The 56,689-nt window shown below is 70.4% G+C and carries 52 protein-coding genes and 6 pseudogenes (2 of these 58 running past the window's edge); 29 read left to right on the top strand and 29 right to left on the bottom strand.

Annotation, left to right across the window (positions count from 1 at the left end):
• Together HUT06_RS25550 and HUT06_RS25545 are read left to right on the top strand one after the other, a co-directional pair.
• Positions 1-142 carry the 3' portion of an RNA polymerase sigma factor gene (locus tag HUT06_RS25550; protein WP_254715377.1) on the top strand. 356 nt of this gene lie to the left of the window's left edge, so the window shows 142 of its 498 coding nt (coding positions 357-498); its start codon lies off the left edge, out of view; the stop codon is at positions 140-142.
• A 23-nt stretch (positions 143-165) separates the two neighbouring features.
• Positions 166-762: pseudogene (locus HUT06_RS25545) on the top strand (DUF523 domain-containing protein); the annotation flags it as partial.
• Between the two features lie 700 nt (positions 763-1,462).
• On the opposite strand, the gene HUT06_RS25540 reads toward HUT06_RS25545, so the two are convergent.
• Positions 1,463-1,906, bottom strand: a complete 444-nt coding sequence (locus HUT06_RS25540; protein ID WP_217711451.1) for a hypothetical protein — start codon at positions 1,904-1,906, stop codon at positions 1,463-1,465.
• Positions 1,903-3,177, bottom strand: coding sequence for an IS256 family transposase (locus HUT06_RS25535; RefSeq protein WP_176201613.1), 1,275 nt, complete (start codon positions 3,175-3,177; stop codon positions 1,903-1,905). Before HUT06_RS25535 ends, HUT06_RS25540 begins: the two co-directional genes overlap by 4 nt.
• A gap of 113 nt (positions 3,178-3,290) precedes the next feature.
• On the opposite strand from HUT06_RS25535, the pseudogene HUT06_RS25530 reads away from it, so the two are divergent.
• Positions 3,291-3,620 (top strand): annotated as a pseudogene (locus HUT06_RS25530) (transposase); the annotation flags it as partial.
• Positions 3,621-3,926: 306 nt separating this feature from the next.
• On the opposite strand, the gene HUT06_RS25525 reads toward HUT06_RS25530, so the two are convergent.
• Positions 3,927-4,730, bottom strand: a complete 804-nt coding sequence (locus HUT06_RS25525) for an FkbM family methyltransferase (RefSeq protein ID WP_176198040.1) — start codon at positions 4,728-4,730, stop codon at positions 3,927-3,929.
• Complete coding sequence (locus tag HUT06_RS25520; RefSeq protein WP_176198039.1) at positions 4,727-5,230, bottom strand: hypothetical protein; 504 nt, start codon at positions 5,228-5,230, stop codon at positions 4,727-4,729. Before HUT06_RS25520 ends, HUT06_RS25525 begins: the two co-directional genes overlap by 4 nt.
• A 315-nt stretch (positions 5,231-5,545) precedes the next feature.
• Between HUT06_RS25520 and HUT06_RS25515 the strand changes: the two are divergent.
• Positions 5,546-5,755 (top strand): annotated as a pseudogene (locus HUT06_RS25515) (transposase family protein); the annotation flags it as partial.
• A gap of 16 nt (positions 5,756-5,771) precedes the next feature.
• Here the strand turns inward: HUT06_RS25515 and HUT06_RS25510 are convergent.
• On the bottom strand, positions 5,772-6,854 hold the full coding sequence (locus tag HUT06_RS25510) for an IS110 family transposase (protein WP_176198037.1): 1,083 nt from the start codon (positions 6,852-6,854) through the stop codon (positions 5,772-5,774).
• A 208-nt stretch (positions 6,855-7,062) separates the two neighbouring features.
• Between HUT06_RS25510 and HUT06_RS44735 the strand changes: the two are divergent.
• Positions 7,063-7,563 (top strand): annotated as a pseudogene (locus tag HUT06_RS44735) (transposase family protein); the annotation flags it as partial.
• A gap of 602 nt (positions 7,564-8,165) precedes the next feature.
• Here HUT06_RS44735 and HUT06_RS25505 read toward each other — a convergent pair.
• The 3 genes from HUT06_RS25505 to HUT06_RS45675 are packed head-to-tail and all read right to left on the bottom strand — an operon-like array spanning position 8,166 to position 9,245.
• On the bottom strand, positions 8,166-8,585 hold the full coding sequence (locus HUT06_RS25505; RefSeq protein ID WP_176198036.1) for a hypothetical protein: 420 nt from the start codon (positions 8,583-8,585) through the stop codon (positions 8,166-8,168).
• A 10-nt stretch (positions 8,586-8,595) separates the two neighbouring features.
• Complete coding sequence (locus HUT06_RS25500) at positions 8,596-8,973, bottom strand: N-terminal phage integrase SAM-like domain-containing protein (RefSeq protein WP_176198035.1); 378 nt, start codon at positions 8,971-8,973, stop codon at positions 8,596-8,598.
• Positions 8,868-9,245: a helix-turn-helix domain-containing protein gene (locus tag HUT06_RS45675; RefSeq protein ID WP_368407039.1), complete on the bottom strand. Its 378-nt coding sequence runs from the start codon at positions 9,243-9,245 to the stop codon at positions 8,868-8,870. Before HUT06_RS45675 ends, HUT06_RS25500 begins: the two co-directional genes overlap by 106 nt.
• Before the next feature lie 976 nt (positions 9,246-10,221).
• Between HUT06_RS45675 and HUT06_RS25495 the strand changes: the two are divergent.
• Positions 10,222-11,187 (top strand): annotated as a pseudogene (locus HUT06_RS25495) (IS630 family transposase).
• Here HUT06_RS25495 and HUT06_RS25490 read toward each other — a convergent pair.
• Entirely contained in the window at positions 11,184-11,954 is a 771-nt protein-coding gene (locus HUT06_RS25490) for a GntR family transcriptional regulator (RefSeq protein ID WP_176198034.1), read from the bottom strand. The pseudogene HUT06_RS25495 and the gene HUT06_RS25490 overlap by 4 nt on opposite strands.
• Before the next feature lie 108 nt (positions 11,955-12,062).
• Here HUT06_RS25490 and HUT06_RS25485 point away from each other — a divergent pair, with 108 nt between their 5' ends.
• Complete coding sequence (locus HUT06_RS25485) at positions 12,063-13,250, top strand: pyridoxal phosphate-dependent aminotransferase (protein WP_176198033.1); 1,188 nt, start codon at positions 12,063-12,065, stop codon at positions 13,248-13,250.
• Between the two features lie 91 nt (positions 13,251-13,341).
• Complete coding sequence (locus tag HUT06_RS45670) at positions 13,342-13,521, top strand: transposase (RefSeq protein ID WP_176201612.1); 180 nt, start codon at positions 13,342-13,344, stop codon at positions 13,519-13,521.
• A gap of 816 nt (positions 13,522-14,337) precedes the next feature.
• On the opposite strand, the gene HUT06_RS25475 is transcribed toward HUT06_RS45670, so the two are convergent.
• The gene (locus HUT06_RS25475; protein ID WP_217711450.1) at positions 14,338-14,604 is read right to left on the bottom strand and encodes a hypothetical protein; all 267 of its coding nucleotides are present in this window, start codon (positions 14,602-14,604) and stop codon (positions 14,338-14,340) included.
• A gap of 479 nt (positions 14,605-15,083) precedes the next feature.
• On the opposite strand from HUT06_RS25475, the gene HUT06_RS25470 reads away from it, so the two are divergent.
• From HUT06_RS25470 to HUT06_RS25440, 7 genes are all read left to right on the top strand, one after another.
• Complete coding sequence (locus HUT06_RS25470) at positions 15,084-17,162, top strand: hydantoinase/oxoprolinase family protein (protein ID WP_176198031.1); 2,079 nt, start codon at positions 15,084-15,086, stop codon at positions 17,160-17,162.
• The gene (locus HUT06_RS25465) at positions 17,159-18,907 is read left to right on the top strand and encodes a hydantoinase B/oxoprolinase family protein (protein WP_176198030.1); all 1,749 of its coding nucleotides are present in this window, start codon (positions 17,159-17,161) and stop codon (positions 18,905-18,907) included. The genes HUT06_RS25470 and HUT06_RS25465 overlap by 4 nt, the downstream gene beginning before the upstream one ends.
• Positions 18,908-18,918: 11 nt before the next feature.
• The gene (locus tag HUT06_RS25460; RefSeq protein ID WP_176198029.1) at positions 18,919-20,244 is read left to right on the top strand and encodes an MFS transporter; all 1,326 of its coding nucleotides are present in this window, start codon (positions 18,919-18,921) and stop codon (positions 20,242-20,244) included.
• A gap of 8 nt (positions 20,245-20,252) precedes the next feature.
• Positions 20,253-20,792, top strand: coding sequence for a cysteine hydrolase family protein (locus HUT06_RS25455; protein ID WP_254715376.1), 540 nt, complete (start codon positions 20,253-20,255; stop codon positions 20,790-20,792).
• A gap of 200 nt (positions 20,793-20,992) precedes the next feature.
• Positions 20,993-22,177, top strand: a complete 1,185-nt coding sequence (locus tag HUT06_RS25450) for a glycine C-acetyltransferase (protein WP_176198027.1) — start codon at positions 20,993-20,995, stop codon at positions 22,175-22,177.
• On the top strand, positions 22,174-22,968 hold the full coding sequence (locus HUT06_RS25445) for an SDR family NAD(P)-dependent oxidoreductase (protein WP_176198026.1): 795 nt from the start codon (positions 22,174-22,176) through the stop codon (positions 22,966-22,968). Before HUT06_RS25450 ends, HUT06_RS25445 begins: the two co-directional genes overlap by 4 nt.
• A 105-nt stretch (positions 22,969-23,073) precedes the next feature.
• Entirely contained in the window at positions 23,074-24,561 is a 1,488-nt protein-coding gene (locus HUT06_RS25440) for a CoA-acylating methylmalonate-semialdehyde dehydrogenase (RefSeq protein WP_176201611.1), read from the top strand.
• Between the two features lie 484 nt (positions 24,562-25,045).
• Here the strand turns inward: HUT06_RS25440 and HUT06_RS25435 are convergent, their stop codons facing one another.
• The 5 genes from HUT06_RS25435 to HUT06_RS25415 all read right to left on the bottom strand — a co-directional run bounded on the left by HUT06_RS25435 (position 25,046) and on the right by HUT06_RS25415 (position 28,914).
• Positions 25,046-25,375, bottom strand: a complete 330-nt coding sequence (locus tag HUT06_RS25435; protein WP_254715374.1) for a hypothetical protein — start codon at positions 25,373-25,375, stop codon at positions 25,046-25,048.
• Entirely contained in the window at positions 25,365-26,942 is a 1,578-nt protein-coding gene (locus tag HUT06_RS25430; RefSeq protein WP_254715373.1) for a MoxR family ATPase, read from the bottom strand. The genes HUT06_RS25435 and HUT06_RS25430 overlap by 11 nt, the downstream gene beginning before the upstream one ends.
• A complete protein-coding gene (locus HUT06_RS45665) occupies positions 26,867-27,442 on the bottom strand; it encodes a PP2C family protein-serine/threonine phosphatase (RefSeq protein WP_368407038.1) in 576 nt (191 codons plus the stop codon). The genes HUT06_RS25430 and HUT06_RS45665 overlap by 76 nt, the downstream gene beginning before the upstream one ends.
• 78 nt (positions 27,443-27,520) lie before the next feature.
• Positions 27,521-27,829, bottom strand: coding sequence for a GAF domain-containing protein (locus HUT06_RS45290; RefSeq protein ID WP_302931832.1), 309 nt, complete (start codon positions 27,827-27,829; stop codon positions 27,521-27,523).
• A gap of 380 nt (positions 27,830-28,209) precedes the next feature.
• Entirely contained in the window at positions 28,210-28,914 is a 705-nt protein-coding gene (locus tag HUT06_RS25415) for a serine hydrolase (protein ID WP_217711449.1), read from the bottom strand.
• Positions 28,915-28,926: 12 nt separating this feature from the next.
• Between HUT06_RS25415 and HUT06_RS25410 the strand changes: the two genes are divergently transcribed.
• From HUT06_RS25410 to HUT06_RS25395, 4 genes are read left to right on the top strand one after another with little or no spacing between them, the layout of a single operon-like run.
• On the top strand, positions 28,927-29,259 hold the full coding sequence (locus tag HUT06_RS25410) for a hypothetical protein (RefSeq protein ID WP_176198023.1): 333 nt from the start codon (positions 28,927-28,929) through the stop codon (positions 29,257-29,259).
• Positions 29,243-30,112, top strand: coding sequence for an ABC transporter ATP-binding protein (locus HUT06_RS25405; RefSeq protein WP_176198022.1), 870 nt, complete (start codon positions 29,243-29,245; stop codon positions 30,110-30,112). The genes HUT06_RS25410 and HUT06_RS25405 overlap by 17 nt, the downstream gene beginning before the upstream one ends.
• The gene (locus tag HUT06_RS25400) at positions 30,105-30,794 is read left to right on the top strand and encodes a 2-oxo acid dehydrogenase subunit E2 (RefSeq protein ID WP_176198021.1); all 690 of its coding nucleotides are present in this window, start codon (positions 30,105-30,107) and stop codon (positions 30,792-30,794) included. The genes HUT06_RS25405 and HUT06_RS25400 overlap by 8 nt, the downstream gene beginning before the upstream one ends.
• Positions 30,795-30,846: 52 nt before the next feature.
• Entirely contained in the window at positions 30,847-31,956 is a 1,110-nt protein-coding gene (locus HUT06_RS25395; RefSeq protein ID WP_217711448.1) for a histidinol-phosphate transaminase, read from the top strand.
• 210 nt (positions 31,957-32,166) lie between these two features.
• Here the strand turns inward: HUT06_RS25395 and HUT06_RS25390 are convergent, their stop codons facing one another.
• From HUT06_RS25390 to HUT06_RS25380, 3 genes and pseudogenes are all read right to left on the bottom strand, one after another.
• Positions 32,167-33,651, bottom strand: coding sequence for a SulP family inorganic anion transporter (locus HUT06_RS25390; RefSeq protein WP_254715795.1), 1,485 nt, complete (start codon positions 33,649-33,651; stop codon positions 32,167-32,169).
• Positions 33,652-33,944: 293 nt separating this feature from the next.
• Complete coding sequence (locus HUT06_RS25385) at positions 33,945-35,552, bottom strand: peptide chain release factor 3 (RefSeq protein ID WP_176198018.1); 1,608 nt, start codon at positions 35,550-35,552, stop codon at positions 33,945-33,947.
• Positions 35,553-35,763: 211 nt separating this feature from the next.
• Positions 35,764-35,919, bottom strand: a pseudogene (locus HUT06_RS25380) (MerR family DNA-binding transcriptional regulator); the annotation flags it as partial.
• Positions 35,920-36,377: 458 nt separating this feature from the next.
• Between HUT06_RS25380 and HUT06_RS25375 the strand changes: the two are divergent.
• Positions 36,378-37,100 (top strand): spermidine synthase, encoded by a 723-nt coding sequence (locus tag HUT06_RS25375; RefSeq protein WP_176201610.1) that lies wholly within the window; start codon positions 36,378-36,380, stop codon positions 37,098-37,100.
• Between the two features lie 466 nt (positions 37,101-37,566).
• Positions 37,567-37,965: a MerR family transcriptional regulator gene (locus tag HUT06_RS25370; RefSeq protein WP_176198016.1), complete on the top strand. Its 399-nt coding sequence runs from the start codon at positions 37,567-37,569 to the stop codon at positions 37,963-37,965.
• Positions 37,966-38,125: 160 nt separating this feature from the next.
• Here HUT06_RS25370 and HUT06_RS25365 read toward each other — a convergent pair whose 3' ends face one another.
• The gene (locus HUT06_RS25365) at positions 38,126-38,320 is read right to left on the bottom strand and encodes a DUF1330 domain-containing protein (RefSeq protein WP_176198015.1); all 195 of its coding nucleotides are present in this window, start codon (positions 38,318-38,320) and stop codon (positions 38,126-38,128) included.
• Between the two features lie 135 nt (positions 38,321-38,455).
• Between HUT06_RS25365 and HUT06_RS25360 the strand changes: the two genes are divergently transcribed.
• The 4 genes from HUT06_RS25360 to HUT06_RS25345 all read left to right on the top strand — a co-directional run bounded on the left by HUT06_RS25360 (position 38,456) and on the right by HUT06_RS25345 (position 42,431).
• On the top strand, positions 38,456-38,758 hold the full coding sequence (locus HUT06_RS25360; RefSeq protein ID WP_176198014.1) for a hypothetical protein: 303 nt from the start codon (positions 38,456-38,458) through the stop codon (positions 38,756-38,758).
• A 159-nt stretch (positions 38,759-38,917) separates the two neighbouring features.
• Entirely contained in the window at positions 38,918-39,670 is a 753-nt protein-coding gene (locus tag HUT06_RS25355) for an ABC transporter ATP-binding protein (RefSeq protein ID WP_176198013.1), read from the top strand.
• Positions 39,667-41,070 (top strand): FtsX-like permease family protein, encoded by a 1,404-nt coding sequence (locus HUT06_RS25350; protein WP_217711447.1) that lies wholly within the window; start codon positions 39,667-39,669, stop codon positions 41,068-41,070. The genes HUT06_RS25355 and HUT06_RS25350 overlap by 4 nt, the downstream gene beginning before the upstream one ends.
• A gap of 137 nt (positions 41,071-41,207) precedes the next feature.
• Positions 41,208-42,431: a sensor histidine kinase gene (locus HUT06_RS25345; RefSeq protein WP_217711446.1), complete on the top strand. Its 1,224-nt coding sequence runs from the start codon at positions 41,208-41,210 to the stop codon at positions 42,429-42,431.
• Here the strand turns inward: HUT06_RS25345 and HUT06_RS25340 are convergent.
• A complete protein-coding gene (locus HUT06_RS25340) occupies positions 42,403-43,089 on the bottom strand; it encodes a response regulator transcription factor (protein ID WP_217711811.1) in 687 nt (228 codons plus the stop codon). The genes HUT06_RS25345 and HUT06_RS25340 overlap by 29 nt on opposite strands.
• Positions 43,090-43,280: 191 nt before the next feature.
• On the opposite strand from HUT06_RS25340, the gene HUT06_RS25335 reads away from it, so the two are divergent.
• Together HUT06_RS25335 and pntB are read left to right on the top strand one after the other, a co-directional pair.
• The gene (locus HUT06_RS25335; RefSeq protein ID WP_368406988.1) at positions 43,281-44,996 is read left to right on the top strand and encodes a Re/Si-specific NAD(P)(+) transhydrogenase subunit alpha; all 1,716 of its coding nucleotides are present in this window, start codon (positions 43,281-43,283) and stop codon (positions 44,994-44,996) included.
• Positions 44,997-44,999: 3 nt separating this feature from the next.
• A complete protein-coding gene (pntB, locus tag HUT06_RS25330) occupies positions 45,000-46,442 on the top strand; it encodes a Re/Si-specific NAD(P)(+) transhydrogenase subunit beta (RefSeq protein ID WP_176198009.1) in 1,443 nt (480 codons plus the stop codon).
• Between the two features lie 69 nt (positions 46,443-46,511).
• Here pntB and HUT06_RS25325 read toward each other — a convergent pair whose 3' ends face one another.
• Together HUT06_RS25325 and HUT06_RS25320 are read right to left on the bottom strand one after the other, a co-directional pair.
• Entirely contained in the window at positions 46,512-47,579 is a 1,068-nt protein-coding gene (locus tag HUT06_RS25325; RefSeq protein WP_176198008.1) for an epoxide hydrolase family protein, read from the bottom strand.
• Entirely contained in the window at positions 47,576-48,274 is a 699-nt protein-coding gene (locus tag HUT06_RS25320; protein WP_176198007.1) for an alpha/beta fold hydrolase, read from the bottom strand. Before HUT06_RS25320 ends, HUT06_RS25325 begins: the two co-directional genes overlap by 4 nt.
• 86 nt (positions 48,275-48,360) lie before the next feature.
• Between HUT06_RS25320 and HUT06_RS25315 the strand changes: the two genes are divergently transcribed.
• Complete coding sequence (locus HUT06_RS25315) at positions 48,361-49,308, top strand: YafY family protein (RefSeq protein ID WP_176198006.1); 948 nt, start codon at positions 48,361-48,363, stop codon at positions 49,306-49,308.
• Between the two features lie 264 nt (positions 49,309-49,572).
• On the opposite strand, the gene HUT06_RS25310 is transcribed toward HUT06_RS25315, so the two are convergent.
• Positions 49,573-50,142: a TetR/AcrR family transcriptional regulator gene (locus HUT06_RS25310; protein ID WP_176198005.1), complete on the bottom strand. Its 570-nt coding sequence runs from the start codon at positions 50,140-50,142 to the stop codon at positions 49,573-49,575.
• Positions 50,143-50,240: 98 nt separating this feature from the next.
• Here HUT06_RS25310 and HUT06_RS25305 point away from each other — a divergent pair, with 98 nt between their 5' ends.
• A complete protein-coding gene (locus tag HUT06_RS25305; protein WP_217711445.1) occupies positions 50,241-51,740 on the top strand; it encodes an MDR family MFS transporter in 1,500 nt (499 codons plus the stop codon).
• A 59-nt stretch (positions 51,741-51,799) separates the two neighbouring features.
• Here the strand turns inward: HUT06_RS25305 and HUT06_RS25300 are convergent, their stop codons facing one another.
• The 6 genes in view from HUT06_RS25300 to HUT06_RS25275 are tightly spaced (at most 11 nt apart) and all read right to left on the bottom strand, a layout consistent with a single transcriptional unit that may run on beyond the window.
• A complete protein-coding gene (locus HUT06_RS25300; RefSeq protein ID WP_176198004.1) occupies positions 51,800-52,948 on the bottom strand; it encodes a hypothetical protein in 1,149 nt (382 codons plus the stop codon).
• Entirely contained in the window at positions 52,948-53,331 is a 384-nt protein-coding gene (locus tag HUT06_RS25295) for a RidA family protein (protein WP_176198003.1), read from the bottom strand. Before HUT06_RS25295 ends, HUT06_RS25300 begins: the two co-directional genes overlap by 1 nt.
• A 10-nt stretch (positions 53,332-53,341) precedes the next feature.
• Entirely contained in the window at positions 53,342-54,292 is a 951-nt protein-coding gene (locus HUT06_RS25290) for a sugar kinase (protein WP_176198002.1), read from the bottom strand.
• A complete protein-coding gene (locus HUT06_RS25285) occupies positions 54,289-54,930 on the bottom strand; it encodes a bifunctional 4-hydroxy-2-oxoglutarate aldolase/2-dehydro-3-deoxy-phosphogluconate aldolase (protein WP_176198001.1) in 642 nt (213 codons plus the stop codon). Before HUT06_RS25285 ends, HUT06_RS25290 begins: the two co-directional genes overlap by 4 nt.
• Positions 54,931-54,941: 11 nt before the next feature.
• The gene (locus HUT06_RS25280; protein WP_176198000.1) at positions 54,942-56,153 is read right to left on the bottom strand and encodes an alanine racemase; all 1,212 of its coding nucleotides are present in this window, start codon (positions 56,151-56,153) and stop codon (positions 54,942-54,944) included.
• On the bottom strand, positions 56,150-56,689 hold the 3' portion of the coding sequence (locus tag HUT06_RS25275; protein ID WP_176197999.1) for an IclR family transcriptional regulator. Its footprint extends 282 nt past the window's final position; only the last 540 of its 822 coding nucleotides appear in the window; its start codon lies off the right edge, out of view — the gene reads right to left on this strand; it ends in the stop codon at positions 56,150-56,152. The genes HUT06_RS25280 and HUT06_RS25275 overlap by 4 nt, the downstream gene beginning before the upstream one ends.

Here is a 56,689-nt window from a genome sequence, read left to right as displayed (position 1 = left end):
GGCCCCGCAGCGGCAGGCGATCGTGCTCGCCCACTTCGGACACCTGACCCAGCGGGAGATCGCCGACCGGCTGGCGATCCCGCTCGGCACCGTCAAAGCGCGCACCACCCGCGGGCTGCGCCGGTTGAGGGCTCTCCTGTGACCTCTCCCAAGCCGCCGCCCGGCCTGGCGCCGGGGGACCGTCCGCGGCCCCGGCTGGCGGTGTCGAGTTGCCTGCTGGGCGCACCGGTCCGCTACAACGGCGGCCACAGCCGCGACCGGTTCCTCACCGGGGCCCTCGCCGCCCACGTCGACTGGGTGCCCGTCTGCCCGGAGATCGAGATCGGCCTCGGCGCGCCCCGCCCCACCCTGCGCCTGCTCAGCGACGGGCGGATCGTCACCAAGGACCGGACCTGCGACCACACCGACGCCATGACCGGCCTCGCGGACGACCGGCTTCCCGACCTCGCCGGCGTCGACGGGTACGTGTTCAAGTCACGATCGCCGAGCTGCGGGCTGCTGAGCCTGCCGCGCTACGCGTCCGGGCGGCCGGGCGAACGCACCGACGGGCAGCCGGTCGACCGCCGGGGCCGCGGCGTGTTCGCCGCCCTCGTCACCGACGCGCTCCCGCACCTGCCCGCCGAGGAGGACGGCCGGCTCCGCGACCCCGTCCTCCGCGAGCACTTCGTCGAGCGGGTCTTCGCCCACGCGCGGCTGCGCGAACTCTTCGCCGGCGACTGGAGCCCCCGCGCCCTGGTCGCCTTCCACAGCCGCCACAAGCTGCTTTCTCAAGGGCACCGACCTGACGCGATGGAATACCGAGGAGTTGGCTGGCCATGGTATTCGCGCTCAACACCGCCCCGAAAGACCCTCGGGTGGAAGACACTGGCGGAAGTCTTCAACGTTCATCTGAACTCGCTGCTCAATGGCGGTGTTGTGACGACTCCTTGAACCCTTAAAGGCATCGGCAGGAGCCACTGCCGTTGAGCGCACCGAGCAGCCGTTGGGTCACCACGCCTATGTTGCCGACGCCATCAACGTCACGTACGACCCCAGCGGTCTCATAAGCACGCAGGACTTCGGCAGTGAAGCGTGCAAAGTCGTCCAGACGCGTCCTCAGCCCCGAGCCGACGTCTTCGTTGCCTCGCGCCCGGTTCGCGAGCCGTCGGATGACGACGTCCTCAGCGACGCGCAGATGGAAAACCAAGTTCGGGGCGAACGGCTGTGCCGCCAACCACCGCTGGGCAGCGAGTTTGCGGGGGAAGCCATCGGATCGTCCTAGATCGACGCCGAGGCCCTCTACGCAGACTTGCGAATCTTGCCGATCTGAGGAGAGCGCCCGCTCTTGCCCTCGAGCGAGGAGGCTGACCGATCTGTGCGGGTGCGGCACCAAGACTCTTCGGCAACACGACGCGGGGCCCCGGCGGAAAGCTGGGGAGTGCCGTGCAGGGCGGCGCCCGGAGCAATAGTCAAGACCTGTGGATCAGTTCAGGTTCGCTGCTCCAGCTGATCTAGCCGGTGGCTCGCGGCGTTTCGGATTCGGCGGGTTCGTCCGTGGTCGCGGAGCAGTCTGAGTGCCTCGGGCGAGGAGACGATCTGCGTGGTCGTGGCCGTGCCAGGGGTCGCCCATGACGATTGTTCTGAGCAGGCGCCATTCGTGGAGCCGTCGCGTGAGGAAGTCGTGGTCGGCGATGACGTCGGCCATCGTGTCGGTCCAGAGGGTGAATGCCGCTGTGGCGAGCAGTTGTGCGGCCCGCCGGTCCATATGACGACCGACCGCGCTTTCGGCCATCGTCGTGTCTTGGTCACCCAGCACGACGGCCACGAGGTCGGCTTCGTCTGACTCGTCGACGGCCTCCAGGTCGTGCAGGTAACGAGCGAACCGACGGTGCTCGGCTGGCTCTTCGTCGAAATCCGGGCCGGTCATGCCGCCCTGCCTTCCGGGCGTTCGACGATCTTGCCGTTGATGAAGGTGGCTCCGGCGCGGACGAGCGCGACGAGGTGGGGTGCGTTCACCGCCCGCCAGCGGGCCTGGGCCGACTCGATGAGCTTGAACGCCATCGCCAGCCCGGCCGCCCGGGAGCCGGGGCCCTTGGTGACCTTGGTGCGGTGCCGGACGGTCGCGAACGTCGACTCGATGGGGTTGGTGGTCCGCAGGTGCTGCCAGTGCTCAGCGGGATAGTCGTAGAACGCGAGCAACTCGTCCAGGTCGTCTCGGATCTTCGCTACGGCCTTGGGATACTTGACGCCGTAGGCGGCCTCCAACTCGGTGACCGCGTGAAGGGCGTGGGCCTTGTCCTCGGCGTTCCAGATCTCGGTCAGATGCTTCTTCGCGCCGGGATGCGCCGACTTCGGCAACGTTCCGAGCACGTTAGCGATCTTGTGAAACCAGCACCTTTGGGCTTTGGCCTGCGGAAACACCTCCGCCAGCGCCCCCCAGAAGCCGAGCGCCCCGTCACCGACGGCGAGCACGGGGGCGCGCATCCCACGCCGTTTACAGTCGCGCAGCAGGTCGGCCCACGACTCGGTCGACTCACGGTAACCGTCGGCCAGCGCGATGAGCTCTTTGCGGCCGTCCGCGCGAACCCCGATCATGACGAGCAGGCAGAGCTTGTGCTCCTCCAGCCGGATGTTGACGTGGATGCCATCGGCCCACAGGTAGACGAAGTCCACCTCCCGCAGGTCACGGGCGGCAAAGGCCTGCTGCTCGTGCTTCCACTGCTCGGTCAGCTTGGTGATGACCGGTCCCGACAGCCCAGCGCTCGAGCCGAGGAACTGGCCGAGCGCGGGCACGAAGTCGCCCGTCGACAAGCCGTGCAGATAGAGCACCGGCAGCACCTCGCTGACCTTCGGGGTCTTACGGCACCACGGCGGCAGGATCGCCGAGGAGAACCGCCGCCGCTCCCCGGTCTCAGGATCGACGCGCTTGTCGTTGACCCGCGGCGCCGTCACCTCGATCGCCCCGGCGCTGGTCAGCACCTCGCGCGGCTGGTGGGAGCCGTTCCGCACGACCAGGCGGCGGCCGCGCTCGTCGCGCTCGTCGACGAACCGGGCGATATAGGCGTCGACCTCGGCCTGCAGCGCTTCGGCGAGCATCCGGCGGGCACCCTCCCGCACGATCTCATCGATCAACGACGACGATCCGCCAGCACCCTCGGCCGGCTCGCGGTCGGACGGGCCAGGAACTACGGTGAGCATCGGGTGTGCCTTCCCGACCGACGTTGGCGCGTCGGTCATGTTCGAGACGAGTCGTGATCATCGGGAAGGTACACCCCCTTGCCAGCAAATCCACAGGTCTCAAGCATTGCTCTATACGGGATGACCTGCGCGAGTACGTCTTTGAGCACCTCGGGGACGACTCGGGGGTGCTGATCGTGGACGAGACCGGGTTCATCAAGAAGGGCACCGGATCGGCCGGGGTGCAGCGGCAGTACTCCGGCACTGCCGGGCGGGTGGAGAACTGCCAGCTGGGCGTCTTTGTGGCCTATGCGTCCACGCGCGGGCGGGCGTTGATCGATGCGGAACTGTATCTGCCGAAGTCATGGCTGGCCGACCGGGAACGCTGCGCCCGCGCGGGCATTCCCGGGCAGGCCCGGTTCGCGACCAAGCCGGTGCTGGCGGGACGGATGCTGGACAGAGCGCCGTCGAGACGAAATCATCGCAATGATCAGCGAGGAGCGGCAGACTCTGCGGCGCCTCTTGGAACGGGTGGCGAGTGCGCGCACCCATCGCGTCCTAGTCGGGACTGCTGGGGAAGTGGCCGACGAGATGCAGCGATGGTTCGAATCCGGCGCGTGCGATGGATTTAACCTTATGCCGCCGGCTCTTCCCGGGGGGCTTGCTGATTTCGTCGAACTCGTCTTGCCGGAACTACAACGGCGAGGGTGCTGGGAACCAGCTCGCAGCAACGCGCAACTACGCTCACGGCTCCAGCTTCCCTCGCTGCGCTAGCATCTGGACGTGCGGTCCCGGCGGGGCACGGCGAGCACGTCGCGCTGGTGCACATCACCTTCTTCGATCAGCGAGGACAACTCTGCGACCGACATTCCATCCGCGCTCACCAACACGGAACGATGCACATCCAGCACGGTGACACAGAACTCGGTGAGCAACCAGGACAGATCTGCCTCGCAAAGCCGAACTAGTTCCACCATTACAGCGCAGCGAGATAGGTCACGCAGCGAGCCAAGAGCCGTCCTCATAACGGTGCCCTCATGCCCTTCGATATCCAGCTTGATCAACACAGCGTCATCGCGTCGCACGCCGATCTCGGTCAGCAGCTTGGGCAGGGTAAGCGCTGGGACGTCGATCCGCCGCCAGGTATGGTCGGCCCGCTCGGCCACCCACTCACCTTCCAGGGTCGAATTGCCCGACCAGGTGAGATCCTCATGCATCGTCGCGGTTCCACATACATCGCTCACCGCACAGGGCAAGATCGTTGCCGTGGGAATGGCGTCCTGCAGCGAACGGGCGAGATACGGGAGCACGCGCTGGTTGGGCTCCACTGCCACAACCGTGCTGCCGCTTGGAAGGTCAGTACCCACCAGCATCTCTCCATAGTTCGCGCCGACGTCGATGACCCAGTCCCAGGATGCGGAGTTGATCGCGAGCTGCCACAATGCCGTCGCGGTGGGATGTAGGAGATCTCTGCGCCGCAGCAGAGCGGCGGCGCGCCCGTCTGTCGAATCAAGAAACAATTTCGCTCCGTTGACGGTGATGAAGGAGCTGAAATTTTCAGTTGCATCGCTCATGCTGCCGCGCCTAGAGGAAAGACGCAATGAGGGTTCTTCCAGAAGACCCCCTCCGGCAGCTGATTGGCCTCCGCGGCAGCGACTTCACGCGCGCCCGCGCCAATGGCCTCCTCCACGGTGTCGAGGAGAATCGCTAGCGCCTGGGCAAACGCCAGGGTGTCGGCGTACTCCTTGACCGGCCGAGCTGCGCTCAGGCAAAAGCGCAGAGCTCGGCCAACCCTTTTTGTGTCGAATGACCTCGTGCATCGTTTGGCTGACGGTGCTGGGGAGGGGAACGTCGTGCCAGCCGGTCTCCGTTGCGCGCTGGACGTTCGACTCCCCTGCAGCATCCGCTGCGGTCTGGTCATCGAGGAATGCGATCGACGAACCATTGCCGGCCGCAGGGTCGGGCGGATGGTAGGCGGCTGCACCGTTCGGACCTCCGCCGCGGCACCGAACTCCCGGTCGCGATCATCATCAGGCATCGGCTCCCAGATAGCCATACGCGCGATCGTGATCACCTCGTCTAGGTTGGTAACAACTTCTGAGCCACCCTCGTGTCGATCCCGCCGATCAGCCCGAGCGCTTGCAGGCTCTGCAAATTTGATCCCTACCCGGGTCCGCACGTCAAGGTGTACGTGAGCGCGGCGGCGCCTCGGGTGCCCTCTCCCCGTGCCGATCAAGTGCTAGCCCTGGTCCAGTGACCCTTTTTCATCCGGCTGGGCGGACGCTGATCACAGCATGATCGCGATGGGGACGTTCGGCGGGCGATGCGAAGAAACCCCTGGTAGACGGGTTGATCACCACAATCGCCGCGTTCGAACCAGGGGCTCTGCATGCTGTTCTACCGCGCTGCCGTCGATTTGTCGCGTCCAACGCTGAACTACCTGGCCGGCGTGATCCGCCGGCACCGCAAGGCGATCGGGTCGGCCTGGCGGCTGCTCAACCCCGGGCAACAGGCCCTGCTGGTGCTGGTCCACCTGCGCAAAGGCGACACCTTCACCGAACTCGGGGCCGGGTTCGAGATATCGACGAGCACGGCCTGGCTGCCTAATGACTTTGTCAAGCCGCTGCGGGCGTGTAGTCGGTGCTGGCGGGGTCGTGTCCGATGGCGCAGAACGCCGACTGGTAGAAGACCCGTTTGAGGGCGCGGTCGCCGGAGCGGGCGCGTTGCAGGTGGCGGCTCTTGCCGGATTGTTTGAGGACGGGCGCCAGGCCTGCGGCGGCGGCGAGCTGATCGCCGGTGGCGAAGCGGCTGATGCCGCCGGTCACGGCGAGGAACTCCGCGGTCATGATCGGGCCCATGCCGGGCAGGCTCGCGACCAGCGCCGCGTCGGGATGGCGGTCGAGGGTTTCCTGGATGCGCTTGTCGAGCGCGGCCAGGCGGTCGCGGGCGGCCAGGGCCTCTGCCGCGGTCTCTTTGACCAGCTCGGCCGTGACCTTCTCACCGGGCATGCTGACGCGCTGTCGCTGCGCGGAGCCCACGGCCGTCTCGGTGGCCTTGATCAGGACCGTGTCCTTGACCCACCGGAGTTTGCGCAGGTGAGCCAGGACGCGTGTTCGCCCGGCTGCTCGGATTTCGGCCGGTGTGACGTAGCGGGTGAGCAGGTGCAGCCAGGTCTTCCCGGTCACCTCGACGTGCCGTTCGAGGCCCGGGTGGATGGCGTTGAGCAGTGCCCGCAGCCGGTTGGCTCGCCTGCTGGCGTCCTCCACCAGCTCAGCGCGCCGCGCGGTCAGCAGCCGCAGCTTGACGTCCTCCTCCCGCGTGGCGGTGACCTGGCGCAGGTCGTCCCGCATCCGCACCTGGTCGGCGATGACCTTGGCGTCTTTCGGGTCGCTCTTGTGCTCACCGCCGCGGGTTCCACGGCGAGCGCGGTTGACCGCCGGCCCTGGCACGTGGACCACCACCAGTCCGGCTTCCAGCATCATCGTCTGCAGCAACGAGGCGATCCCGCCCAGGATGTCGATACCCACCAGCGTCGGCCCGTGCTCGACCTCAACGTCCTTGATCTCGCTGATCAGGGCGCTGAGGTCCTGCGGAGTGGTGTCCACCCGGTGGCTGGACACCACCTTCCCATCCTCAGCGATCTTGATCTCAGCCCAGTGGATCTCCTTGGCAACGTCGATCCCCACGACCACGCCCACCAGCACGTTCCTCTCGTCGATCCGATGGAAGTGCTGCCTCTCCCCACCAGCTCCGCCCTACATAGCGATCAATCGCAGTGCCTAATCCAGCGGTCAGGAAGAAGCGGGGCGAGGCAGGGGGCACAGCCAAGCGAGCCATCGAAGACAGCGATACGTAAGCCTCCCTGCCTCACCGCACCACCCGGTCATCCAGTCCCAAAGGAACCCATCGGGCTCATTCACAACGGTAGGGCGCTATGTCAACGAGACCGTCGACCTGCTCGCCGCCCCGATCGCCCAGACTCGGCTCCGCCCTGGCCAAAGCGGTCAAAGCGGGCTGCCCTACCTGGTGCTGGACGGCACCTTGATCCCGATCGATCGGGTCGCCGCCGACCGGCCCTGCTATTCGGGAAAGCATGGCCGCCACGGCATGAATCCCAGGTCATCGCTGCCCCGGACGGGACCCTGCTGTGAGTGTCGGGACCGCTATGCGGCTCGGTTCACGACCTGACCGCGCGGCCCGGATCTGGGGCATAATCCGGACACTGGCCACCACCCGGCTACTCGTGCTGGCCGACAAGGCCTACCAGGGCGCCGGGCGCATATCCTCACGCCCTACAAGGGACGCGACAAGCCCGAGCCGCAAAAGGACGCAAACCGCTCCCACGCCAAGCTCCGCGGACCCGGCGAACGCGCGAACGCGCAGCTCAAATCATGGAGAATCCTGCGGTAGTTGCGCTGCTGCCCCCACCGCGCCGGCCGCATCGCCAAGGCCATCCACACCCTGCGACTCCGCGAGACCACATCACACTGAAAAGGCTCCGTGTGGCCGGGGACTCCAACCGCCTACGGCGCGCCCAGCGCGCAGATCGAGCCAATGAGAGACCGATTCGCTGCCTGGGAGCGAGTGCTTCCACCATGGGCAATACGTTGCTGTCACGCGGGACATGGTGCTGGAGCGAGCGCTCATTGACTCCGTTGCGGCCGCACGTGACGCCCTTCGCATCTTGGATGCGGCCGTTTGTGAGTGCGCGACCGGCAACGGTAACCGACGGTAATCGATCTTGTTAGGATCAGAGTTGTCAGTTGTGGGAGATCAGAACTGACTTGATCTTCCTTGGAAGGGTCCCAACGGGACGGAAAATGAGGCTCTGGCCTGGCCGGATGCCTGACCGGCTGGTACTGCTGGGGTACCTGATCGTGTTCACACCGAAGAGGTCACTGGTTCGAACCCAGTATCGCCCACCCCTTACGACACAGGCCCTCCCGCTCACTCGCGGCAGGGCCTTTCTGGTTCACTGGGGCAGATTTGGGGCACGAGCTTGCCCCGCCTCAAACGTGTTCACGAGATCGCCGTCCAGGTTGCTCACTCTGCGTAGCAGAAGGCGCGGTGGTCCGTGCGGCGTCCTTGGGCGGCGCCATCTCCAGGCGCCCGGAGTATTCCCGCAACTGCCAGTCGATCTGGACGTGGTCGAGCCGGCAGAGCGGTCGCTGCAGCCCCATCGCCTCCCCCCACCGCATCCCGCTGTAAGCGGCGAGCACGATCAGGACGAAGTCGTCCTCTCGTCCCGCCAGCAGCCCGCACCGCTCGGCGAGGAGCAGGACCTGCAGCGGTGCCGCCCACGCCTTCTCCGGGCCGCGAGCGCCGTGTGCCCGCCGAGCGCGCTTGCGCCCGCGCCCCTTGCGCTTCTCGGCGACATTGACCGCCAGCAGTCCCCAGTCCTTGGCGTCGCCCAGGATCGTGCCCAGCATGGACCGGGCATCAGAGGCCGTCCGATGCGAGAAACCCTCGCCCGCGGGTTCGCTTCTCCCAGGCCACGATCTCCTCCGGGCTGGTGAAGGTGTTCACCGGCCGGTCGCCGAACGCCGGGAGGATGTGGTGGTCGATCAGATACCGGTCCTTGAGTTCGGTGGTCGGCTCGATGTCCTGACCCGCCCACCAGAGCTCTATCCAGTCGGCCAGTAGCGCCGCCCCCTGCCGGGGGTCGTGCCACCTATCTCGTCTTATCTGTGCTTCCTGGTCGTTACCCCAGTTCAGCGCGGCCTGTTTGGTCTCGAACCCGCCCTCGGAGGCTCGTGTCCCATCGGGCCGCTGGTACCGCACCCGCCAGGCCTTGCCGCGCTTCTCCGCGTTCGCCATGGATTCCTCCTTCGTCTGGTTCCCAGAAGTTCGGCGGGGCCTACTGACGGCCCCGCCGCCTGCTGACGACCGGCTGCTTTCGAGCCGGCCGCGATGATCGCGGCGACGTCCTGGTCGCTGAACCGCAGATGCTTGCCGATGAAGGTGCACGGGATGGCCCGCGCACTCGCCTTCTTGCGCAGCCACGACTCGCGCACCTGCAGCATCACCGCCGCCTCGCCAGGCGTGTACAGCCGGACGCCGGGCCTCAACCCGCGCTCTGGACCGGCCATGCGCTGCCGCGGATCCTGCTCACCTTGCAAGGTCACACCTCGCTTCGCCGTCGAGCTGCATAGGGACGCTCGACCATGCGGCGATACCCCGCAGCTCCACATCAGGGACGCAAGCACCCTTCAGAAGACTTGGACGACCTTGAACAAAAATATTGCACAGAAAGTAACGAAGCATGTGCAGGTAGCGACGAGTCTCGACGAGTGTGCGGCCTGTGCCGACGGCTGTGCTCCTTGCCCCTCCCTGCCTTCGGGGACCAGCTCCCAAGCCCGCGGTGTAGGCGCTCTTCCGCAAGCTCCGGTGGCTGCGGCCGTCTATATCGGCCTGGGTGCCCGGCTGGTGCAGAGCGTGCTGGCGGTGGCCGTGGCGGACAGACCCTGGAGATGAGGCGCGGTTGTGCGGATCCAGGACACGCCAACCTTGTTGGCGAGTGCCTCGGTGAAGGCAGAACAGTGAAGCTCGCCTGGGTCCAGAGCGGTGGAGACCGCGCTTCTCGAGCTCAGGGAGGTGAAGGTCAGCGGTGCGGCCTTGCGGCTGTCCCGCTGAGCCTTGTCCACTGGCTCGGCTTCCGTGTTTTGGAGTGGACCTTCGACGAGGCCGCTGACTGTGTCGTCATGAGGTCGGTGGCCCACCGTTCGGGCGTTGGGGGTGTAGGGGCAGAGCAGCTCATGCATGGTTCCTCCAGCGAGGCTCTTTGCTGACGGGCCACAATGAAACCCGTCCGACCCGGTTCAGGACGTGAGCAAAACGTGCACTGGTGAAGCTGCTCAGCGGTGCGGCATCGTGTGCGAGGGGTGATCGCGCAATATCGACGATGCGGCAAGGGGGAGAGGGGGCGGCGGCATGGTTGGTGATTTCCGCTCATTGGCCATGGGCACCCACCAGGACGGTCGAGCGGATCTCGCCCTCCCAGGTTGGACCCTGGTCGCCTCTAGTGTTCTGCGCCTGAAATCCGTTGTGTAAATCTATGCGGGGCCGATGGCGAGGACAGGACGGCCGAAGGCGCCGTTTTCGGTGACCGCGGCCGAGCGGGCGGAGTTGGAGCGTGGGCGGCGACCTCGACGCAGGCGTATGCGTTGCGGTGCCGGATCGTGCTGGCGTGCGCCCGGCCGGGGGCATTTCACACGCATGTGGCTGCCGAGTTGGACGTCTCGCCGCCGACGGTGGCCAAGTGGCGCCGCCGGTTCATCGAGCACGGGCCGGCCGGGCTGGCCGATGAGCCCCGTCCCGGTCGTCCGCCCTCGATCCTGCTGGACAAGGTCCAGGAAGTGGTCACGCTGACTTTGGAGCGGACACCACCAGACGCCACGCACTGGTCGAGGGCGTCGATGGCCGAGCGCACCGGCTCTACCACCACCCGCCCGAACGGGCCGTGGTGCTGTGCGTGGACGAGAAGTCGCAGATGCAGGCCATCGACAGGTCACAGCCGGTGCTGCCGATGATGCCGGGCATGCCCGAGCGGCGCACCCACGACTACGCCCGGCACGGAACCACCAGCCTGTTCGCCGCGTTCAACATCGCCGACGGCACCGTCATCGCCGAGCTGCACCGCCGGCACCGCGCGACCGAGTTCAAAAGTTCCTGGTCGCGATCGACAAGGCCGTCCCGGCCGAACTGCAGGTGCACCTGGTCTGCGACAACCTGGCCACCCACAAGACACCCCTCATCCACGACTGGCCGGCCCGCCACCCCCGCTTCCACGTTCACTTCACCCCGACCGGGTCGTCCTGGCTCAACCAGGTCGAACGCTGGTTCGCCTACCTCGCCACCCAGCTCACCCAACGCGGCGTCCACAAAAGCGTGCAAGCCCTCGAAGCCGACGTCCGCGCCTGGATCCAGCAATGGAACACCAACCCCGAACCATTCGTGTGGACGAAGACCAGCGAAGAGATCCTCGACTCCCTCGCCCGATATCTACAACGGATCTCAGGCGCAGAACACTAGGACGGTGGGAGGACGAGTGTCGGCATCTCGATGTGCGCCCTGCTAATGGAGACGCTTTTGGCTAGTACTTGAAGTACGTCGTGACGCACGCGCTCGCACCGTTCGCGCATGGCTTCACGAGTGCCGTCCGCATCTCGCGCGCGCAGCCGCTCGTAGATGGTCTCTAGTTCCCCGGGCGGGCTCGCTATCTCGGGCTCGATCAACGCGGCCATCCGCAATACCCGCTCAAGTTCGTCGAGCACGTCGATGATCGCCTTGCCGAAGCGGTTGTTGCCACTGAAGTTGGCGATGATCGCCTCGAACTCGATTCCCGCCCGCAGCGAGTCTTCAAGTTCTATTTTTCCCGCCGCCAGCGCGAAGGGCGCCTTGGACAGCGCTTCAAGCCGTTCGAGCGCCCGGGGAGCGACGCCCTGGCGGGCCGCGGCGGCGGCGGCCTCGCCGGACAGCAGAGCCCGAAGGCCGCAGAGGTCGCCGGTGTCCTGGAGTGTGACCGGGCTGACGACATAGCCTGCGCGTGGAAGCGACTCCACAAGCCCGTCGCGCCTCAGCCGCGCCAGGGCTTCACGCACAGGCGTCTTGCTGACCTGCCATTTTTGCGCGAGCGAGGCCTCGGTGAAGCTGCTACCGGGCGGCAGTGTCAGGTCGATGATCTGGCGCCTGATCGCCCGGTACGCCTTGCTGGTTCGGTCGAGGCCGTTCTCCTCGTCGGTCAGCAGTAGTGCGGGGATGTGAGCCGCCCCCGGGATGACGGTATGGATGTCGTCCACCTCTTCAACGTACCACCGTAGGTTGATTGATACGACAACTTGACGACGAAGCAAATGGTTAAGATGTTTGAATAGACTAGCTGATATCTCAGTGGGTAGTATGCCTGCATGCAGCAAGCCACCTCAGGCCCCTGGAGCCTTCCTCCCGCGACCGACCTCCCGATCATGGGCGCGATGAGCATGCGCGAACGCGCGGCGTGGAGCGAACGCGGCGGCGTGCCGGTACTCCCGCTCGCAGGAGCCCCCGTCCTTCCGATGCCAGAGCACGTCAGGCATGCCGTGGCGGAGGCGATGGACCTGCCTGACCCGCGCGACACCCGTGGCCTTCCCGAGCTAAGGGCGGCGATCGCCGCCGAACTCGGGCGTGCGCACGGCCTACGCGTCGATCCCGACCGTCGCCTGTTGGTCACACACGGAGCGATGCATGGATTGTCCCTGGTGCTGCGTACGGTGCTTGCCCCAGGCGACGAGGTGATCGTGCCGACCCCGACCTTCTTCTTCGACGGCGCCATTCACGAGGCCAAGGCGACGCCCGTCTACGTCCCGTCCCGCGAGAGCGACGGCTGGGCGATCGACATCGCCGGGTTGGAAGCTGCCGTCACTTCCCGCAGTCGCGCGGTGCTTTTGTGCAATCCGAACAATCCGACGGGTTATCTTCCCGACGCGGCGACCCTCACGGCTGTAGTCGACATCGCGGCGCGACACCGGCTGCTCGTCATCTCCGATGACTCGTGGCAGCACTTCCCGTTCGACGGCAACCGGTACCAGCCGGTGGAGGCGCTCGCGGAGCGCTGGCCGCACATGGTTACTGTCACGAGCCTCAGCAAGGGTTATGCGCTCGGGAGCTGGCGGGTCGGCTACGTCCTGGCGCCGCCGCACATCATCGACGCGCTCGAGCGCCGTTTCCAGTGGGAGGCGGCGTGGTGCGGAGTGATTCCACAGCGGGCGGCGGTGGCCGCCCTCACCGGGCCTCGCGAGTGGCTCGACCGCGTACTGGCCACATACCAGGCCAAGCGCGACCTCGTCTGCGACGGTGTCGCCGCGAGCGGCCTCAGTGAACCCGCACGTCCCGCTGCCGGCGCGTTCCTGCTCGTGGACTGCTCCCGCCTCGGAGACACGCCCGCAGAAATCGATGCCGTGCTCTTGCGGAACGGAATCGCCTCGATCCGCGGTGCGGACATGCGTGCCCCCGACACTCATGTCCGGCTGACTTTCGGGTCTGACGAGCGACTCCTCAATGAGTTGGTGCGCGGCCTCGCACAGGCCGTTCGGGAGTCCACGACGAAGTCCGACTGAAGGCCTCTCGGCGCCCGGGTCGGTGTGACTGGGACGTCACCGGCGGCACGGAACCGGGTCGGCATGATTCTGGGCAGGGCACCGACAAGATCTGCCGGCGGCACGCACGGGTGCGCCGTGGCGGGACCTGCCCGCGTGCACGGCTCCCTGGCAGGCGGTCTGCGGGCCGTTTGGCCGCTGGCAGCGCTGCGACGCCTGGGCGCGGATCCCGTCTGCGCCGCAAACCCGGCCGATGCGGTCGGCGGATCAATCGGAGCTGAACGTCTTCTAGGATCATGCGGGCCCACTAGCACGCCGTCGGAGCACGCGGGAACGGTGACTGCTGCCCGAGCCACCCGGCGGGACGGTCGATCACTCGCTGGAGAGCTCGCGCGGCGGGTCGTCGATCACAGTGCATCTGGCCCGTGAGCAGGCCAGATGCCGTTGTCGCTTGTGGTGACGGCCGGGCGGCGCGAGGACGCCCCGCAGTTCGACGTCCCGCAGTTCGAGACCGTGATGGCCGCCATCGGCGTCGCCCGGCGTGGGCCGTTCTCGGACCCGCTCCGATCGGGTGCCGGCCGAGGAAGCCGACTCCTCCCGCGCGATCCGCGCCCCCCGCGCCGCCACGATCCCGGTCCCAAACGACCAGGCCCGGCACCGACAGCGGCGGGGCAGCCGCGAGTGGCAAGCCGTCCACTCGCCTTCGGCCCGGCCCGCCACAAGGGCCGTCATCTCTTCGAAGTCGTCTTGCATGATGTGACTCGGGGACTGCCATGCGGCGGTCGCAGCATGGTGCGCTCCGGTTGTTCGCCCGCAGCAGGCGACCAGCGGGCGCGGCGGGGCCTGCACTGAGGGGGTGAGCTCGACCGGGCCCACGCCGCCCGACGATCAGAGTGAGCAGCGTGAGCTGGAGGCAGACGTCACCCGGGGTAAGCGCCCCGAGGAAACGGGCGTATAGGCCACCGCCGTGCCGAAGGTGAGGTCGGCCGGGACCCAGCGATTCCCGGCGAACCGCGCGTCACCGCGTCCCCGTTGCTGATCGCCGCGTTGACGCTGACGGGCAGCGCCAGGCTCGCGACGCCGGTTGCCATCCCGTCCAGCCGCATGGTCAGCAGCGCGAAGACGACCGCGACCAGAATTGATAGCAGACCGGAGACGAGCAGCGCCTCGGGCAGGCCGAATTCGAGCTCTGCCAGCCTGCGGGGAAGCGCGGCGGCAGCGCCTGTTTCAACCCTCGGGGAAGAGTCGTCAGCGCCGTGGCGTACGCCCCCACGGCGACGATCACGACGTGGCCGAAGAACAGTACGCCCGAGTTGCCGACGAAGATGTAGGTGCCGACGGTGATGACGCCCATCACCGGCATCCGCGTGGCCATCCGCTGGGTCGTCTGCGATCCCAGCGCCGTTCCACGCGCACCCGATGACGACGGTCACGGTGAGCACCGCCGCCAACGCATCTCGCTCATCCCTTGGTCGATGGCCAGCTTGTCGTCGCAAAGCTAAGGCACTGAAATCTCAATGTCTAGTCCTGATATCTCAAGCCTGACGGCTGAAAGATCGTCAACCGAAACCGTGCCGGGACTGGGGTGCCGCTGCACTCCGCGCCCGCCAGGCCCTGTTGAGCACGCGCACCTGCCGAATCGAAACGCACCTTGTGCAGTCATCGCCACGACGGCCGACAGCGCCGCTTCCTGCGGCGGTAGAACCACCGACCGAGCTGCTGTGCACGTTCAGTGGCTGGTCGCTACCTAACGTAGTGACGACGAGAGATGGGAAAAAAGTGGCAGCAGGGGATTGCTGATATCTCAACTCGCTCGTACTGTGATCCCAGCCTCATCGAAGCAAGGAGATCGCAGTGCCCCTCAGTCACGATCCTCGAACGGCCGGCTGGCGGGTCGGCGCGGACATCGGCGGCACCTTCACCGACGTCATCGCGCTGGGCCCGGCTGGAGAGGTCGTCCCGATGAAGGTCCCCTCCACCCCGCCCGATTACGGTGCCGGCGTGGTGGCGGCGACCACCGCCGTCCTCTCCTCCGCTGCGGCCCGGCCGGAGGCCGTGGTCGCGATGCTGCACGGCACGACCGTGGCCACCAACGCGATCCTGGAGAAGAACGGCGTCCGCACAGCAGTGATCACCACCCGCGGTTTCCGCGACGTGCTGGAGATCGGGCGGCTGCGGCGGCCGGTGCTCTACGACCTGTCCTGGTCCAAGCCCGAGCCCCTGGCCCGGCGCCGACACCGCTACGAACTCGACCAGCGGATCATGACCGATGGGCGCCTCGATCCACCGGCCGACGAGGACGAGGTCCGCGCACTTGCGGCCCGGCTGCGCGCGGACGAGATCCGGGCGGTGGCGGTGTGCCTGCTCAACTCCTACATCCGCCCCGACGAGGAGCGGCGGGTCGCCGAACTGCTTCGAGCCGAGCTTCCCGGCGTCTACGTCACGGCGTCGGTCGATGTCTCCCCGCAGCCACACGAGTACGAGCGCACCAGCACCGCAACGGTGAACGCCTACGTCGGCCCAGCCGTGCACGGCTACCTCACCCGCCTGGAAGAGGCGCTGCGCGCGGAGAAGGTGAGCGCCCCGCTGCTGGTGATGCAGTCCAGCGGGGGGCTGCTCGACGCCGCCTCCGTCGCGCGGCGACCGGTGCAGATCATCGAGTCCGGCCCCGCAGCGGGCGTCACCGCGGTGCAAAAGCTCGCCCAGGCGATCGGCCTGTCCACGGTCGTCGCGTTCGACATGGGCGGCACCACGGCCAAGGCATCCTTGATCGAGCACGGCGAGCCGTTCGTGTCGGCCGACTACGAGGTCGGCGGCGGCATGAATGTCGCCCGCGGCCTCAGCTCCGGCGCCGGATACCCGGTGCGGGCACCGTCCATCGACATCGCCGAGGTCGGCTCCGGAGGCGGCAGCATCATCTCCGTCGACGCGGCGGGCGCGCTGCACGTCGGGCCCGCCAGCGCCGGCGCGCGCCCCGGCCCCGCCTGCTATGGGCAGGGCGGTGAGCTGCCCACTCTGACCGACGCCAACGTGACGCTCGGCTACCTCAACCCCACGGCCCTCGCCGGCGGCCGCGTGACGATCCACCCCGACCTGGCGGCCAAGGCACTGTCGGTGGTCGCCGAGCGGCTCGGCGGCGACGTGGCGGCCAGCGCCCGTGGGGCGTACCAGGTGGCGGTTTCGAGCATGACGACCGCGGTCAAAGCGGTGACCAGTGAGCGCGGCCGCGACCCGCGCGAGGCCACCTTGGTCGCCTTCGGCGGGGCCGGGCCCCTCTACGCCGCCGCGCTGGCCCAAGAGCTGGGCATCTCCACCGTGATCATCCCCGTCCACCCGGGCCTGTTCAGCAGCATCGGCCTGCTCGTCGCCGACACCGAGCGCCACGAACTCACCCCGTACCGGCCAGAGTTCGTCGAGGTGAGCGTGCTCGCCGAGGAGTTTGAGCGGCTCACCGCGAAGGTGAGCGCGGAACTGGGAACGGGCGCCGTCGTGGACCGGCTCCTGGACGTCCGCTACCGGGGCCAGCGGTTCGAACTGCGCATCCAGGTGCCGGACGGCGACGTCACCGACGACCTGCTCGCCGAGGTGCGGGCCCGGTTCCACGCCGAGCACGAGCGCACCTACGGCCGGGCCGGCACCGACGACTTGGTGGAGCTGGTCAACCTGCGGGTACGCGGCCGGCTGCCAACCCCGGTGTCCATCGCGGACGTGCTGAGCCTGCCCGCCGCGGCGGGCGGCGAGCCCACCACCCGCGAATGCCGGTTCGCCGAGACCGTGTCCACACCCGTCATGGCGCGGTCCGGCCTCGCCGCCGAGCCAGTGGACGGCCCAATGATCATCGAGGACATGGACGCCACCACCCTTGTTCCGCCCGGCGCGCGGGCCCACCGCGACCAGATCGGCAACATCGTCATCACCTGGAGCACCACATGATCCGCGACGCCGTGACCTTCGAGGTCTTCCGCAACGCCGTCACCGGGATCGCCGACGAGATGGCGATCACGATCCTGCGGACGGCGCACTCACAGCTGGTCGCGTCCAGCATGGACTTCTCCGCCGCCCTCTGCGACGCCCAGGGCCGGGTGATCGCCCAGGCCAACACCCTCCCCGTGCACCTGGGCTCCATCCCGGCCGCGATGGAGGCGATCTCCGAGGAGTTCGGCGGCCAGGTTCGCCCCGGAGACATCTACCTGCTCAACGACCCGTCCCTGGGCGGGATGCACTTGCCGGACGTCTTCGCGGTCTCCCCGGTGTTCCAGGAAGAAGTGCTCCTGGGCTATTCGGTCACGGTCGTCAACCACACCGATGTCGGAGGCTGGGCGGCCGGTTCCATGGCCGTGCAGTCCAAGAGCATTTTCGCCGAGGGAGTGCAGATCCCGCCGTCGCGCCTGGTCGAAGCCGGCGTCATGAACGAGACGTTCCTTCGGTTGATCCTGCGCAACGTCCGCGAACCCGAACTGCTGCGCGGCGACCTGGAATCCCAGCTGGCGGCCTGCCACACCGGGGCGGAGGGCCTGCGGGCCCTCGCAGCCCGGCACGGCGTCCAAGGGCTCGAAGGCCTCATCGACGAGCTGCTCGACTACTCCGAGACCCTGCTGCGCGCCGCGCTCGCCGAAGCGGTCTCGGGCACTTACGAGTTCACCGACCACATCGACGACGACGGCCTCGGCTCAGGGCCGATCCCGATCCGGGTGAAGGCCACGCTGTCGGAGTCCGGGATCGAGCTGGACTTCACCGGCTCCTCCCCGCAGGTCGAGTCCGCCCTCAACGCGACGGACTCGTTCACCCGCTCGGCGGCCTACGCCGCCCTCCAGGGCGTGCTCGCCTCGGACATCCCGGCCAACAGCGGCTTCTACCGGCCATTCACCTTCGTGATCCCGCAGGCCTCGATCCTCAACGGGCAACGGCCCGCCGCGCGCGGCGCCCGCGGCCTCGTCGGCTTCCGGATCATCGACGCGGTGCTCGGGGCGCTCGCCCCGGTGTTCCCCTCCCGCGTGCCGGCCGCCGGCGACGGCGGCCCCGACGGGATCGCGATCGGCCTTGTCGGAGCCGACGGCGAGTCCACCGTGCTGTGGGACCCCCTGTCCGGAGCGTGGGGCGCCCGGCCGGACCGCGACGGCGTGGACGGGATCAGCTCGCTGGGCGCCAACCTGACCAACACCCCCGTCGAGGAGCTGGAACGCTCCGGTCACATCCGCATCGACGGCTACGGCTACCTTCCGGACTCGGGGGGAGCGGGCCGCTGGCGCGGCGGCCTCGCGACATTCCGGGACATGACGATCCTGACACCGGAAGTCACCGTGCAGATCAGGTCGGACCGGCGCAAGTTCCTGCCCTACGGGCTGGCCGGCGGAGAGCAGGGCACGCCCTCGCTCAACGTGTTGAACCTCGGCGGGCCCGGCGAACGCGTCCTTGAGTCCAAGCCCCACCTGGCGATGACCGCGGGCACCCGCCACCGGCACGTGACCGCCGGCGGCGGCGGACACGGCAGCCCCTTCGAGCGCGCTCCCGAGCGCGTCCTCGAAGACGTCCTCGACGGCAAGGTGACCCGCCGGGGCGCCCAGCGTGACTACGGCGTCGTCATCACCGGCGACGCGATCGACGCCAGCGCGACCGCCCGGTCGCGCGACCAGGCCCGATCACGGACCGCAGACCCCTCGTCCCTGCTCGCGGAGTAGGAGCCCCCAGCATGACTTCGACCGCCGATACCGTCCCGGACACCGTCGCGCCCCGCACCTGGCGCAAGGTTGGCATACGGATCATCCCCCTGATCGGGGTGGCCTACGTGGCCAGTTACATCGACCGCGCCAACGTCGGTTACATCGCCAAACCGATGTCACACGACCTGGGGCTCAACAGCAGCCAGATCGGCCTGGCCGCCGGACTGTTCTTCATCGGCTACGTCCTGGTCGAGGTACCGAGCAACATGATGCTGAAACGGTTCGGCGCGCGCCGGTGGATCGCGCGGATCATGATCACGTGGGGTGCGATCACGGCCGCGACCGCGGCCGTGAACTCGGCGACCACGCTCTACATCGCGCGGCTCCTGCTCGGGTTCGCCGAAGCCGGCCTGGCCGCCGGGATCCTGCTCTACCTGACGTTCTGGTTCCCGCGCCGCCAGCGCTCCTGGGCGCTGTCGGGCTTCTTCCTGATGACCCCGGTGTCCTCGATCATCGGCGCTCCGCTGGCCGCCGCCCTGATCACCTGGGGCCAGGACGTGTTCGGCATCGCAGGCTGGCGGTCGCTGTTCCTCGTCGAGGGCATCCTGACGATCGGGGTCAGCATCCTGATCCTCGCCTTTTTGCCGGCCCGCCCGCAGGATGCGCGCTGGCTCGATGACCAGGAGAAAGCCGCCATCGAGGAGACCCTCGCAGCCGAGGCCGCCGAGCAGCGCGCCCACGGCGCGCCAAGCGGGCTGGGGGAGGCGTTGACCAGCGGCCGGGTGTGGGCGATGGCCATCGCGTGGTCCGCTCTGGCGTTCGGCCTCTACCCGCTGGCGTTCTTCCTGCCCACCATGATCTCGTCCATCAGGCACGGCACCGGGGCCGGCAACGTCGACAGCGTGCTGCTGTCCGCCATCCCGTATGCGGTGGCCATTCTCACCCTGCTCCTCTGGGCTCGCTTCGCCGCCCGCATGACGGCGGTCACGGCCACGGCCATCCCGATGTTCCTTGGCGCGACGGGGCTGCTCCTGGCGACCTTCGCCAAAAGTGGCGCCCTGTTCGTCCCGGCGGTCTGCCTGAGCGTCGCTGGGCTCATGACCGCGATGCCCCAGTTCTGGCGTATACCGGCGATCGGCCTGACCGGCGCGGCCGCGGCCTCGGGAATCGCCCTCATCAACTCTGTCAGCAATCTCAGCGGATTCGCCGGCCCGTACCTCACCGGGAGCATCGAAGACGCGACCGGCAGCTTTACCTACGCGCTGCTGACCATCGCGATCATCATGATCATAGGAATCTGCGTCCTGTTCACCGCGGGGCGGCGGATGGAGAGGCTTTACGGAGGACGATCATGACCAACGCAGTGATCATCGGTGACGTCCAGCGGGGCATCACGGGCGGCTACCCGTTCGCCCGGAGCGTCGTCCCGCCGCTCACCGAACTGCTCCCACGCGCCCGCGCGGCCGGTGCGCTCGTGGTCTTCGTGCGCTTCGCCTTCCGGGCGAACGGGGCCGACGTGCCCCCGGGCAGCGCCCTGCTCACCTCCTTCTACGAGGCCGGGGACGCCTTCCACGATGGGACGTTCGGAACCCAGATCGACCTGCCGGTCACGCCTGAGGACGTCGTCATCCTGAAACGCCGTGCCAGCGCGTTCGCTGGCACGGACCTTGACCTCGTGCTCCGGGCGAGAGGTGTCGACAGGCTTGCGATCGCAGGGGTGGCGACCAGCGCGATGGTTGCCGCCACGTGCTATGACGCCGCGGACCGCGGCTACCGGCTGGCCGTCCTGCGGGACGGCTGCGCCGACGGCGATCCGGTGATGAACGACTTCTTCATGGACACCGTCTTCCCCAGCCGGGGAATCGAGGTCCTGCCCTGCGCGAGGTGGCGTGCGGAACCATGATGATCCGGCTGCGGTAGCCCGTTGGGTTCTGGTCGAGGCCGTCGTATTGCTCGCCGCCCACGGCCACACGTGGACGTGGGCGCGCGGGCCTGTCCCTCGCAGTCTCCGGGGCCGCCCGCGCCATCCGTTGAGATATCAAAATAAGGAATTAGTATGCTAATTTCCATAGGTGATCGGCTGGGCGAAGAAGGCGGGAAAGCATGAATGCCACGCTGCTGGCCCGGCTCCGAAAGGAGCTCGACCACCGTCGGGCGACCACCGGCCTGCGACGCGACCTTGTGGTCTCCGGCGCCCAGGGACCGACGCTCAAGGTGGATGGCAAGACGCTCGTGAACCTGGCCTCCAACGACTACCTCGGGCTCGCCGGCGCACCCGAGGTGGTCGAGTCGGCCCGTCGCGCCCTGCGCGACACAGGGCTCGGAGTCGCTGCGGGACGCGTGCTCAGCGGCACACGGGCCGCCCACGCTCAACTCGAAGCGGAGATCGCCGAGCTCGTCGGAACCGAGGACGCCATCCTCTACACCTCGTGCTACGACGCCAACCTCGGCGTCTTCGACGCCCTGCTCGGCCCGACCGACGCGGTCGTGAGCGACGCGCTCAACCACGCCAGCCTGATCGACGGCATCCGGCTGGCACGGGCCCGGCGGCATGTCTTCGCGCACGCCGATCTCGATGACCTCGAACGCCGCCTCATCGGGTGCGCCGACGCACGCCACCGGCTCATCGTCACCGACGGTGTCTTCAGCATGGACGGCGACCTCGCCGCGCTGCCCCGGCTCTACGAGCTGGCACGGCGCCACGACGCGGCCCTCATGGTCGACGACTCGCACGCCACGGGAGTGCTCGGCACGACCGGCGCGGGCACCTCAGAGCACTTCAGGATCGACGGCCGCGTCGACGTACTGACCGGAACCCTCGGCAAGGCACTGGGCGGCGCGGCCGGCGGCTTTGCCGCGGGCCCCCGCGAGGTGGTGGAGACGCTGCGGCAGGCTTCGCGTCCCTACATCTTCACCAACGCGCTGGCCCCGCCGCTGGCCGCCGCGGCGCTGACGGCGATCCGCATCGCGCGAGCACGGCCCGAGCTGCGGGAGCGCCTGGCCGCCAACACCGCCTGGCTCCGCGGTGCGCTGCACGACCTCGGCTATGAGGTCCTGCCGGGCGAGCACCCGATCATCCCCGTGATGCTGCGCGGCGGCTCGCTGGCTCGCGACATGGCGGTGGCGCTCCGCCGCGAGGGAGTCCTGGCCTTCGCGCTCTCCCATCCGGTCGTCCCGACCGGGGGAGAGCGGATCCGGCTCCAGGTCTCGGCGGCGCACACCGCCGAGCAGCTCGAACTCGCGGCAGGCGCCTTCGCCCGCGCTCGGGCCCTCCTGGCCGACCGATGACCGCCACCGAGGGATTCCGAGCCCCCACCACCGCCGACGGCCGCGAACTGGAGGGGCGGGTCGCGGTCGTGACCGGCGGCGCGAGCGGCATGGGCCTCGCCACCACCTACGCCCTGGCCCGCCGCGGAGCGACCGTCATGGTTCTCGACCTCGCCGACCCCGGCCGCACCGCGCTCGCGTCGATGCTGGGCGTCGAGGAGGACCGCGTCCGGTCGGTCGCGGTCGACGTCACCGACGCCGACCGGCTCCAGAGCGCGTTCGCATCGCTTCTGAAGGAGCGGTCGCGGCTCGACATCCTGGTCAACGCCGCGGGCATCGCGCCACCCACGCCGTTCGAGGACATCACCGCCGACGAGTGGAACCGCGTGCTCGCGGTCAACGTGCACGGGACATTCCTGTGCTGTCAGCTGGCGCTCCCCGCCATGCGCAGCCGACGCTGGGGGAGGATCGTCAACTTCTCCTCCACGGCCGGCAAGACCATCAGCACGGCCGGCGGCGCGCACTACACGACCGCAAAACACGGCGTCCTCGGCCTTACCCGGCACCTGGCGAAGGCGTACGGCCCCGACGGGGTCACAGTGAACGCCGTCTGTCCAGGCCTCATCGACACGCCGATGGCGCGCTCCGTGCTACCCGACGGGACGCTCGAACAAGCCGCCAGCACGTTCCCCATACCCCGCGTCGGGGAGCCGTGGGAAGTCGCCGAGCTCGTGGCCTTCCTGGCCTGCGACCGGGCCGCCTACATCACCGGCGCCGCCATCGACATCAACGGCGGCGACCTGATCGCCTGACAGGACGGCGAGCAGGGGTGGTCGCGAGGACGCGAACCACAGCCTGATACCTATCCCAACCTACGAGAAAGCGAGCAGCTCGTGAGCACTCTGGCAGTTCGGACAATCCACCACAGCATCGGCGGGAAGGAGACCCCCGGCGTGTCCAGCCGGACAGCCCCGGTCTGGAACCCCGCGACCGGCGAGCACCAGGCCGACGTGCTCCTGGCCGAGCCCGCCGACGTCGACACCGCCGTACGAGCGGCGCGCGCCGCCCTGCCGGAGTGGGCCGACACCTCCGTCATGCGCCGCTCGCGGCTGATGTTCGCCTTCCGCAACCTGGTCGAGAAGCACGTCGACGAGCTCGCGCGGATCGTCTCCTTCGAGCACGGCAAGGTCCTCGAGGACGCCAGGGCGGAAGTCGTCCGCGGCATCGAGGTGATCGACTTCGCCTGCGGAATCCCGCAACTGCTCAAGGGGGAGTACTCCGACCAGGTCTCAACCGAGATCGACCTGTTCTCCTTTCGCCAGCCGCTCGGCGTCTGCGCCGGCATCACTCCGTTCAACTTCCCCGCGATGGTGCCGCTGTGGATGCACCCGATCGCCATCGCGACTGGCAACACCTTCGTGCTCAAGCCCTCCGAACGTGACCCGTCGGTGTGCAACCTCATCGCCCAGCTCTACGCCGACGCCGGCCTGCCCGACGGCGTCTTCAACCTCGTCCACGGCGACAAGGTCACGGTCGACGCGATCCTCGACCACCCAGACGTCGCGGCGGTCTCCTTCGTCGGCTCCACACCCATCGCGCGGTACGTGCACGAGCGCGCGACCGCGAACGGCAAGCGCGTGCAAGCGCTCGGCGGCGCCAAGAACCACGCCGTCGTCCTTCCCGACGCCGACCTCGACCGCGCCGCCGACCATCTGGCCGCAGCCGCGTACGGATCGGCCGGCCAGCGCTGCATGGCGATCTCGGTCGCCGTCGCGGTCGGCGACGTGGCCGTGCCGCTCGTCGAGCACCTGCGCAAAAAGGCGCGTGCGATCAAAGTCGGGCCGGGCATGGAGGCCGGATCAGAGATGGGCCCGATCGTGACGCCGGACGCGCTCGCGCGGATCAGAGGCTACATCGCCTCCGGAGTCGAAGCGGGCGCCGACCTCGTGGTCGACGGCCGCCAACTCGACGTCCAGGGCGACGGGTTCTTCGTCGGCCCCACGCTGTTCGACCGGGTCACGCCGGAGATGCACGTCTACCGCGACGAGATCTTCGGGCCCGTGCTCGTCGTCGTGCGAGTCGGCTCGCTGCAGGAGGCGATCGACCTCATCAACGACAACGAGTGGGCCAACGGCACGGCGATCTTCACCTCCAGCGGCAGGGCGGCGCGCGTCTTCCAACGCCGCGTCCAGGTCGGGATGATCGGTGTCAACGTCCCGGTCCCGGTGCCGATGGCGTTCTATTCCTTCGGCGGCTGGAAGCAATCGTTGTTCGGCGCCCATCACATCCACGGCCCGGAGGGCGTCGCCTTCTACACGCGCGCGAAGGCCGTCACCGCTCGATGGCCCGGCGATGAGGACGGCTCGCCCGACCGCGGCGACCTTCACTTCCCGACGGCGGTCTGACCGGAGGCGGCCTGTCCCTTCGGCCTCGCATGGCGATGCGGGACGGAACGGACTACGCGCTACCGCGACATCGGTTGAGGACGACGCGGACCACCTGCGTCAGCGCCGGCTGGGCCGCGCGTCGCGGGCCGGGTAGTGCCGTCGAGAAGCAGCGCGAAACCAGGTGCAGCAGTTTGGGGCGTTCCGGCGCGCACCGGCGCCGGAACGAGGGACTTCTCCCGGTCGACGTTCAACCGGTTACTGATCGCCGGCACTTCGAAGGTAGAGCCCGCGCGGGTCTCCTGGATCCGACCGCGTTCGAGGTACCGCCGCGCGGTTGTCCGGGCCCGGTCGCACGCCGCGCGCCTGACTTCTCCCCGGCTGCTTGGCCGTCGCTCGAGAACAGGAACAAACGTTCCTGCTTCTCACGGTCACGACCGGGCTTCGACGCGGCGCCCTTCCGCGAGGCGCTCTCCTGCTCGCCAGTTGCGGTGGCCGCGAACGTTCACCGGGTTATGGCATGCCGAACCGGGTCAGTTCCGAGGAACGTGGACCGTTTCGACCCAGGCAGGTCCGCACGGCCGTGATGGTTCCGCAGCAGGTGTGCCACCTCGTGAATCCACACGCCCTCCAGTTCGGTGACGGAAGTCGCCGCGACGAAGGACGGTGACACATAGCACCGCCAGTGTCGATCGACGCCCATCGTCGGCACCCTGTCGCTCGGTACGACCGTCAGCGAGTAGAGCGCCGAGGCGGGGTACGGCCGTCGCCGGCCGCACGGTACCGCGCCGCGAGCAGCTTGACCCGGTCGAGGTCGGCCATGGTCAGGAGCCACTCGGCAGCGCGCCGGACAACTGGAGCAGGTCGAGGAACGCGTCGATGCCGGCGGGGACCGGCCAGTCGGTGTCGCGCAGCGCCGCCAGGTCCGCGGCGGCCCGAGCCGCGACGTCGGGGACCCCTGCCTCGACGGCCTTGGCCAGCACCGTCCACCCCGCCTCCCAGCGCCGCCGGGTGAGGTCGCTCTGCACCGCCGAGACGACGGCCGTCAAGAAGGGAGTCGCCGGTCGCCCCGCGCCGGCAGCGCGAAGGCGTCCGGATCGGCTAGGACGCGGTCCGGATCGGGAAGGTCGAGCTGTTCCAGGCAGTTGAGCAGTTCCAGGCCCGCACCGTCGCCGACCGCGCCGATGAGGCGGAAGCGACCGCTTTCTGCTCGGCGCCGGTGGCGTAGCCGACCGCCCCAGCGGCGACGGCCAGGCGAGGCCCCGGCGCCCCGGCTTTCCGCGTCGCCGGGCAGGTGGTGGGTCAGGCCGGGCCGGGCGGTGCGGAACCCAGAGATCGTCCCACGGGCGCGGGCGACCGCGCCGGGGGTCGACGACGGGTACGGGCACGGCAGGCCAGGTACCGGCCATGCCGCGCGCGACCGTCCGGGGGTCGTGCGCCCATCGCAGGTGGACGAACCGGTTCGCCAGCGGCGGGCTGAGGTGCCAGCCGTCCACCGCGCTGGACGGCGGGTTCGCGGCGGCGACCACCCGGACGCTCTCCGGCAGCGCCAGGCTGCCGACCCGGCGTTCCAGGACGACCCGCAGCAGCGCCGCCTGGACGGCGGGGGGAGCGGAGGACAGTTCGTCGAAGAACACGATGCCGCGCCCGGACGCGGCCAGCCGGACCGCCCAGTCCGGCAGGGCCATCGGCACGCCGGTGGCGGCCGGATCGTCACCGATGATCGGCAGGCCGGCGAAGTCGGAGGGCTCGTGCGCGCTGGCGATCACCGTCTCCAGCGGGACGCCGAGCCCGGTGGCCAGCTGCCGAAGGCCGGCGGACTTGCCGATCCCCGGCTCGCCCCACAGCAGCACGGGCAGGTTCGCCGACACCGCGAGCGCCAGCGCCTCCAGTTGCGGGTTCGCGGCCGGCTCCATGCGCGGGGACCCGAGCCGGCGGCCCAACTCGTCGGCGGCGGCCAGGAAAGCAAGATCGGAGCGCTTGCGGCGTCTGATGAGGAATGAGAGCGACAACCCCGGTCGTCGGACCAGTGGGTGCAACCGCGCCGGCGGGAAGCCGTCCCGCAGCAGGTCGAGATCGGGCAGGCGGCGCCGGCACGCCTCGGGAAGCACGACGTCGGCAGGCTCCTCACCGGCCGCGAATTCGACGACCCGGGCTCGCAGACCCGTCTCCGTACCGCCGGTCTCGAAGAGGATCGCCGCGTACTGCCGGTAGGGGACCCAGAACGCGTCGGTTCCCACCGCGGCTGCCAGACGGCGGATCTCCGTCTCCAACCGGGAGAGGGAGAGGGGCGTCCGCGCGAAGACCTCGAGCGGGTCCACACTGCTCACCTCGTAGTAGGGCTCGATCTCGATCGGCGTGGTGTCCAGATCGATGCCGGCGGCCGCGGACGCCGCCTCCACTTCACCGCGCTCGTGCAGCAGCGTGACCCATTCGGTGAACGCCGCCGCCTCGGTGCGGCCGGGATCGGCGGCGGGCAGCTCCGCCGCCGTGCGGGGCGCGCCGTTGCCGTGGAGGAACGGGGCCCTGGCCTTGCCCCCGCCGCAGCGTCACGCAGCTCGTCGGCGTGCCGCACGTCCCACAGGTGACGGGACGTGCTCCAGTGCTGAACGACGTCACGCCAGAACGCGCAGTATGCCCAGTCGGCCTCCAGGTAGGTGCCCGTGTGGCGGACCGGCCCGACGTACAGGCAGGTGGCCGCCATGGGTGACTCGGTCTCACTGTTGTCCTCCTCGGCCTCGCGGGCGTAGAGCTCGTCGAGCCTGGTGAGGAGTTCGCCGGGCGGCAGGTCGAGGTGGGCCAGGGTGAGCATGGCGGTGCGCAGGCGTCCCATGCTCGCCGCGGCGTCGATACCGTGACCGGTCACATCGCCCACGATCAGAGCGACGCGGGAGTCGGGCAGCAGGATGGTGTCGTACCCGTCGCTCCCGACGGTCCGGTAAACGTCTGAGGGCTGTAGTGCGAGGCCGGCTCGACGGTGTCACCTCCCATCAGGGTCTGCGGCCAGGAGCTTGCGTTGCAGGGCCACAGCCGCTTCACGCTCGCGGGTGTATTGGCGCGCGTTGTCCAGGCTGAGCGCGGCGCGGGCTGCGAGCTCCTCGGCGAGGGCTAGGTCGTCGGTGGTGAACGGGGTCTTGTTGTCGTTGCGGGTGAACACGATGATGCCCAGGATGTCGCCGCGGGCCTTCAGGGGACGACGAGCAGGTTGTGCATGCCGGTGGCCCGGATGGTTCGGACACCAGTACTCGTCCTCTAGCTTCAGTTGCCGCTTGCGTCCCCGTCGTCCCAACTCTGGCTGACGTGGAGTGGCCCGGTATGGTCCTGCCAGTTGCTACGGATCAGACGGCGATGGTTGGGCCCTACGATCGCCGCAGCGTGGTTGAGCTGGTTGCGCGGTTGGGGGCGATCGCTGCCGCGCGGCTTACGGTGCTCGGGCCGTGGTCGGCCCTGCGCTCCGGGTCCGCTCGCCCTCGGATGCTCGGGGTGCTGTCGCTGTTCCGAGCAGGCTGAGGACGCGCAGCTCGGCCCCTACGGTGGCGTGCAATTCGTGCTGCTTCCCGCATCCGGCTCCGCCGATGCTTCTTCTGCACATCTGAACGCTGGTCCGCATCCGGCTCACGGAGTCCGCGAGCGCCGCGTCGAGCTCACCGGCCACCGGCCGGCCTCCACTTACCAAGTGCCGGGGCTCCCGGCGCACAGCGCATGGTCGATCAGGGCGCTGGCCGCGTCCTCCTGAGCCTTGATGTGCTCGAAGGTGTCGCCGCGCGCCTCGGACATGGAGACCACTGCGCTGCGCCGGCCGTCCTCGGTGACGCCGTTGAGGGTGATGTAGCCGCCGTCCCCACCCTCGTGGCTCCAGTAGGTTCCGCCGCAGGTCAGGGGGCGTTCGACCAGGCCGAGACCGTAGCGGCCGCCGGGCCACAGCTTCTGGACCTCCGCGCTCACCTCGACGGTCTGCTTCATCTCGGCCAGCTGCCGCGCCGGCAGCAGCCGGCCCGCGAGCAGCGCGCGGAAGAACCGGTTCTGGTCCCGCGTGGTCGTGACCCACGACAGGTTCTGGTAGTCCACCGGTATCTGCTCGGTGACGTCCACTCGGGCACCGGGACCGAACAGCTGGTAGGCCCGGGCGTGCGGCCGGGGCAGGGTAGGTGAGGTGCCGCCCCACCGGGTCTGGTCGAGGCTGAGCGGGCGCAGGATACGGCCTTCGATCTCCCGGTGGGCGGGCCGGCGGGTGACCTTCTCGATGACCATGTCGAGCAGGACGTAGCCGGTGTTGGAGTACGCCCAGCCCTTGCCGGGCGGAAAGTCCGGCAGGCCATCGGACTCGCCGTGGCCAACGCGCTCGGGGCCCTCACCGGCGGGCTGGTCGTGCACAACCAGGGATTCATGGACGTCACCATCCAGAACGGCGTGATCGTGATCGCCCTGGCGGCCATGATGGTCGGGCTGACCCTCACCAGGTCCAACCGCATCGGACCCACCGTCGCCATGCTCGTCGTCGGGGTGGTCGTCTACCGGTTCGCCGTCGCCGGCGCACTCCAGCTCGGACTCGACCCCAACCTGCTGCAGCTCATCACCGCCGGACTCGTCATCGCGATGATCACCGTCCGGTCGCACGCCCGCGCGACGCTGCGCAGCGTCACCGCGGCCGGACGCCGGGAACGCCGCGTCGCCCAGGCGCGCTTCTACGAGGAGGACCGCGTTGCGAGCTTCATCTGAGCCGGCCGGCGAGGCCCCGGACCTCGTCATCTCGGCGGTGCACAAGCGATTCCAGGGAGCCGGCGACGAGCAGGTGACCGCGCTGGACGGCGTCGACCTGGCCATCGCCCCCGGGACCATGGTGTCGGTCATCGGCTCCAACGGCGCCGGCAAGTCGACCATGCTGTCCGTGGTCGCGGGCAACGTGCTGCCGGACCGGGGCCGGGTGCTCGTCCGGGGTGAGGACGTGACCGGCGCGCCCAGCTGGCGGCGCGTCCGCAAGATCTCCCGGGTACGGCAGAACCCGCAGGACAACATGGTCTCGATGCTGACCATCGAGGAGAACTTCGCGCTCGCGCTGGCCGGGAAGCGAGGACGGTTCCGGATGCGCACGCCGCGGCGCGGCACCGTCCGCGAGATGGCGGCGGAGGCCCTGCGGCCACTCGGCATGGGCCTGGAGAACCGCCTCTCGGCCGTTTCGGGAACGCTGTCCGGCGGGCAGCGGCAGGCGATCGCGGTGGCGATGGCCTCGCTGGGCTCCCCGGCCCTGATGCTGCTCGACGAACACGTTGCCGCGCTGGACCCCAACAGCGCGGCACGGGTGAACGAGGCCACCGAACGCATCGTCCGCGAGCAGAAGATCACGACGTTGATGGTGACCCACGACATGGGCCATGCCCTCCACCTGGCGGACCGGCTGGTCATGATGCACGCCGGGAAGATCGTCCTGGACCTGCGAGACGGCGCTCTCACCGACGTCACGCCCCAGCATCTCCAGGAGCGCTTCGCCGCCCTGTCCGGGGGCACGCTCAGCGACTCCGCCCTGCTCAGCGTCCCGGGCGGCACCCAGTGGGAGGCGGGGATCGATGGTTGACCGGACGGCCGAAGCCGGAGCGCCGCAACGCGCCGAGCGCCGCCCCATCACCGGGGTCCGCCGGCTGATCGCCGACCGGATGGCGCTGTCCCATCGAAGCATCCCCGGCGTGCACGTCGTGGAGGAGATGGACGTCACCGCGGTCCCGCTGAACCGGATCCTCGCGGTCACGGTCGCGGCCGTCGCCCGGACCGTCGCCGACCACCCGTCGTTCAACGCCCATATGGAGGACGCGGACCTGGTGCTCTTCGAGCGGTGCGACGCCGGCGTCGCCGTCGACACCGAGCGGGGGCTGATGGTACCGGTCGTCCGGGACGCCGCGGCCAAGAGCGCCGGCGAGATCGCCGCCGAGGTGACCGACCTCGCCCGGAAGGCCCGCTCCGGCCGGCTCGGCCGCCGCGATGTCGCGGACCCCACCATCACCGTCACCAGCCCCGGAAAGCGCGGCGGGCTGCTGGCCACACCGCTGATCAACCCTCCACAGACCGCCATCATCGGCGTCCACCGCGCGGTCGACCGAGCCGTGGTACGGGACGGCGCGGTCGCGGTCCGCACCATCGCTAACCTGACGGTCACCTTCGACCACCGCGTGATCGACGGCGCCGAGGCGGGGGACTTCGCCATCACGCTCGCTCGCCGCATCGAGCGGGGAGCGGAGACGCCCGATGCCTCCGGTCACTGACCCGGGGCGCCGGACGCCGCCCCACCATCAGCACGTAACGGGAGGTGTCGCCGTGATCCGCGAAACTTCGGTGCCCCCTTCGCCGGAGCCGCGCCCGGTGGTCGGCTCCCTGCCGGCCTACTCCCACGTAGCGTCGGCGGCGATCCGGTGGCGCGCCTCGTCCAACGAGGCGCCGGTCCCGCCGAGCCCGCTGGCCGTGCGCGCCGCGGCCGAGGCCGCGGCCAAGGCACACCTGTACCCCAGCCTGGGCGGCGAAGGACTCATCCGAGCCCTCGCCTCCCACCACGACATCGAACCGGACCGCGTGGCCGTCGGCCCCGGGTCGCTCGCGCTCCTGGAGCGTCTGCTCCTCGCCTATACGGGTGAGGGGACCGAAGTCGTCCACGCGTGGCGCAGCTATGAGGCATACCCGATCGTCGTGGCGATCGCGGGCGCGCGAAGCATCGGCGTCCCGCTGGACGCCTCCTACCGCCATGACGTGGACGCGATGCTCGAATCGATGACCGTGCGGACACGTGCGGTCATCATCTGCAATCCGAACAACCCGACCGGTACGGTTCTGGAGCCTTCCGAACTCGAACGCCTCGTCCGGTCGATTCCGGCCAACGTTCTCGTCGTCATCGACGAGGCGTATCGGGAATTCGACGAGAACGCTCCGGACACGCTCAACCTGCTGTCCCTGCCGAACGTCGCCTTGCTGAGGACGTTCTCCAAGGCCTACGGCCTTGCCGGGCTCCGAGCGGGATACCTCCTGGCATCGCCGCGGATCTGCCTCGCGATCCGGAAGGTCGGCCTCCCGTTCGCGCTGAACCGCATCGCGGAGGCCGCCGGGACCGCCGCCCTGGCGGACCGCGACCATCTACAGTCCGTTGTCCGGACGGTCTGGGAGCGGCGCGAACACCTCGCTGCGAAACTCAGCACCCTGGCCGACGTGCCACGCAGCCATGCGAACTTCCTCTGGCTGCAGATAGGGGACCAGGCAACAGTGGTAGCGGATACCTGCGCCCGAGCCGGACTGTCCATTCGCCCCTTCGCGGGAGAAGGCGTGCGCGTGACCGTAGGAGACCCCAATGTGGACGAAATCCTCCTCGATTCGCTGAGCCTTTCCCGCGCGTCGACAGGGCCGCAAGGCCTGAATAATGGGAGATCGCAATGGGCCTGATCTTCCTTCAGGTGCGCCGTGGTGTCCTTAAGGCTGCGTCAGACCTGCGGCGATGCCAGAGAGCCATAGCCTTTTTCGATGTTGGGGACCCTTCGGGAGCCGAACCCCTTGCGATGATCTACTGGAACCCGCGACGGACGTTGGTGTCCAGGGCGGTCCAGTTGCGGGTGCAGAAGGCCAGGTTGTTGTCCTCGGAAGAGCGAGTTCCGGTCAATGGCTGCCGGCCAGTTCGCCGGACAGGGTGTCGTGCATGCGGGCGCTGTGCTCGTTGAGGCCGACGATCTCGACGGTCTTGCCGTGCCGTTCGTACTTGGTGGTGACGGCGTCGAGGGCGGCGACGGTCGAGGCGTCCCAGACGTGGGCGTCGGTGAGGTCGATGGTGACGCGGTCGGGGTCGCCGGCGTAGTCGAACCGGTGGACCAGGTCGTTGCTGGAGGCGAAGAACAGTTCCCCGGTGACGGCGTACACGACCTGGCCGCCGTCGGGGTCGGTGACCGCCGAGACGCTGACCAGGTGGGCGACGCGGCGCGCGAAGACGATCATCGCGGTGATGGAGCCGACGACCACGCCGATGGCCAGGTTGTCGGTGGCCACGACCACGGCGACGGTGACCAGCATGACGATGGTCTCGCCCAGCGGCATGCGCTTGAGGGTGGACGGCCGGACCGAGTGCCAGTCGAAGGTGCCGACCGAGACCAGGACCATGACGGCGACCAGGGCGGCCATCGGGATGTCGGAGACGATCGGGCCGAAGGCGATGCACAGGGTCATCAGGAACGCGCCGGCCAGGAAGGTCGACAGCCGGGTCCGGGCGCCGCTCCTGACGTTGATCATGGTCTGGCCGATCATCGCGCAGCCGCCCATGCCGCCGAAGAAGCCGGTGACGATGTTGGCGATGCCCTGGCCGATGGACTCGCGGGTCTTGTCGGAGCGGGTGTCGGTGATGTCGTCGACGAGCTTGGCGGTCATCAGCGACTCCATCAGCCCGACCAGCGCCATGGCCAGCGCGTACGGTGCGATGAGCGTCAGGGTGTCCAGGGTGAAGGGGACATCGGGCACGCCGGGGGAGGGCAGGGAGGACGGCAGCGCGCCCTTGTCGCCGACGGTCGGCACGGCGACGCCCGCGGCGACGGTGATGACGGTGAGGACGACGATCGACACCAGCGGCGCCGGGATGACCTTGGTGACGCGCGGGAACACCACCATCAGTGTCAGCCCGGCGGCGACGAGCGGGTAGACCGGCCAGGGGACGTCCCGCAGCTCGGGCACCTGCGCCATGAAGATCAGGATGGCCAGGGCGTTGACGAACCCGACCATCACGCTACGCGGCACGAACCGCATCAGCCGCGCCACCCCCAGCGCGCCGAGGACGATCTGGAAGATCCCGGCGAGGATGACGGTGGCGAACAGGTGCCCGATGCCGTACTCGCGTGCGATGGGCGCGACGACCAGCGCGACCGCACCGGTCGCGGCGGAGATCATCGCGGGGCGTCCGCCGACGATCGCGATGGTGACGGCCATCGTGCAGGCGGCGAACAGCCCGATCCGCGGGTCGACCCCGGCGATGATCGAGAAGGAGATCGCCTCGGGGATCAGCGCGAGCGCGACCACCAGGCCGGCCAGCCCCTCCGTCCGCAGCAGCTCGGCGGTGATCGGCTGCGCGGGCGTGAGGGCGGGCTTCAGACGGCGTGCCAGGACGGCGGGCAGACTCAAAACACTCCAGACAAGGATCGCCCGCGCGGGTCAGGGCGCGAACACACGAACAACAGCGCGAGAGGTTGGGGGCCGGCGTCCATACCGGTGCGAACGCCGCGGGGCGCCCGGACGCTCCAGCCGCGGCTCATCCCTACTCTAACGTGACAGGAGGGTTTCCGGCGCCGGTGGAGACGACCGTCACACCGCCATGGCCGGGCCGGCGGGGATGGCGGTGAAGGCCTCGTCCACGCGGCGGGCACGGGATGGCGCGGCCCCCATCCTGGGGGAGCCGTTCAGTCCGGGACGCCGGCGGCCAGCATCGGGGTCAGCGTCACGTCGGGGTGCTCGCGCTCGACGGCGCGCACGCGCCACTTGTCGACGAACACCGCGATGAGCGAACCGTCCAGGGCGCGGCTCAGCACCTCGATGCCGCGGCGTCCGTTGAGCGTCTCGGCGGACTCCTTGTCGGTGATGCGGGCGGTGCCGTAGTCGAGCCGGGTCAGTTCGACCGGCGCGCCGAACTCGTCCGCCATCCGTGCGGTCACCACATCGAACTGCAGCGGCCCGACCGCCGCCAGCACCGGAGCCTGGTCGCCGCGCAGGTCGCTGCGCAGCACCTGCACGACGCCCTCGCCATCGAGCTGCTCGATGCCGCGCCGGAACTGCTTGGCGCGGCCGTTGTCCTTGGCCCGCGCCACCATGAAGTGCTCCGGTGCGAACGCCGGGATCGGCGGGAAGGCCACCGGCGTCTTGGCGTACAGGGTGTCGCCGACGGTCAGCCCGGACGCGTTCGGCAGCCCGATCACGTCCCCGGGGTAGGCGGCGTCCAGGGTGGAGCGGTCGCGGCCGAACACCGTCTGGGCGTACTTGGTCGCCAGCGGACGCCCGGTCGGGGCGTGGGTGAGGGTCATGCCGCGCTCGAACCGGCCCGAGCAGACCCGGATGAAGGCCAGCCGGTCGCGGTGCGCCCTGTCCATGCCCGCCTGCACCTTGAAGACCTGGCCGGAGAAGGGCGCCGTCACCGGACGCTCGCGGCCGCCGGTGTCCGCGCGTGCCGAGGGCGCGGGCGCCAGCCGGCACACCGTGTCCAGCAGGGTGCTCACCCCGACGTTGGGCAGCGCGGCCCCGAACAGCACCGGCGTGCAGATCCCGGCCGCGAACGCGTCCATGTCGAGGGCGGCGCCGATCTCGTCCAGCAGCGCCAGCTCTTCGGTCGCGGTCTCCCAGGCCTGGCCCTCCTCGGCGGCGGCCCGGTCCGCCGGGACCTGCTCGGCGATCGCGCGGGTGACGCCGCCGGGCGTGCGGCGGAACCGGGTGAAGGAGCCGCCGGCGCGGTCGATCAGGCCGCGGAAGTCCCCGGCGATCCCGACCGGCCAGTTCAGCGGCGCCGGACGCAGGCCGATGCGCTGCTCGACCTCGTCCAGCAGCTCCAGCGGTTCGCGGCCGGGACGGTCCCACTTGTTGACGAAGGTGATGACGGGGATGCCGCGGTGGCGGCAGACGTCGAACAGCTTGAGCGTCTGCGCCTCCAGGCCCTTGGCGGAGTCCAGGAGCATGATCGCGCCGTCCACGGCGGCCAGGACTCGGTAGGTGTCCTCGGAGAAGTCGGCGTGGCCCGGGGTGTCCAGCAGGTTCAGCAGCGCGCCGCCGTACTCGAACCGCAGCACCGAGGAGGTGATGGAGATGCCGCGCGAGCGCTCCATGTCCATCCAGTCGGACCGCACGCCCTGCCGTCCGGCCTTGCCGTGCACCGCCCCGGCCTGCTCGATCGCCGCCGCGTGCAGCGCCAGGGCCTCGGTCAGCGTCGACTTGCCGGCGTCCGGGTGACTGATCACCGCGAACGTCCGCCGCCGCGCCGCCTCCGCCGCGACATCCTCCGCCGTCCCGATTCCGGTGCTCACCGCGCTCCTCTCTCGTACTCCGCCTCACCCGCCCGGCCGGACCGCCCGGCCGGACGCGGTAGGCCCGCCGGACGCCGAATCCGCCGAGCCGGCCTCCACCACCCGTGCGCGGTCGAGCCGCACGGCCGCCCCCCGACGACCTGCAGCAGCGGACAACGCCAGTCGATCTCAGCGCACCAGGTACTCAGCCGGTCGGCCGGCTCCGACCGCTCCGCTTGACCAGCTCCGCCCGCGCCACGCCGGTGCCGGTGTGCGCACGGAAGCCGCCGCGCGTCCGAGCGGAGGGCGTCTTCAAACCGACCTCCCCGCAGTAGCGGATCGTGCGCAGCGACACCCCGGTCCGCTCGGCCGCCTCGCCGGTCTGCATCCGTCCACCCACCTGAGGGCCGTCCTCGCGCAATCTAACCTCACGTTAGAGTACCTTGTGCGCGGGTTCGGCCGGATCCGATGCCGGGGCTGCGACGGCAGACGAGAAGAATCCGCTTCCAGATTCTGACCCGTCACGCCGAGCCCGCGGCCGCCGTCCGAGAGTTGATCAACGCCGCCTGCCTCCGGGGCGCGCCCGGCAGCATCACGGTGGCGTCGCCGACGTCCGCAACGAACCTGTGTCGGCCGGGGCTCGCGCGTCCACGCCGACGCTCGCAAGCCGGTGTGGACGGATACCCTTCCTTTACGAGAGGGCATATTTCCAAGTGCCGAAGCGCGAAGTGGCTCGTTGAGCGTGTCCCCGCCCCAGGTGGCCGGAACCGACCTCTGGTGGGGACTGCCGCATCCACAGGACGCCGACCAAAGATGACCGCTGTCGAAACCGAGGATCTGGCACCCATGGGCGCACTGTTCGAAGAACTCGATTGGCGTCCGACGCCCATGGGCGCCGTCAGCCTGCGGCGGCGGCGGGACCCCGCCCTCGGCGTCGACGTCTACGAGATCAAGCTCGATGACGACTTCCTGATGTCGAGCCTGTGGACGGCCGGGGAGGTCGAACTCGCCCGGCTCGGCTTGGCCGCCGCGCCAGGTCAGGCCCTCGACGTCGTCGTCGGAGGGCTCGGGCTCGGCTACACCGCCGGCACCGCGCTCGACGATCCCCGCCTGCGCTCGCTCGTCGTGGTGGAGGCGCTCGGCGAGGTGATCGAGTGGCATCGGGCGCACCTGGTGCCGCTGGGTGAGCAACTGACGACCGATGACCGCTGCCGGCTGGAGCAGGGCGACTTCTTCGCGCTGGCCTCATCGCCCGCGGGCCTGGACCCGCAGAGCCCGGGAGCCCGCTTCCACGCGATCCTGCTCGACATCGACCATTCGCCGCGCCACGTCCTGGACCCGCGCCACGCCTCGTTCTACCAGGCGGAGCCGCTGGGCCGCCTGGCCGCGCGACTACATCCCGGCGGCGTCTTCGCCCTCTGGTCGAACGAGCCGCCCGACGACGGATTCACCGCCGTGCTCGGTGAAACCTTCCACGAAGTGGCGGCGCACGTCGTGGAGTTCTCCAACCCCCTCCAGGGCGGCACCTCCGCCAACACCGTCTACCTGGCACGCACCTCCACCATCTGAAGGGGCGGGCTCCTGCTCGCTGGTCGCCGCCGAGACTCAACCGGCGGCGACCGGACCGGCTCCCCGGGCGCATCCGCCATTCCATCGCTGTGAAGGACCCGTCGAGGTACGAGGCCGCAAGAGCCTGGCGACAGCAGGAAATCCGAACATGTCTCACCCAGGAATTCGATACGCGTCAGGCGGAAGAAAACGCCGCGAAACAGCATGCTGCCGGGGCAGGGAGTGGAGAAGAAGAACTCCGCGTCGTGGCGCCGCCGAGCGGACGCACCGCGCCACTCTCCCTTTTCGTAAGATCAAGGATGGGGTGTTCGGTTCAGCCGATGCCCCGCTTCTTCGGACGGACCTGCCGATGCCGGCGGCAGGATGCGGTCCCTGAGCGCAGCACCGGACGGAAGATGGCAAGCTTGAGCAACGATATGGATCATCCGTCCCCGGCGAGGCGGGCCGGTGGCGTGAGGAGGACCCGATGAGCGGCAGGCAGATGCAGATCGGCGAGGTCGCGGACCGGACCGGGCTGAGCCTGCGCACCATCCGCCACTACGAGGAAGTCGGCCTCGCCCTCCCCACGGCCCGATCCCAGGGCGGCTTCCGCCTCTACACCGACGACGACGTGGCGCGCCTCCTGGTCATCAAGCGCATGAAGCCCCTCGACTTCACCCTCGAGGAGATGCGCGACCTGCTGACCATTCTCGACCAGCTGCGGTCCGGCGCCATCGGCGAGACGGCCCGAAGCGACCTGACCAAACGCCTCGCCGTCTACCGCTCCCTGGTCGAGGAACGCTGCGACAAGATCCGCAACCGCCTGTCGGACGCCGAGCAGTTTTCCAGCGAACTCTCCGCGGAACTGCGCGAACACCGTCACTGACGAGTTCGGCTGCTTCTCCGGGCACAAGAGTCGACCATTCCTTTTGCCGGCAGCCCCGGGGTACTGGAGTCAGTGATGCGTCACCCTGCCCGACGAGGAGGCAGGAGTGGCCTTGAGACGGCAATGCCTCGCTGTCGGGACTCCGGCAGCCGGAAACCGCTCACAGCCCCTGGACGATCAGCCGTACGCTGTCGGTGTTGCGGATGCGCAGCGGCGCGATCGCCCGGTAGTCCGCCGAATCGTTCCATGCCCGCGCAGCGGCCACGTCCGGAAACTCCACAAGGACGATCTGCCCCGGCGCCCAGTCGCCTCCAACAACGTCGACCTCACCGCCCCGCGCAAAGGTACTTGCCACCGCACGGCTCCAGATATGGCGGAGGTCTTCGGGTTCCCACCCGCGACGCTCGTCCCGCCCCCACGTCAAGGCACGGCTGACGGCGCCGACCTCCGACGAGACCGCCGGGCCCGCACTGGCCTACGGGCCGCAACTATGTCAGTGGCGGTCAGCGGTTACATCCCCTGGAGCGCGCTGGACCAGCGGCCGTTGTATCTGCTCAAGGGAGCGGCTCCCGCGCCGGGCGCCGACGCCGAGCGCGAGCCCGGACGCCACCCTAAGGCCACGGTCCTGGAAATGGCCGGGAGCGGCTTCGCGCTGACCACCAGCGCTGAGGGCAAGCAGCACAATTACGCCCTGCTTGCGGTCGACGACGAGGGCGTGGTCGTCAGCGGACTTCTTCAAGACCTTCCGGTGGGTGTACGGCGCCGCGGTGCCTGCCATGTGAGCCGTCCCTGACGTAGCGGCCGGAGTACCTGTGGGCCGGCGCTTGCGCTGTCAGCGCCGGCCCTCGGTCAGGCAGGGGCCCGTCCACTTCTCCTGGGTGCGGTTTTCCGAACTTCCGATTCGGGTGCGGGCACGATCGATCGACGGGCTCCGCCCGTCGAGGATGACGTCATGGCTGAGACAGCGACGGAGAACTGGACGGGCATGACCTCCCGGGCCGAGGACCTGCACCGGGAGTACGGGCGCGGCGCCGCCGCGGTACGGGCGCTGCGCGGGGTGTCGGTGGCGTTCGCGCCTGCGACGTTCACGGCGGTGATGGGGCCGTCGGGCTCCGGTAAGACCACCTTGCTGCACTGCCTGGCGGGGATGGACCGGCCCACTCGGGGCTCCGTCTGGTGGGGCGGCACCGAGGTGTCCCGGCTGCCCGAGCGGCGGCTGGCGGCCCTGCGGCGCAGCCGGGTCGGGTTCGTGTTCCAGGCGTTCAACCTGATGCCCGCGATGACGGTCGCGCAGAACATCGAGCTTCCCGGCCGACTGGCCGGTGAGCGGCCCGACCGCGGCCGGGTGCTCGACGCGCTCGCCCGGGTGGGACTGGCCGGGCGCGAGCGGCGCCGCCCCGGGCAGCTGTCCGGTGGGCAGCAGCAGCGGGTGGCCATCGCCCGGGCCCTGGTCTCCCGTCCTGCGCTGCTGTTCGCCGACGAGCCGACCGGCGCCCTCGACCGGTCCACCGGGCACGAGATTCTCGCCCTGCTGCGCGCCGGTGTGGACGAGGACGGCGGGACCTGCGTGATGGTGACCCACGATGCGGTGGCCGCCGGGTACGCCGACCGGGTGCTGCTGCTCGCCGACGGCATCGTGGTGGACGAACTCGTCCGCCCCACCGCCGCCCAGGTCGGCGAGTCTTTGAGCCGGCTGGGCGGGTGAGGGCTGTGATCTCGCTCGCGCTCGGGCAGCTGCGCCGCCGTCCGGCGGCCTTCGCCGGTACGGCGGTCGCGCTCTTCCTCGCCATCGCCGCCCTGACCTTGTTCGGCCTGCTGTTCGCCGCCGACATCACCGCTCCCGAGGCAGTCCGGAAGGAGACCACTGGGCCCGCTCTGATGGTGATCGCCGGCGCCTTCGGTGAGATCGCCGTGCTGGTCGCCTTCTTCGTCGTGGTCAACGCGCTGGGGTTCACGCTGCGCCAGCAGCACCGGGAGCTGGCCCTGCTGCGCACCATCGCGGCGACACCCCGCCAGACGCGGCGCCTGGTCCGCGGCCAGGCCGTCGTGACCACGCTGCTGGTGTCCGCGCCGGCCTGGGCCGCCGGCGCCGCGGCGGCCCAGGGCCTGCTCGCCGAGCTGCAGCGGCGAGGGATGGCGGCGCCGGGTGTGCGGCTTCCGGGGTCCCCGGTTCCGGTGCTGGTGCCCCTGGCCGCCGCATTGGCCGCCGCATTGGCCGCCGCATTGGCCGTCGCGCTGGCGGCCTCGACCGTCGCGGCGCGGCGGATCTCCCGGATCACGCCCGCGGCCGCCCTCACGGCGAGTTCGACCGAGCACGGACGGACGGGCGCACTGCGTCTGCTCGCCGCGGTCGGTGTGCTGGTGGGCGGCGGCCTGCTGCTGCGGCTGGCCGCGACGCGGCCGACGGAGGAGGTGGACAAGGCGGGGCAGGCGGCATTGTTCGGCTCGCTGGTGCTGCTGGTCGCGGTCGCGCTGGCGGGGCCGCTCGCGGCACGCGTCCTGGCGGCCGCGCTGGGTGCACCGGTACGGGCGCTGGCACCCGGTGCGGGCTGGCTCGCCGACGCCAACCTGCGCGGGTACGCGCGCAGACTGTCGTCCGCCGTGGTGCCGGTCGCACTGCTCGTCGGCCTGTCGGGCACCATGCTGATCATGACCAGTACCGCCGAGCACGCTGCGGGCGCGGCGGCGTCCAGCGTCACGTCGGCCACGGACGTCTGGCTGCGCCAGGCCGAGTTGGCGCTGCTCGTCTGCTTTGCCGCCGTCTCCACCGTCAACACCCTGGTCGCCGTGACCGCCGAGCGGCGCCGGGAGTTCGCGCTGCTGCGGCTGGTCGGCGCGACCCGGTCACAGCTGCTGCGCATGCTGACCGCGGAGGCGGTACTGACCACGGTGGTGGGGATCCTGCTCGGCGCGGCGGTCGCGGGCGCCGCGTCGGCGGCGTTCAGCACGGCGGTCAACGGGTCGCCGACGCCGTCCCTTCCGGTGGCCGGCTGCTGGTGGATCGCCGCAGGCGCGGCGGCGCTGACCGTCCCCGGCATCCTGGGCACCGGCTTGCGGGCGGTTCGCGGGCCGGCGGCGGAGCTGGTAGGAGGTGGCCGTGACTGAACGCGGCGATGGGGCGGCTGCCGAGAGGACGGCCTGCGCACGGGCACCCACCCGGAGAACGGTGGCGGGCGCGCCGCCCGCCGGCTCGGTGCCGTCACCCGCCTCGGGCTGGCCTGCGCGGGTCTCTAGGGCCGGCCGTGGCTGAGCGGCGGCGCTACCTGTCCGTCCGGGGCGGCGAATGGGCCTTCGCCGTCGTCGGGCTGCCGCTCGCCGTGCTCGGCGGGGTCTACGCGCTCGCCGTCCTGTACGCGGGGACGCTGCTCTCGCTCACCGTGTTCGGCCTGCCGTTCGCGGCCGCCGGGCTGATGGGCGCGCGCGGTCTCGGCGCGCTGCACCGGCGGCTCGTCGGCCGGTTGCTCGGCGAGCACGTCGAGGCGCCGGTCAGGCCACGCCGTCCGACGGGTGCGGTCGCTCGTGGCCGTGCCCTGCTGACCGACCCGATCGCCTGGCGGTCGCTGCTCTATCTGGTGCTGCGGTTGCCGCTCGGCGTGCTCGGGTTCGCCGCCGCGGTGGCGGTTCCCCTCGGCTGCGGCTGGCTGATCGGCTTCCCGCTCTGGGGACGCCTGCTCGAACCGGGCCCGGGGCCCGCCGCCTGGCTGGACGCCGCGTCCGTGCTGGTGGGGCTGGTGGTCCTTTCCGCGGTGCCCGGCGCGGTCCGGGTGCTGAGCGGGGCGAACCGCCGGCTCGCCCGGCTGCTGCTCGGCCCGGCCCGTAGCCAGCGGCGCGTCCGGGAACTGGAGACCGCCCGCGCCACCCTGCTCGCGCAGAACAACGACGAGCTCCGCCGCCTGGAGCGCGACCTGCACGATGGCACCCAGGCCCGGCTGGTCGCCCTGGCCATCACCCTCTCGCTGGCCGAAGACGCGCTCGCCCCCGGCACCGGCCCGGACCTCGCACGGCTGCGCACCCTCGTGGAACGCGCCCGCGGCCAGACCGACGACACCGTCACCGAACTGCGGCGGCTCACCCGCGGCATCCACCCGGTGGCGTTGGACGGCGGCCTCGACGAGGCACTGCCAGGACTCACCGCAACCTCGCCGGTGCCGGTCGCCCTCCGGCTGAACCTGCCGGAACGACCGGACCCGGTGGTCGAACGGGCCCTCTACTTCTGCGCCGCCGAGCTGCTCACCAACATCGCCAAGCACAGCGACGCCCGCTCGGCCGACCTCGAGGTGAGCGCGACCGGCGGCCGGGTCCGGCTGTCCGTGCGCGACGACGGCCGGGGCGGTGCGGCGCTCGGCATCGGCACCGGCCTGACGGGCCTGGCCGAACGGCTCGCGGCGGTGGACGGCGCCCTGCGGATCGACAGCCCGCCCGGCGGACCGACCGTGGTCACCGCCGAGCTGCCGGCGCGTCTGTGATGGCCGGGCCACTCCCGTTCTCCGCCAGGTAGGTGAGGACGGCCTTCACCCGCCGGTTGTCGGTGCCCGTCGCCTCCAGGCCGAACTTGGTGAAGACGGCGGCGACGTGTTTCTCCACCGCCCGTTCCGACACCACCAGCAGCGCGGCGATGGAGCGGTTGGAGTGCCCCTGTGCCATCAGCTCCAGCACCTCGCGCTCGCGAGGCGTCAGGGTGTCCACACGGCTGCGCCGCCGGCCGCGCATCAGCTGGGTGACGACCTCCGGATCGAGTGCCGTGCCCCCGTCCGCGACCCGGTACAGCGCGTCCACGAACTCGGCGGTGCGGGCGACGCGTTCCTTCAGCAGGTACCCGATGCCCGCCGCGCCGTCCGCCAGCAGCCGGGAGGCCCAGGTGGTCTCGACGTGCTGGGAGAAGACCACGATGCCGACTTCGGGCGTCCTCGCGCGGATCTCCACGGCGGCGCGGATGCCCTCATCGGTCTGGGTGGGCGGCATCCGGATGTCCACCACCGCCACGTCGGGCCGGTGCTCGGCCACCGCGGCGAGCAGCTCGGGCGCCGTCCCGGCGGTGGCCACCACCTCGCACTCGCGGGCGCCGAGCAGCTCGACCATGCCGTCACGGAGAACGACGGAGTCCTCGGCCAGGACCACGCGCAGACGCCTGTTACTCACGACACCATTATCGGGCTCGGCCGCCGCTCGGCGCGCACGTACCCACGGGACCCCTGAGCCAGCGGGTTCCAGGACAGGGGGCGCGGCGACACGGTGCGCAAGTGCCCAACTTCCGGAGCCAAGACTGGCACACAGTACATAGCCGAAGAGGTCCCGCTCGCGGGAGAATTACCTTGATGCCGAGATACTTGGCGCCAGTCCGCCCGTCCATGCGGACCGGCGGGCAGGAACCCCCGGCAACCCGGCGCGATGCCCCGTACCGCGCGCTCACGGCGCTGATGCGCGAGAGATATGAGGTGGTTGTCATGATCATTGGAGTTCTCAAGGAGGATTCGCCCGGCGAGCGGCGGGTGGCGGTGACGCCGGACACCGTCACCCGGCTGCAGAAGCTCGGGTACGAGGTGACCGTCGAGTCCGGCGCCGGAGCCGGCGCCGGCTTCCCCGACGACCGGTATGAGGCCGCGGGTGCCGCCATCGGCGACGCGGAGGCCGCGGATGTCGTGCTGGGCGTCGCCCCGCCCGCACCCGAGCGACTGGACGCCCTGCGCCCGGGTGCCACGCTGATCGGCCTGCTGAGCCCCCGGTTCAGGCCGGACCTGGTGGAGGACCTCGCCGGGCGTCCCCTCACGGCACTGTCCCTGGACGCGGTGCCGCGGATCTCCCGGGCGCAGTCGTTCGACGTGCTCTCCTCGATGGCCAATATCGCCGGATACCGGGCGGTGATCGAGGCCGCGCACGAGTTCGGGCGGTTCTTCACGGGCCAGGTGACCGCGGCGGGCACGGTGCCGCCGGCGAAAGTGCTGGTCGCGGGGGCCGGTGTCGCCGGGCTCGCGGCGATCGGCGCGGCCGGCAGTCTGGGCGCGATCGTCCGGGCCACCGACCCGCGGCCGGAGGTCGCCGACCAGGTGCGCTCACTCGGCGGCGACTACCTCGCCGTCGCCGAGGCCGAGCCGCTCGACGCCCCGTCCTCCAGCCCCCACCCGCCACCATTCAACGGACGAGCTTCGCTCGGCGGCCCGGGTACCGGCTACGCCAAGGAGATGTCGGACGACTACAACGTCCGCGCCGCCGCGCTGTACGCCGAGCAGTGCCGTGACGTCGACATCGTCGTCACCACCGCGCTGATTCCCGGCAGGCCCGCGCCGAAGCTGATCACCGCGGAGATGGTGGCGACGATGCGGCCGGGTTCGGTGATCGTGGACATGGCGGCGGCCAACGGCGGCAACGTCGAGGGGACCGTTCCCGGCGAGCGGGTGGTCACCGGGAACGGCGTGATCATCCTCGGCTACACCGACCTGGCCGGGCGGCTGCCCGCGCAGGCGTCCCAGATGTACGGCACCAACCTGGTCAACCTGATCCAGCTGATGACCCCGCAGCGGGACGGCGAACTCGTCCTGGACTTCGACGACGTCGTGCAACGGTCGATGACCGTCGTCCGCGAGGGGGAGCTCACCTGGCCGCCGCCCCCGGTGCCGGTGTCGGCGGCGCCGGCGGCCGCCCTGCCGGCGCGGCGGGAGGCCGAGGCGGACGACCCGGCCGGCACGGCGAACCCGGCGCTGCGCCGGCTCGGCGCCGCCGTCGCGGCCGCCGGGGTGTTCGCCCTGATCGCGTTCTCGCCGGCGGCGTTGCAGGTGCACCTGACCGTGTTCGCGCTGGCCATCGTGATCGGCTACTACGTGATCGGGAACGTGCACCACGCGCTGCACACCCCGCTGATGTCGGTGACCAACGCGATCTCCGGGATCATCGTGGTCGGAGCGCTGGTGCAGATCGGCACGGGAAGCGCGGCGATCACCGTCCTCTCACTCGCGGCGATCCTGCTCGCGAGCATCAACGTCTTCGGCGGTTTCGCGGTCACCCGCCGCATGCTCGCCATGTTCATCAGGAGCTAGGCAATGACGGTCGCAACCGCGGCGACCGCGGCGTACATCGTCGCGGCGCTGCTCTTCATCCGCGCGCTGGCCGGGCTCTCACGGCACGAGTCCGCGCGCCTGGGCAACACCTACGGCATGCTCGGCATGGCCGTGGCGCTCGTCGCCACCGTCGCCCTCACCGCCGACGACGGCATCGACCTCCCCGCCTTCGGGCTGCTCGTGGCCGCGGTCGCGGCCGGCGCGCTGATCGGCCTGCACCGGGCCAGGTCGGTGGAGATGACCGCGATGCCCGAGCTCATCGCGCTACTGCACAGCTTCGTCGGGCTGGCCGCGGTCCTGGTCGGCTGGAGCGGCTACCTGCACGTCGAGCACCACCCCGAGGGGACGGAGGCGGCGGCGCTCGCCCGCGAGGGCATGCTCGGCATCCACAGCGCCGAGGTCTTCATCGGCGTCCTCATCGGCGGCGTCACCTTCACCGGCTCGGTCGTGGCCTACGGCAAGCTGTCGGGCAGGTTGAAGTCCGCGCCGCTGATGCTGCCGGGCAAGAACCTGCTCAACGTCGCGGCGCTCGTCGCGTTCTCCGCACTCACCGTCGCCTTCGTCGTCGAGCCCCGGCCGTGGCAGCTCATCGCGGTCACCGCGGTGGCGCTGCTGCTCGGCTGGCATCTGGTCGCCTCCATCGGCGGCGGCGACATGCCGGTGGTGGTCTCCATGCTGAACAGCTACTCCGGCTGGGCGGCCGCCGCGTCCGGGTTCCTGCTCGGCAACGACCTCCTGATCATCGTGGGCGCGCTGGTGGGCTCCTCGGGCGCCTACCTGTCGGCCATCATGTGCAAGGCGATGAACCGCTCGTTCCTCTCGGTCATCGCCGGCGGATTCGGCCTTGAGGCGCCCGCCGCTCCCGGTGCCGACCACGGCCGGCACCGGGAGATCGCCGCCGCGGAGGCCGCCGACGCGCTCACCGCCGCCTCCTCGGTGATCATCGTTCCCGGCTACGGCATGGCCGTCGCCCAGGCGCAGGCCCCCGTCGCCGCGCTGACCGCGCGGCTGCGCGACGGCGGCGTCCAGGTCAGGTTCGGCATCCACCCGGTCGCCGGCCGCCTTCCCGGCCACATGAACGTGCTGCTCGCCGAGGCCAAGGTGCCCTACGACCTGGTGCTGGAGATGGACGAGATCAACGACGACTTCGGCGCCACCGACGTGGTCCTGGTGATCGGCGCCAACGACATCGTCAACCCCGCCGCCGAGGAGGACCCCGCGAGCCCCATCGCCGGCATGCCCGTCCTAGAGGTCTGGAACGCCCGGCAGGTCATCGTGTTCAAGCGCTCCATGGCCACCGGGTACGCCGGGGTCCAGAACCCGCTCTTCTTCCGCGACAACACCCACATGCTCTTCGGTGACGCCAAGGAACAAGTCCACGGCATCCTCCGCGCCCTCGAACACCTCACGCCTGTGGCCGGCTGACCCGAGACCCCGCACGCGACGCCCCGGGGGGCGCCGTGCTTCTTCGAGCATCGCCCCGGGTGGGGCATGTCATCGGCGGGCGGTGAAGAACATACGGATGTCATCGGCGAGGAGTTGGGGTTCCTCTTGCGCGGCATGGTGTCCGCCTTTGTCGTAGGTGTTCCAGTGCACGATGGCGCCGTGGTCGCGTTCGGCGAGCGGGCGGATGGAGGGGAAGAAGTCGTCGGCGAAGCAGGCGAGGCCCAGCGGGACCGATGACGGCTCGGAGGGCGGCCTGTTGCCGTGATAGCCGGTCAGGGCCGAACTGCCGGCGGTGTCGGTCAGCCAGTAGATGGCGGCGTTGGTGAGGATGTAGTCGTCGCTCACCGCATCGCCGAACAGTTGCAGGTTCCAGGCCAGCTGGCCGGCCGGGGAGTCGGCGAGCGCGTACGCCAGGGTCTGCGGCTGGGTGGACTGGAGGGCGAGATAGGCGCTCCGGTCGGCCATGAAGCGTTCCAGGGCGGCCAGTTTCGCCCGGTCGCCGCTTCCCAGCCGGGCGCGCTCCGCCGCGTCGCCGGAGGGCAGGGAGAAGATCTGGGTGACGTGCACCCCGACGACGCGGCGAGGATCGAGGCGTCCGAGCTCGATGGAGATCAGGGAGCCGACGTCGTTGCCGTGCACGCCGTACCGTTCGTAACCGAGCCGGCGCATCAACACCGCCCACGCCGCGGCGACGCGGCGGCGGTTCCAGCCCGGCTCGCGCGGTACGCCGGAGAACCCGAAGCCGGGCACTGAGGGGATGACGAGGTGGAAGGCGTCGCTCAGCCGGTCGATCAGCGGCAGGAACTCGACGACCGACATGGGCCAGCCGTGGGTGAGGATGAGCGGCAGGGCGTCCGGCCGGGCCGAACGGATGTGCAGGAAGTGCACGTCAAGCCCGTCGATCTCGGTCGAGAACTGCGGGTGGACGTTGATCCGCCGCTCCCAGGCGCGCCAGTCGTAGCCGTCGCGCCAGTACTCGACCAGGTGCCGGACGCGGTCGGCGGGCACGCCGAGCCCCGCGCCGGGCAACGCGCGGGTGAAGCGGGTCGCGGCCAGCCGGGCTGCCAGGTCGTCCAGAGGCTCCTGCGGGATCTTCACCTGGTACGGCCGGATCATGACCGTGCCGCCTCGTCCAGCACCCGGGCCAGCAGCTCCGGTTCGGTGATCATCGGCCAGTGCCCGGCGTCCAGCGTGATGACCTCCATGCCCGGCATGCTCGGCGGGGCGCCCAGGTCGCCCGCGCAGGCGATGTAGGTGCGGGGCAGCGCCTGCACCGCGCCCAGGTCGGCCGGCGCGGGGTCCTGGTAGGTGCCGATGGGCTGGCCGGCGCCGCGTGCCCGCAGCCAGGCCCGGTCTTCGGAGGTGAGCCCGTGGTCGCCGAAGCCGGCGTCGATGATCTCGTCGCTCATCACCGGGATCCGCCCGTCCCGGACGGTCTCCATGATCGCGTCGACGACGTGCGCGGGCGTGCTGTCGAACAGGCTCTTGCCCGGTTCGGGCAGGAGCGCGGCGAGGTAGACCAGCCGGGAGATGCGCCCGGGAATCGCGGCGGCGGCGATCGTGGCCGGGGCCCCACCGTAGGAGTGCGCCACCAGCACCACGTCGCGCAGCCCGGCGTGCTCGATCGCGGCCGTGATGTCGCGGGCGTGCGTGGTGAGCGTCGTGTCCGGCGAGCCCAGATGCGCGCGGTCGCCGAAACCAGTGAGGGTCAGCGGGTGCACCTGGTGGCCGTACGCGGTCAGCAGCGGCGTGACGCGCTCCCAGGCCCACGCGCCGAGGAACGAACCGCCGACAAGAACGATGGTCGACATCGCGTCGACTCCTTTCGATCGATCTCTTACCGGCGCGAGGCTAGGGAAGATTGTGGACGTTTTTCGCCCTCATTAGGATCGTGATCGTGTCCCGTCCTGCGACGCGTGTCCTGGCACTGCTGGAGATCCTGCAAGACCGCGGCCTGGTGCCCGCCGACGAACTCGCCCGGCGTCTGGACGTCGACGCCCGCGCCGTTCGCCGCTACATCACCGCCCTGCGCGACATGGACATCCCCGTCGAGTCCGTCCGCGGACGCTACGGCGGCTACCGGCTGGCCCGCGGTGTCCGCCTGCCGCCCCTGATGCTCGCCGACGACGAAGCGGTCGCCGTCGCGGTCGCGCTGGCCACCGGCAAGCAGCGCGACCAGGTCGGAGAGCCCGGCCCTACCGACCGGGCGCTGGTCAAACTCAACCGCGTGCTACCCGCGCCGCTGCGGCGGCGCGTCACCGCGCTGATCGCCGCCACCTCCGCGACGGCGGGCCCGCTGACCCCCGAACCCCACCTGGCGCTGACGCTCGCCGCGGCCGCCCACGCGCGCCGCACCGTCCGGATCGAGCACACCCGCGGCGCACGCGAGGTCGACCCGTACGGGCTCGTCGTGCACGCACGCCGCTGGTACCTGGTCGGCCACGACCATCTCCGCGCCGCCATCCGCATGTACCGCCTGGACCGGATCAGCGACGCCGCCGAACTCCCCGGCACGTTCACCCCGCCCGACGGTTTCGACCCTGTCACCCACGTCCTGCGCGCGTTGACGCTCGGCGCCTGGACCCACCGCACCGAGGTATGGCTCGACACCGACCTGGACACCGCCCGCGACCATCTGCCGGCCACCTTCGGAGACCTGCACGCCTGCCCTGACGGCGGCGTGCTCCTGGTCAGCGGCGCGGAGAACCTGCCCGCCATGGCGCGCATCCTCACCGGCCTGCCCTGGCCCTTCGCCGTCCGCCATCCGCCCGCGCTGGTCGAGGCGCTCGCCGACCACGTCACCGCGCTCACCCTGGCCGTCGCCCGCTCCCGCCCCGCACCGTAGCCCCCGGCGCCAGGGCGCGGCGACCGGGCATCAGCCGTCCAGGAACCCGCTCATCGGAACCCGCCCGGTGATCAACCGCTCCGGCAAGCCGCGGCCGGCCTGGCCGGCGCGGCGACCGGCCGCTCGGGACCGATCGTCCCGACGGCCTTGCGAGGCCGCCTTCCGGGACGATGCCCTGGCGCGCGACGGTGGATCTTTGCCATGCGCACCACCCTGGCCCCGGCCGGTCATGGTTCGCGTGCCCCCCAGGTGCCAAGTGGGGTGTCAGTGCACCAGGGGGAGGAAGATCGTGTCGACGATCTCCTCGAGGACGTGATCGGGTACCGGGGCGAACGTCGAAAGGATCTCGTGGCGCAGCAGGACGAAGGGGAGGGTCTTGATGCGCTCGGTGAGGAGTTCCGGCTCGATCTCGCCGCGGTCGACGGCGCGCTCGAAGAGCATGTCGAGTGCCGCTGCGCGGCCCGTCGCGACGGGGTCGAACAGGCTGCTGGGGCTTCTCCCCGTCTCGCGGTAGTAGCTGGCCAGGTGTGCGTACATCACGGTGATCAGTTGCACGTGGGCGGTGGCGATCTCCCGCATCAAGGCGAGGAGGTCCCCGCGCAGGCTGCCCGTATCGGGGACGGCGGGGCGGGACTCCCGCAGGACGTGGACGATGGTGGCCCGGATGAGTTCGTCGCGATCGGACCATCGGCGGTAGAGCACCGGCGGGCTGGTGCCCGCGCGCTTGACGACGGCGTCCATGGTGAATCTGGCGTAGCCGCTGTCGGTGAGTTCGTCCCAGGACGCGTCGAGGAGCGCCTTCTCCAGTTCCGCCCCGCGGCGTCGCTGTGCCATCGCCCGGACCTCCCACCTTAGATAGAGTTGCCTTTCTTAGCTTACCGGCCTACCTTGAGGAGAGTAAGGAAGAGCCTTCTATCTTATAGGGGTCGCTGGTGCGCGCTTCCCGCGAGGTCGAGCCCGTCTGCGCTGGTCCCGGCCGTGTAGACCCCGCCGTGCTGCGCATGGCGGTCACCCTGATCGTCGGCGCTCTCGGTGTCGTCTTCGACACCACGATCATCAGCGTCGCTCTGAACGACCTGGCCACAGAGCTCGACGCCCCGCTGTCGACCATCCAATGGGTCGGCACCGGCTACATGCTGGCCGTCTTCATCACCATCCCGCTCGCCGGATGGGCCCAGTCCCGGCTCGGCGGCCGGCGCCTCTGGGTGCTCGCTCTGGCCGGCTTCCTGACCGGCTCGATCCTGAGCGCGCTGGCCTGGAACGCCACCGGCCTCATCGCCTTCCGGATCGTCCAGGGCCTCGCCGGCGGCATCCTGATGCCGCTGATGTACACGCTGCTCATGCAGGCCGCCAAGGGCCGCGACATCGGCAAGATCATGGCCGTCATCACCGTGCCCACGGCGCTCGGCCCGATCCTCGGCCCCGTCCTCGGCGGCCTCATCCTCCACCTGGCCGACTGGCGCTGGCTCTTCTTCGTCAACATCCCCTTCTGCCTTATCGGCATATGGCTCGCCCGGCGCGAGCTGCCCGACGACCGGCCCGCACTCGCCCGGCCCCGCGCCCGCTTGGACGCCGTTGGCCTGCTCCTGCTCTGCCCGGGGTCCGCGTCCCTTCTCTACGGCCTCTCCCGAGTCGACGGCGGCACGGGCTTCGCCAGTGCCCAAGTGCTCACCCCGCTGTTCGCCGGGCTCGCTCTGGTCGGGGGCTTCACCGTCTGGACGCTCACCCGCGCGTCCGCTCCGCTGGTCGATGTGCGCATGCTCCGGCACCGCTCGGTGGCGTCATCGTCCACCCTGCTCTTCCTGGGCGGAATCTCCCTGTTCGGGTCGATGATGCTGCTGCCCCTGTACCTCCAGCAGGTTCGCGGCGCGACGCCGCTCGGCGCGGGAATGATGCTCATCCCTCAGGGAGTCGGGGCCCTTGTCGCCCGCGGGCTGGCAGGGAGGTACATGGACCGGGTCGGCCCCCGCGCGGTGGCCCTCGCGGCCTTCGCCCTCGTCGCCGCGTCCACCGTGCCGTTCGCCTTCGTCACCGCCACCACCAGCGGAATCCCGCTCACGGCCGCGCTGTTCATCCGCGGCATCGCCCTGGGCGCCGCCATGATCGCGCCGATGGGGGCCGCCTTCGTCGGGCTGGAGCATGAGGAGATCCCCGACGCCAGCATGATCACGCGTGTCGCTCAGCAGATCGGCGGTGCGGTGGGCGTCGCCGTCCTCCTCGTCGTCCTTCAACGGAACATCGCGGACGCCCGCACCCCCGACGCGCTCGCAAGCGCCTTCGACAACGCGTTCTGGTGGTCCGTGGCCCTCACCGTCGCCGCCATTCCGCTCTGCCTGTTCCTGCCCAGCCTTCCCGCCGCGACGGCCCTCGCTGACAACAAAGCGCAAGAGACGGGCAACGACGCAGGCTCGACCGCACAGCGGTCCTCGTGAGGTGGTGATGCCGTGGCCGAATGTTGCTGTGCGAGCCGCGAGTCAGTTGGCCGACGGCCTCATCCCTCGCGACGGATGCGGGCCAGGGTGGGGAGCGGGGTCAGGCCGTAGGCGTAGTAGTCGACGGCGTCCGCGCCGGACGTGCGGGCCGCGGCGACCTTGGCCGACAGGTGGTCGGCCGACGTCGTGTCGGGATGACCCGGGCGCAGGACGGCCCGGAGTGCCGGTTCGGGGCCCAGGGCCTTGCGGTAGGCGGCCACGTCCTCGGCCACGCGCGCCGTTTCACGGGCGTAGCAGAGGATCGCGTAGGACGGGACGGCCGAGGCCAATGCCGTCGGGTCCACGCCGATTCGCCGGGCGGAGGCGGCGGCCGGGGCACCTGTGGGGCGCCCGTCGGCATAGCCCAGGACGGCACCCGTGAGGTCGATGAACGTCAACTGGGACCCCTCCGCCGACACGGCTTCGGCCACCTCGGCGGCCAGGGACGTGACGATCGGTGCGCGGGCCCGGGCGTAGGCGGTGAGGACGTCCGGGACGTCGCTCGCGGGTGGGCCGCCGTCCAGAACGGCGGTCGTCAGGCGGGCGGCCACCGCGCGGGCCTCGGCGGCGTGCGGGAGCCGGGCGGCGCAGGAGGAGCAGAAGCACAGGCCAAGGGCGAATTCGGCGGCCGGTCCCAGGTCCACGAAAGAGCGTTCGTGGTGGTAGCCATGGCCGAACGTCCCGAAATGCAGGGATTCCGCGACCACCGTGTCGACACCTTGGCGGGCTATGGCGCGTCCCAGGGCGACGGCGTACGCGCGGACGTCCGGGTTGGACGGGCACAGGTCGGCGGGTGCGGCACGGTCGCCGAAGCAGTTCTGCTGGGTGACGTCCGGAAAGGCCAGACCAAGGGTGGTGTTGTGCAGGAAGACACCCCAGCCGTGCAGCGCGGCACCAAGCCGGTGGGTCTCCTCTCGAAGCGTTCGTATGGGGTCGCGCGCGGCGTCCTTCTGCACCGGTGGCTGGAGGCGAAGCCCGTCGAAGAGGTCGCCGGGAGGGAAGTGGATCCCGTCATGGCGGAAGGTGACGCGGCTGACGCCGTGCGGGGTCACGTCTCTGGCGCGGTGGTAGGCGGCGCCGATGGTGATGGACGAGACACCGTGGGAGAGGATCCGCGCGGCGTCCGCGCCGCGCAGATCCTCCACCATCACGTAGAGCGACGAGTCCATCAGCTCTTCTTGTAGGCGACGAAGTCGATCTCGACCAGGATGTTCATCAGGGTCGACCCCACGGTCGTGCGCACCGGGTAGGGCTGGGTGAAGTGCTCCCGGTACACCTCGTCATAGGCGGCGAAGTCGCGGTGCAGGTCCTGCAGGTGGACGGTCGACTTCACCACGTCGTCCAGGCCCAGGCCGTGCTCGCGCAGGATCGCGGCCAGGTTGGCGAGGACCTGCCGGGTCTGCGTGGCGACGTCCGTGCCGACGACCTCCCCGGTCTTCGGGTCGAGCGGCCCCATCCCGGACGTGTACACGAAATCGCCGACCACGAGGCCCTGCGAGTAGGTGCCGGCGGGCGGGGCGGAGTCCGCGCTGCGAAGTTCACGCTTGCTCATATCTGTCTCCTCATCGGCTGACGTTGTCTTCGGTGGTCTTCATGAAGGCCAGGTCGGCGCGGCTGGGCAGGCCCTCCCAGTCGCCGCGGACGGTCACCGCGTACGCGCCCGCCGCCGTGGCGGTGGCCAGCCGGGCGGCGACCGGCAGGCCGCGGGCGAACTCCGCCAGGTAGCCGGCGGCGAAGGCGTCCCCCGCGCCGACCGGGTCCACGACGGGCACCTTGTGCGCGGGCTGGACGTGCAGCGTCCCCGCGCAGTGCGCGACCACCCCGGCGGCGCCCCGCTTCACCAGGACGTCGCGCGGGCCCAGCGCGGCCAGCGCCGCGGCGAGCCCGGCCGGGTCGTCGCCGCGGACGACCAGCCGCGCCTCCTGCTCGGTCGCGAACACCAGGTCGGCGCGTTCGACCAGGTGGTGCAGGCATTCGCCGGCCTCGGCCGGCGTCCAGAGCGCCGACCGGTAGTTGAGGTCGAGGGAGACCGGCACGCCCGCGTCGCGGGCCGTCTCGACCGCGTCGTCCAGGGCCCGGCGGGCGGTGTCGCTGATCGCGGCGGTGATCCCGGTGACGTGCAGGACGCGGGCGGAGCGGATCAGCTCGTGCGGGACGTCGGCGGGGCTCAGCCGCGACCCGGCGCTGCCCGTCCGGTAGTACTGGACGCGGGTCAGCGTCCCCGACCGGCGCTCCTTGAACAGCAGCGCGGTCGGCGCGGACTCGTCCACCACCGTGTGCCCGAGCCGGACGCCCTCCCCGGCGAGCGCCGTGGTGATGAGGCGCCCGAACTCGTCGTCGCCGACGCGGCCGAACCAGGCGGCGGTGCCGCCGAGACGGGCGAGGCCGATCGCCGTGTTCGACTCGGCGCCGCCGATGCCGAGGTCGAGCGAGCGGGCGTGCCGCATCGGCCCGACGACCGGGTTGTCCAGCCGCGCCATGGTCTCGCCGAACGTGACGAGATCAACGCTCATCTCGAGGCCTCCACGGCTGCGAGGAGGTGGGTCGCGCGGGAGGTCAGGGCGTCGAGGGAGCCGCCGTCGAGGGCGTCGCCGATCAGCGCGCCGCCCGCGCCGACGGCTACGGCGCCCGCCGCGATGTAGTCGGCGGCGTTGTGCGGGCCGATGCCGCCCGTCGGCAGCAGCCGGACGTCCCGGAACGGTTCCCGCAGGGCGCGCAGGTAGCCCGGCCCGAACGTGCTCGCCGGGAAGATCTTGACGGCGGTCGCGCCGAGGTCCCAGGCGCGGGCGACCTCGGTCGGCGTGAGCGCGCCCGGGTAGTAGGCGACGCCCGCGTCGCGGGCCACGGCGGCGACCTCCGCGTTCGTGTCGGGGGCGACGAGGAAGGACGCGCCCGCGGCGACGGCGGCCGTCGCCTCCGCCGCGGTCCGGACCGTGCCGGCGCCGAGGTCGGCGTCCCCGGGCAGCCGGTCGCGCGCCGCGCCCAGGGCGTCCAGCGCGCCCGGGGTGTTCAGGGTGACCTCCAGGCAGCGGACGCCGGCGGCGGCCAGGGCGGCCAGGACGTCGGCGACGCGGTCGGCGCGGGTGCCGCGGACGACCGCGACCACTCCGGTCGCCGTCAGCGCGGCGCCCGGCGCCAGGCGGGGGATCATTGGGCGTCCTCTCAGAAGTACGTGCGGATCAGGTCGATGACCGTGTGGTCGTCGTCCACGACGGGGATGACCTGCCACTTGTCGAAGGCCGTGCACGGGTGGGAGATGCCGAAGCAGACCAGGTCGCCGGGGCGCGGTGCCGGGTCGGTGAACGCGAGGTAGGCGTGGTGGTCGTTGGTGTCCGTCACGCTCATCCCCGCGGCCGGGACGATCGCGCCGTCCGCCCGGCGGAGCCGCAGCGGGACGGGCAGCCCGGCGTCGTAGGGGGCCTCCCGCTTGCCCATCCCCACGATCGCGAGGCCGGGCTCCGGGACGGAGGTGACCTGCGCCCAGATCTCCAGCGCCGCGTCCAGCGAGCCGGGCACCCGGTTGAACGGCGTCCGCTCGGTGTAGATGCCGTCGTCGTGCGAGACGTAGGCGCCGCTGCGCAGGACCACGATGAGGTCGTGGCCGGGCAGCCAGTCGCCCGCGAGCTGCTCGGCGACCTGGTCGAAGTAGGCGCTGCCGCCGGCGGTGACGACGACGTCGCGGGGGAGCAGCGGGGACAGCTCGATCGTCGCGTCGCGCAGCGCCCGCAGGTACCGGGCGGCGGACGGGACGTCCGGCAGCCCGCCCTCGTATCCGGCGACCCCGGCGAGTTCGGTGCCGGGCGCGGCGGCGACCGCGCGGGCGACCCCGGCCAGCTCCCCGGCCGTCCGGCAGCCGGTGCGCCCGCCGGGGTGGCCGAGCTCGACCAGCACCCGGAACGGGCGCTGCCCGGCCGCGGCGGAGATCGCGGCGACGCCCTCGGGCGAGTCCGCGTACAGCAGGAACTCCATGCCGCGGTCGACCTCGCCGCCCAGCCAGCGCAGCGCGGTCGGGTCGAGCAGCTCGTTGGCCAGCAGGATCCGCGGCACGCCGAACGTCCGGTAGGCGAGGACCTGGTTCGCGGTCGCGGCGGTGATCCCCCAGGCGCCCGCGTCCAGCTGCTCCTGGAAGAGCGACGGCGCCATGGACGTCTTGCCGTGCGGCGCGAACGCGAGCCCGTGCTCGCCGCAGAACGCCGCGAGCGCCGCGATGTTGTGGTCCAGCGCCGACCGCCGCGCCACCATGACGGGCCAGGTGAACGGCCCGCCGAACAGCGGGTGCCGGGCGGCGGCGAACTCCTCCAGCGGGACGGCCCGCGGCTGCCACAGGCCCTTCGTCCGCCAGTCGGCCCGCTCGCTCGGGATGGTGAGGCTCACGGCTGGTTCCCTTCGTCGTTGCGGCGGCGGCGCGGCCGGGACGAGCCGAGCACGCGGGAGATCTCCAGGCCGGTCCGGGCGACCATCGGGCCGACCTCCCGGACCCGCGCCGGCGTCATCCGCGATGTCAGCCCGGACACGCTCAGCGCGCCCACCGCCCGGTCGGTGTGGTCGAAGACGGGCGCCGCGACGCACCGGACCTCCGGCTCGTTCTCCCGGTCGTCCACGGCGTACCCGGACAGGCGCACCCGCTCCAGTTCGGCGGCGAGGCGGGCCGGGTCGGTGATCGTCCGCTCGGTGCGCGGCGGCATCCCGGCCGCGACGACGAGCTGGAAGTCGTCCTCGCCGAGCCAGGCCAGGATGGCCTTGCCGACGGCCGTCCGGTAGGCGGGCATCCGCATCCCGACCCGGGACGCCATCCGGACGTTGTGCTCGTTCTCCACCTTGTCGATGTAGACCACGTCGGGCGCCTCGTAGACGACGAGGTGGCAGGTCTCCCCGACGACGTGCTGGAGGCGGCGCAGCGGGTCGGCGGC

Origin of the sequence: Actinomadura sp. NAK00032, from assembly GCF_013364275.1 — a bacterium.
GTDB lineage: Bacteria > Actinomycetota > Actinomycetes > Streptosporangiales > Streptosporangiaceae > Spirillospora.
This window is presented reverse-complemented; position numbering and strand designations above follow the sequence as displayed.

What these genes read in the sequence shown, in the direction of transcription:
- HUT06_RS25540 (WP_217711451.1), bottom strand. Translation starts at nt 1,906, where the DNA reads ATGACCGGCCCGGATTTCGACGAAGAGCCAGCCGAGCACCGTCGGTTC.
- HUT06_RS25535 (WP_176201613.1), bottom strand. Translation starts at nt 3,177, where the DNA reads ATGCTCACCGTAGTTCCTGGCCCGTCCGACCGCGAGCCGGCCGAGGGT.
- HUT06_RS25525 (WP_176198040.1), bottom strand. Translation starts at nt 4,730, where the DNA reads ATGAGCGATGCAACTGAAAATTTCAGCTCCTTCATCACCGTCAACGGA.
- HUT06_RS25505 (WP_176198036.1), bottom strand. Translation starts at nt 8,585, where the DNA reads ATGCTGGGCACGATCCTGGGCGACGCCAAGGACTGGGGACTGCTGGCG.
- HUT06_RS25500 (WP_176198035.1), bottom strand. Translation starts at nt 8,973, where the DNA reads ATGGCGAACGCGGAGAAGCGCGGCAAGGCCTGGCGGGTGCGGTACCAG.
- HUT06_RS45675 (WP_368407039.1), bottom strand. Translation starts at nt 9,245, where the DNA reads ATGGCCGGTCCAGAGCGCGGGTTGAGGCCCGGCGTCCGGCTGTACACG.
- HUT06_RS25485 (WP_176198033.1), top strand. Translation starts at nt 12,063, where the DNA reads ATGCAGCAAGCCACCTCAGGCCCCTGGAGCCTTCCTCCCGCGACCGAC.
- HUT06_RS25475 (WP_217711450.1), bottom strand. Translation starts at nt 14,604, where the DNA reads ATGGCCACGCGGATGCCGGTGATGGGCGTCATCACCGTCGGCACCTAC.
- HUT06_RS25465 (WP_176198030.1), top strand. Translation starts at nt 17,159, where the DNA reads ATGATCCGCGACGCCGTGACCTTCGAGGTCTTCCGCAACGCCGTCACC.
- HUT06_RS25460 (WP_176198029.1), top strand. Translation starts at nt 18,919, where the DNA reads ATGACTTCGACCGCCGATACCGTCCCGGACACCGTCGCGCCCCGCACC.
- HUT06_RS25450 (WP_176198027.1), top strand. Translation starts at nt 20,993, where the DNA reads ATGAATGCCACGCTGCTGGCCCGGCTCCGAAAGGAGCTCGACCACCGT.
- HUT06_RS25445 (WP_176198026.1), top strand. Translation starts at nt 22,174, where the DNA reads ATGACCGCCACCGAGGGATTCCGAGCCCCCACCACCGCCGACGGCCGC.
- HUT06_RS25410 (WP_176198023.1), top strand. Translation starts at nt 28,927, where the DNA reads ATGGACGTCACCATCCAGAACGGCGTGATCGTGATCGCCCTGGCGGCC.
- HUT06_RS25400 (WP_176198021.1), top strand. Translation starts at nt 30,105, where the DNA reads ATGGTTGACCGGACGGCCGAAGCCGGAGCGCCGCAACGCGCCGAGCGC.
- HUT06_RS25375 (WP_176201610.1), top strand. Translation starts at nt 36,378, where the DNA reads ATGGGCGCACTGTTCGAAGAACTCGATTGGCGTCCGACGCCCATGGGC.
- HUT06_RS25370 (WP_176198016.1), top strand. Translation starts at nt 37,567, where the DNA reads ATGAGCGGCAGGCAGATGCAGATCGGCGAGGTCGCGGACCGGACCGGG.
- HUT06_RS25360 (WP_176198014.1), top strand. Translation starts at nt 38,456, where the DNA reads ATGTCAGTGGCGGTCAGCGGTTACATCCCCTGGAGCGCGCTGGACCAG.
- HUT06_RS25355 (WP_176198013.1), top strand. Translation starts at nt 38,918, where the DNA reads ATGGCTGAGACAGCGACGGAGAACTGGACGGGCATGACCTCCCGGGCC.
- HUT06_RS25335 (WP_368406988.1), top strand. Translation starts at nt 43,281, where the DNA reads ATGCCGAGATACTTGGCGCCAGTCCGCCCGTCCATGCGGACCGGCGGG.
- pntB (WP_176198009.1), top strand. Translation starts at nt 45,000, where the DNA reads ATGACGGTCGCAACCGCGGCGACCGCGGCGTACATCGTCGCGGCGCTG.
- HUT06_RS25325 (WP_176198008.1), bottom strand. Translation starts at nt 47,579, where the DNA reads ATGATCCGGCCGTACCAGGTGAAGATCCCGCAGGAGCCTCTGGACGAC.
- HUT06_RS25320 (WP_176198007.1), bottom strand. Translation starts at nt 48,274, where the DNA reads ATGTCGACCATCGTTCTTGTCGGCGGTTCGTTCCTCGGCGCGTGGGCC.
- HUT06_RS25310 (WP_176198005.1), bottom strand. Translation starts at nt 50,142, where the DNA reads ATGGCACAGCGACGCCGCGGGGCGGAACTGGAGAAGGCGCTCCTCGAC.
- HUT06_RS25300 (WP_176198004.1), bottom strand. Translation starts at nt 52,948, where the DNA reads ATGGACTCGTCGCTCTACGTGATGGTGGAGGATCTGCGCGGCGCGGAC.
- HUT06_RS25295 (WP_176198003.1), bottom strand. Translation starts at nt 53,331, where the DNA reads ATGAGCAAGCGTGAACTTCGCAGCGCGGACTCCGCCCCGCCCGCCGGC.
- HUT06_RS25290 (WP_176198002.1), bottom strand. Translation starts at nt 54,292, where the DNA reads ATGAGCGTTGATCTCGTCACGTTCGGCGAGACCATGGCGCGGCTGGAC.
- HUT06_RS25285 (WP_176198001.1), bottom strand. Translation starts at nt 54,930, where the DNA reads ATGATCCCCCGCCTGGCGCCGGGCGCCGCGCTGACGGCGACCGGAGTG.